This window comes from Streptomyces sp. NBC_00075 (assembly GCF_045041225.1).
Classification (GTDB): Bacteria; Actinomycetota; Actinomycetes; order Streptomycetales; family Streptomycetaceae; genus Streptomyces; species Streptomyces adonidis.
Window position 1 is genome coordinate 6,200,034 of the sequence record NZ_CP108243.1, and the last position, 56,080, is coordinate 6,256,113.

A 56,080-nucleotide genomic window follows, 5' to 3' on the forward strand; every position below is an offset into this window, starting at 1 on the left:
GCGCGCTGCCGCAGATCCTGGCCGGCATCCGGGTCGCGCTGTCGATCGCCGTCGTGCTGATGGTCGTCAGCGAGATCTACGGATCGCCCATCGGGCTGGGCAACTTCATCCTTCAGAGCGGGTCGAGCTTCCACGTCGCCGAGACCTGGGCGGGCACGATCCTGATCGGCGTCCTCGGCTACGTACTGAGCGTGCTGCTCCTGCTCGTCGAGCACGCCCTGCTGGGCTGGTACCACCAACGGGCGCCGCGCGCACGACGGGCCGTACGCCCGCCAACTCCCCCCCGCACAGCTGCCTTCCACGGAACGCGCCACGAGTAACGGAGTCGTCGTATGACACGCGGATCCAGCCTGTACGTCGAGGACGTCGGGATGAGTTTCGGCCGGGGTGCGCAGGAGCATCGGGTGCTGGGTGGGTTGTCGTTGCGGGTGGATCCGGGGGAGGTGGTGTGCATCGTCGGTCCGTCGGGTGCGGGTAAGACGACGTTGCTGCGGTGTCTGGCCGGGTTGACGCCGCCGACTCAAGGGGCGGTGCGGTACGGGGAGTTGCCGCTGTCGGCTCCGCACGCGGACATCGCGGTGGTCTCGCAGGACTACCGGGGTTCGCTGCTGCCGTGGATGCGGGTGTGGGACAACGTGGCGTTCCCGCTCCAGGGGCGGGGCGTGAGAAAGGCCGTACGCAGGCAGCGCGCTCTTGAGTGCCTGGAGGCGGTCGGGCTGGCGGACGTCGGCGAGAAGTATCCCTGGCAGCTGTCGGGCGGGATGCAGCAGCGGGTGGCGATCGCGCGCGGTCTGGCGTACGACGCGCCGGTGCTGCTGATGGACGAGCCGTTCGGCTCGGTGGACGCCCAGTCCCGCTTCGACCTGGAGGATCTGACCCTGGAGCTGCGGAGGCGGTTGGGGATCACGGTGGTTGTGGTGACGCATGACATCGACGAGGCGGTCTACCTCGGCGACCGGGTCGTGGTCCTGGGCGGAAAGCCCACGGCGGTCCTGGAGACGTTGACGATCCCCCTGGGCGCGGATCGCGACCAGCTGACCACCCGCGCGGATCCCCGGTTCACCGAACTCCGCACCCGCGTGCTGTCCCGCATCAGAGGCGAACGCGCGCCGAAAGTAACGGACTTGACGGAGCCCGTGGCTCGCTAGGGCACCTGAATCCCCCCTTTCCTTTCCTTTCCTTTCTCCTCCTCTCTTCCTTCTTTTCTCGGGCCGACGCCAAGAGTCGCTACCCCCAGCCCGAAAACCCCCTGAAACCCATGGAGTTCACAGTGCTGCGCACCAACATCAGCTACCGGTCCCGCAATCGCGCCCTTCTCGTGGCGGTCGCCGCCGTACTCGCGCCGCCGGTCCTCGTACCGGCCACCGCCCGCGCCGCAGCGGCGGACACGATCACCGTCGCAGCCGGGGAGACCCTGACGCTCACGGAGACCACCACCGCGAGCGCCCTCGTCATCGAGGAGGGCGGTGCCATCGCCGTCCCGGACGGCTACAGCCTCAGCCTCACCGTCAACGGGGTCGAGATCGGAAGCGAGTTGGCCGAACTCACCGACGGCTACGGCGGAGTGGCGACCGCCATCGCGGCGGGCACCTACTCCGGAACGGTCGTCCTGGCCGTCGCCGAGGCCACCGACGTCGCCTACGACGACCTCACCTTCCCCTTCCGCCAGGCCCTGTACGTGGACGCCGACGGCGTCGACGAAGCCAAGTCCGTCCCCTCGGCGGTCCTCGGCGGCACCGTCACCGACACGGGCGCGAGCGACATCCGGCTGCTGTCGGACGGCGAGGCGTTCAACGGCGTGTACGTCGCCGGCGGCGGCACCTACACGCTCACGAACCCGCAGGTCGCGTACGTCGGGAACGGTCGCTGCGACTTCGTCGGGTACGGCGCCTCCATCGTCGGCACGGGCGAGGGCACGACGCTCGTCGTGGACGGCGCGACCATCAGCAACGAGGGCGTGGTCCGCACCGCGGTCATCGCCGACGCCACCGCCAACGTCGTCGTCAAGAACTCCACGCTGCACTGCGCCGACGGCACGGTGCCGGAGGAGTACCCGACCTCCGGCACCGGCGACACCCGGTACATGATCACCGTCCCGTGGATGCTGGGCCTGTCGGGCAACGTCCGTACGACCAACCTGCTCGGGACGAGCACCAAGCTGTCCTTCGTCAACTCCTCGATCTCGTCGGAGAAATGGGGTGCCCTGTCGGTCGACGGCGGCAGCTACTGCACGCTCACCGCCATCAACAGCAAGATCGCCAACACCGCTGGCCAGGGCTACGGTTCGTACGCCATCGGCAACGTCACCGAGCACTTCCTGGGCTGCACCTTCGACGTCGGGGACTACGCCCTCATCCACTGGGGCTCCTCGGCCCACTACGGCGACAGCACGGCCGACGCGGTCGCCGACCTGAACGACTCCCTCGAACTGGGCTTGACGAGTGCCGAGTTGAGCGCGCTGTCCGAGCAGCCGACGGTCATCAACGCCGGTCGCTTCATGGTCCTCTGGTACGCGGCCGGGTCGGTCACCATCGACGGCGGTACCCAGGTCAACACCGGCGAGACCGCGTTCATGTGCAAGGCGGTCGCGGGCACCGTCACGGCCGACGGCTCGGACGGCGCAACGATCAACCCCGGCAACGGAGTTGTCTTCCAGCTGATGGACTCCGACCGCCCGAGCAGCGTCACGGTCTCGGGGAAGGCGTGGAAGACGGAGACCATAGGCACGTACACCGAGCCCACCGGCTCCCCCACCAAGTCCTCCTCCTGGACGACGACTTCGTCCCAGTCCACCGACGCGAAGGGCACGTTCACGGACATCGCCCTGACCGGCGACTTCTACAACTCGGTCTGGGGCGGCGGCAACGGCAGCATCCAGGGCCAGAACCTGACCCTGTCCTTCACCCGCTCGACGGTCGAGGGCGTCATCTCCGCCTCCACCGCCAAGCACGCCGTCTCCACGATCACCTCGGCGGAGTACCGCCAGATCAGCGAGGTCACCAACACCCCGAGCGCGGTCGTCAACAATGGCGTCCTGGTAACCCTGGGCGTGGGCTCGACCTGGACGGTAACCGCCACGTCGTACCTGAGCGCCCTCACGCTCGCCTCCACGGCAACGATCGAGGCCCCGACGGGCAAGACGGTAACCCTGACGGTCAACGGCACGGCGACAGCGATCACGGCGGGCCGCTCCTACACCGGAGCAATCACACTGACGGTCGCGTAGCGACAACTAAAGAACCGGCCCCCGGGATTTGGATGCGAACCGATTCCCGGGGGCCGGAGCTTTGAACAGGGGATAGGGGGGGGCCGACCTAGGGGCGCGGGGAACTGCGCGACAAGCCCCCACCGGCCGGCACCCACCCAACTACCCCTACGCCCCCACCATGTTGTAGCCCCCGTCAGCAATCAAGAATCCACCCGTAATATGCCGCGCATCCTCCGTAGCCAAAAACAACGCAGTCCCCGCAAGTTCCTCAGGCCCAGGAATCCGCCCCATAGGCGTAGCCGCCCGCAGAACATCCCCCCGCCCACTCTTCCAGTCGTCCCGCCCAAGCGTCGCCGCAGTCTCAATGAACCCCGGCGCGAAGACATTCACCCGAACCCGCGGAGCGAACGCCTGCGCATACGACTTGGTCAGCCCGATGATCCCGTACTTGGCGGCCGCGTACTGCGGCGCCCGCGCACTCCCTCGTACGACCACGGTGGAACCGACGTTCACGATCGAGCCGCCGCCCTCCTGCTCCAGCATCCGCGCCCCGAACTCGTGCGTGCACAACAGCGTGCCCTTGATGTCGACGGCGAGGACATGGTCGATGGACTCCTCCGTGATGTCCCGCCAGGACATCTGCTCGCGGGCGACGTCGCCGACGTTGTTCACGGCCACGTCGAGGCGCCCGAAGCGCGACCAGACCTCGTCGGCGAGGCGCTTGATCTGGTCGTGCTCGGCGATGTCGGCCTGGACGACGAGGGCCTTGCGGCCAAGTTCCGTGACGCGCCGGGCAGTTGCCTCGGCGCCGGACCGGGAGCTGCGGTAGTGCACCGCGACGTCGGCACCTTCCTGCGCGGCCCGTACGGCGATCTCGGCGCCGAATCCGGTACCGGCACCGGTGACGAGGACGGTCTTGCCGGCGAAGCGTTCGGATACGGGAGTCACGGGGGTCATTGGGGCTCCGTTCATGAGATCTGTTGCCGTGGAGGCGAGTTGGAGGACACGGATGTCATACGAGGGTCCGCCCGCCGTCGACATACAGCACCTGTCCGGTGACGAACGCCGACTCGTCGGAGGCGAGGAAGAGGACGGGGCCGGTCAGATCCCCGGGCCGGCCGAGGCGTCCGGCGGGGACGAGCGACTCCAGGGACGCGCGTACGCCGGGCCGGGCGAGGTAGTCGCGGGTCAGCTCGGTCTCGGTGTAGCCGGGGGCAACGGCGTTGACGGTGACGCCGGTTGGCGCCCACTCGCGTGCCATCACCCGCATCAGCTGGTTCACCCCGCCCTTGGTCGCCGCGTACGGCGAGTGGTCCGCGTGCGCGAGCAGCCCCGAGACGGAGGACAGGTACACGATCCGCCCGTATCCGGCGGGCACCATCACCGCGCCGACGGCCCGGCCCAGCCAGAAGGCGCTGTCGAGGTTGATGGCGGTGATCCGCTCCCACACCTCGTCGGGCGTCTCCAGCACCGGACGCCGGTCGTTGGCGCCCACCGCGTGCACGAACACGTCGATTCCGCCGAGGAGTTCGACCGTACGGCCGACAGCGGCACGGCAGGCGTCCGCCGAGGTGAGGTCGACGGCCAGCCCGCTGACGGAACCGGAGGTCTCCTGCTGGACCTGGTCGAGTTTCGCCTTGTCGACGTCGAGGACGAGCACCGACGCGCCCGCCCCGGCCAGTGCCCCGGCCACCGCCGCTCCGATGCCACCGGCGCCGGCGACCAGCGCTCGCGTTCCCGTGAAGTCCCATGTAGCGCGCATGGTCCGGACGGTAAGCCACGACATGGTTTTGTGTCCACACTTGACGCGTCTATTGACGCTCAACCACACCATTGGCAGGCTGTCTGTCGACAGTTAAGGCCCATGTGGGTGGTTGAGCGAGGTCGGAGATCCGATGAAGCTGGTGACGTTCGACGAGGGACTGGTGGGGCGGCTCGACGGGGAGACCGTCGTGGAGCTGGAGGTGCCCTCGACGCGTGCGTTCTTCGCGCACGAGGGCCAGGTCCGGGAAACCGGGCAGACGTTCGCGCTCGCGGACGTACAGCTGCGCGCCCCGATCGTGCCGAAGAAGTTCTTCCACACGGCCGGCAACTTCCGTGAGCACCATGAGGACCTGGTCCGGGTCGACTGGTCCCACCCGGTCAACAAGGGCATCGTCTTCTTCCAGAACGTCGACGCGGTCATCGGTCCGGACGAGCCGATCGTGTACCCGGCGAACCTCACCCGGGAACTCGACTACGAACTCGAACTCGCCATCGTCATAGGCAAACCCGGCAAGTTCTTCTCCGCCGAGGAGGCCGTCGAACACATCGCGGGCTACCTGGTGTTCAACGACATCACCGCGCGCGACATCCAGCGCCGGGAGATGGAGTCCGGGGTCTTCTCCTTCTCCAAGGCGATCGACACGTTCTGCCCGATCGGCCCGTACATCGTCACGGCGGACGAGATCGACGACCCGCACGACCTCGACATGGAACTCCGGGTCAACGGCGACGTACGCCAGAAGTCCAACACCTCCCGGATGTCCGTCTCGATCCCGCAGCTGGTCGCCTACCACTCCCCGCAGATCTACAGCGCGGGCGACATCATCACCACGGGCACGATCGCGGGCGTCGCCGCGAGCACCCCGGACCCCTTCGCGAACTACCTCAAGCCCGGTGACGTCGTCGAGGCCGAGATCGAGGGCCTGGGCGTGCTGCGCAACCCGGTGATGTCCTGGAAGGACGCGTACGGCACCGAGGAGCCGCCGGCCGGACAGTGGGAAGCCTGAGCCGATGCGCATCGCACAACTCGCCGGTCGTACCGTCCTGTTGACGGGCGAGGGCGCCATCCCGGTCCCGGCCGAACTCGCGACCGACCTCTTCGCCCATTGGGGCGACGTTCGTGAGTGGTCGAGGTCCGCCACAGGGGCCCGCCCCTACGACCCGGCCGACCTCCAGGCACCCGGCCTCCCCGCCCCCCGCCAGATCTTCGCCGTCGCCCTCAACTACCGCCCCCACACAGCGGAAGCGGGCTACGAGGAACCCTCGGCCCCCCTCGTCTTCACCAAGTTCCCGACCTGTCTCACCGGCCCGAACACCACCGTCGACCTGCCGCCGGGCAACGTCGACTGGGAGCTGGAACTGGTCGCGGTCATCGGCAGCGAGGCGCACAAGGTGCCCGTGGAGAAGGGCTGGGACCCGGTCGTCGCGCTCACCGTCGGCCAGGACCTGTCCGAGCGGATCGCCCAACTTGCGGGCCGTCCAGCCCAGTTCTCGCTCGCCAAGTCGCATCCCGGATTCGGTCCGGTCGGTCCCGCCCTCGTCAGCCTCGACGAGATCGACGCCGCCGGGCACCGGGACGACCTGGAGCTGACCTGCGAGCTGAACGGTGAGGTGGTGCAGCATGACCGCACCGGCAACATGATCTTCCCGATTCCCCAACTCGTCTCGTACCTCAGCGAGTTCTGCACCCTCCTCCCCGGCGACCTCATCTTCACGGGCACCCCGGCGGGCGTCGGCAACCGCCGCACACCGCAGCGGTTTCTCGCGCCGGACGACGAACTGGTCAGCCGCATAGGGTCGGTGGGGGAGATGCGGCACCGCTTCCGGAGGACGGCCCCATGACCCGTACGCTCTTCACCGACGTCCAGATCTTCGACGGCACCGGACGCGACCCGTTCCCGGGCCAGGTGCTCGTCGAGGGCGACCGCATCACCGCCGTCGCCGCCGAAGTGCCCCGCGACCAGCGGGCGGACGCCAGGGTGATCGACGGCGGCGGAGGCACCCTCCTCCCCGGTCTCGTCGACGCCCACGCCCACCTCGGCTTCGGCTCCACCGTCGAGCACCTGTCCCGGCGCCGCGACGAACCGCCGGAGGAGAAGGCCCTGTTGGTGGCCCACGCCGGCCGGGTCCTGCTCGACCACGGGATCACCAGCGCGTACTCCGGCGGCAACCGGCTGCCCGGTACGGAGATCGCGGCCCGCAAGGCGTTCGCCGAGGGGTGGATGCCCGGCCCGCGCCTGAAGGCCGCCTCCTGGGAGGGCAGCGCCGGCATGGTCGAACCGGGCGTGTACGACTTCCCGGGCATCGACGGCCGCGCCTCCGACCCCGACTCGGTCTCCCGCTTCGTGACCGACATGGCCGAACTCGGCGTCGACATCATCAAGTTGTCCCTCTCCGGGGAGAGCGCCGTCGTCCAGGGCACCTCGCGGATCGTGCAGTTCACGGACGAGGAGGTCGCCGCCGCCTCCCGTACGGCGGAGAAGCACGGCGTCTGGCTCACCGCCCACGCGCACGCCGCCGAGTCGATCAAGATGGCCGTACGGCACGGCATCCGCGCCGTCTACCACTGCACCTTCGCCGACGAGGAGGCCCTCGACCTCCTCGAAGCCGCCCGCGACCGGATCTTCGTCGCCCCGACCCCCGGCATCATCCACGCCAACCTTCACGAGGCCGGCGGCGAACCCGAGCCCGGCATGGAGGTGGAGGCGACCGCCGAGGCCGTACGCCGGGTCGTGCCCGAGTTGGTCCGGCGAGGCATCCGCGTCGTCCCCGGCGGCGACTACGGCTTCGCCTGGAACCCGGTGGGCCGCAACCTCCGCGACCTCGAACTCTTCGTCGACTGGTTCGGTTTCACCCCGGCCGAGGCACTGCGCGCGGCGACCGGACACGGCGGTGAGGTGATGGGCCTCGGCGACCGACTCGGACTGGTCCGGGCGGGGTTCCTCGCCGACCTCGTGCTTGTCGACGGCGACCCGCTGGCCGACATCCGCATCCTCCAGGACCGCGACCGGCTCGCGGTCATCATGAAGGACGGCCGACTGCACAAGCAGAGGACGGCCGGGTGACCGGCCAGATGACCGACCCGGCAATCCAGGTCCGTACCCGCACCGGCCGACTGAAGGGGCGCTGGGAAGGCGGGGTGGCCGTCTTCCGCGGCACCCCCTTCGCGGCGCCGCCCGTCGGCGACCTGCGCTGGCGGCCACCCCAGCCGCCCGCCGCGTGGGACGGCGACCGTCCCGCGTACGACTTCGGCCCCGCGCCCCTGCAACCGCAGCCGCCCCGCGACTCGATCATGTTCCACACCAACTTCGCCGACCGGCGGGCCCTGGTGATGAGCGAGGACTGCCTCTACCTCAACGTCTGGACCCCGGAACCGGCCAGTGGCGGCCTGCCGGTCATGGTGTGGATCCACGGCGGGGGCAACCGCTACGGCCACGGCGGCCAGGAGATCCACGACGGCCGCTCCCTGGCCCGCCGGGGCGTGGTCGTCGTCACCCTCAACCACCGACTGGGCGCCCTCGGTTTCCTCGCCCACCCCGGCCTGGCCGCCGAGGACGACCTCGGCGCGTCCGGCAACTACGGCCTCCTGGACATCGTCGCGGCCCTGACCTGGGTACGGGAGAACATCGCGGCCTTCGGCGGCGACCCCGACCGCGTCACCCTCGCCGGCAACTCCGCCGGAGCCGCCCACATCTGCCACCTCATGGCCTCCACCACGGCCCGCCCCCTCTTCCGGGCCGCGATCGGCCAGAGCGCCTCGGGCATCGGCAGGGCGGAGGGCCCGCTCCCGGACCAGGACGCCGCGCAACGGCAAGGGCTGCGCTGGGCAGGGGAGTTCGGAGAGTCCGGAGGGTTCGGGGACCGGGACATCGCCGCGCTCCGTCGCACCGACGGCGTCGAGCTGGTCCTGAAGGGCCACTTCGGCCCGGTCGTCGACGGACGAGCACTGACCGCCCCGAGCGACGACATCTTCGCCGCCGGACATCAGCACGCCGTACCGCTGCTCGTGGGCACCAACTCCGACGAAGGGTCGGTGTACGCGACCCTGGACGCCGTACGCAGCCTGCCCGTCGAGCCGGGCACGGACGAGCTGTACCCACTCCGAGACGGCGACCAAGTCCGCTGTACGGCACGCCAGTTCACCGGCGAGAGCCGCTTCACCTACCCCGTCTGGCACTGGGCGCGTGCCCACAGCACCGTCGCCCCGACCTGGATGTACCGCTTCACCCGTACGCCCCCGCTGCCACCCGACCTCGACCTGGCACCGCCCCGCGACGGCCTCCCGGGATACGGCGTCCACCACACCGCCGAACTGCCCTACGTGCTTGACAACTTGGACGCCAGACCCTGGCCCTGGACCGAGACCGACCGCACGCTGGCGCGAACCATGGCGGACACCTGGGTGCGCTTCATCGAGACGGGCGACCCCAACGGCGCCGAAGGCCTGCCCAGTTGGCCCCGGTTCACCGGTACGGAGGCGATGGTCTTCGGCGGTGAGGTGACTCCCGTAGAGCGGGGGAGTGTCGACCGGCTGGACGCGATGCGGCTGCTGGCGACGCTGCCCCGCCCCCTCTGACACCCCGCCTCCTCTGACACCCCCTTGCCTCTTGGAGATTCATCCCGTGGCACGACTCCCCGGCACCGAAGGGGTCGGCGAGATCGCCGACCGTATCCGCGCCCGCCGTGGCGGCGCCCTGCGCCCCCTGGACCAAATGCTGTTGCACAGCCCCCAGTTGGCCGACGGCTGGAACAGTCTCCTGGGCGCGATACGGCAGCGGATGGCGCTGCCCGCCGACATCCGGGAGCTGGTCGTCCTGCGGATCGCCGTCCTCAACCGGGCCCCGTACGAATGGACCGCGCACGAGGGCCCGGCGCGTGAAGCGGGCCTGGGGGACGCCGAGTTGGCGGCTCTGCGCGAGGAGAAGCCCGAGCTGGGCGACGTACGCCGGTCGCGGGTCATCGCGTACACCGACGCGATGACCCGCGATGTGCATGTCCCGGACGAGTTGTTCGACGCCCTGCGGGACCACTTCACCGACGCGGAACTCGTCGAACTGACCGCCACGGTGGCCGCGTACAACATGGTGTCCCGCTTCCTGGTGGCCCTGGACGTGCAGGTGCCTACCGAGAACGCCCGGACCGGCGGAGGAAGTTGACCATCAGGCGGTTCCACTGCACGGACTGCTCCCAGTGCGGGTTGTGGCCCGACTCGCGGATCACATGGAACTCGACGTCCTGGATGTGCTGGGCGTTGAGCCGCATCAGCGATGGCGGGCTGTAGAGGTCGCCGTCGCCGACGAGCAGCTGGACCGGCATGGTGAGGGTCTCCAGCAGGGCCCAGGTGGTCGTGTGCGCCAGCGACTGGGGGAAGGCGTCGGCGGTCCTGGCGCGGGCGTTGATCTCCAGCCAGGCGGCCACCCCGTCCCGGTCGCCGCCCCGGTACGAAGGGCCCAACTCCTTGAAGTCGGCGGGCATGTCGCCGAACGGGTCGGGCTGGAGCAACTGCTCCAGCTCCGCGTACTCCGCGTCCGTGACGCCCATCTTGCTGCTGGACACGGTGAGTCCGTACAGCCGGTCCCCGTACGACAGCGCGTAGTCGACGGCGACATAGCCGCCCGCCGCCGAACCGGAGAGATGGAAGCGGTCCAGGCCGAGATGGTCGGCGAGGGTGTTCAGATCCCCGGAGGCGGTGTCGGACTCGGCGCGGGTGCCGGCCACGGAGCCGTACGCGCCGCGCCGCGAGTAGCCGATGACCCGGAAGCCCGCGGCGGCGAACACCGGTTGCTGGTAGGGCCAGCTCTCGCCGCTGCCGGACCCGGGATGGAGGAGGACCACGGGCTGACCGTCCCCGCCGGTGTCCCAGGCCCACAGGCTGCCGCCCCCGGCGACGGGCACCTGGTACTCGGTGACGGCGACCTGCTCGGGGACGGGTACGGGGGTCCAGGGCGCGGCCGGGCCGGATGCGGGTGTCGCCGCGCGTGCGGTGCCCGTACTCATGGCGGTGAGGCCTGCGAGCGCGGCACCGCCGACGACGGCACGTCGGCTGGGATCTCTCTGCATCGTTCCTCCTGAGGTGATGGGGGGGGTGACGAGGGGCGACCGAGCGTCTGTCGACAGAAGCCCGGTAAGTGGGATATATGTCGGCTGGAGAGTGGGATAGTGTCGACACCGTGCGTTCGCTGTGTGTCGCTCTGAGTCAGGGAGAATTGTCGGATGGCTGTCGAAGAGGATGAGGACACGCACGTCGTGGTGCTCGCGCGCCTGCTGCGCCTGCGGGACAGACGTGAGCCGTTGGTCGCGCAGATCGCCGAGTGGGTGGGGTCGGGCATCATCGAGGGCCGGCTCGAACCGGGTCAGGACCTCAACAGCGTTGATCTGTCACGCCGGTTCGACACCAGCCGTACGCCGGTGCGCGAGGCGCTGATGGTGCTCGAACAGGAGGGTCTGGTCGAGATGAAGGCGCGCCGTCGGCCCCGGGTCGCCGCGCCCTCCCTCCAGGACATCCGCGACATCTACCAGGTGCGCCGCCAACTCCTTTCGATGCTGGCCGGGTTGCTCGTCGAGCGTGCCACCGACGAGGAGCTGGCCGAACTGCGGCTCCGGGTCGGGCGGATGCGGAAACTGGCCGACGACGGTGACGTGGACGCGTACTTCTGGAGCCATGTGCAGCTCCAGGAGCGGATGACCGAGATCGTCGGCAACAGCACCCTGAAGCAGATCCTCGACTCCCTGGCCCTGCGCACCTTGATGCTGCGCCACCTCAGCCTGACCCGTGCCGGGCGGCTCGCCTACAGCGTCGACGACCAGGAACGCCTGCTCCAGGCCTGCGAGGAGCGCGACGGGGAGCTGGCGTCGGCGCTGATCGCCGGCGCGACCGTCCGTGCGCTGCGGGCGGTGGAGGAGCAGTTGGAGCAGGATGCCGCAGGGCGAGGGCGGAAGCCGACGCGTCGGCGCCGGGCGGCGGCTTCCTGAGCGGCGGGCATGCGTACGAGGGTGTGGTGAACGGCGGTTTCCTGAACGGCGATTGAGATCCCGCGCCCGTCTCACTTCGCCAATACCCCGCCGTCCACCGGGAAGTTGCCCCCGGTCACCCAGGCCGACTCGTCGGACGTCAGATAGACCGCGCACCAGGCGATGTCCTCGGGGGTGCCGACCCGGCCCAGGGGGATACGGGCGAGGAGGGCCTCGCGGGCGGCTCCCTCGTGGGCGCCCGCCGACTCGGTGGCCGGGGTGCGGACCATGCCGGGGGAGATGGTGTTGGCCCGGATGCCCGCCGGGCCGCCCTCCACGGCGAGCTGACGGGTCATCCCGAGCACGGCCGACTTGCCCGCGCAGTGGGCGACCATCCCGAAGGTGCCGCTGCCCCGAAAGGCGTTCACCGAGGCGAAGTTGACGATCGACCCACCGCCGGACGCCACCAGATGCGGCCACACGGCCCGCACCGGCAGAAAGACGACGTCGACCTCGCCGCGCATCGTCGGCGTCCACTGCGCGTCGAAGTCCATCTCGGCGGCGGACGCCATACGCGGGGCGATCGCACCGGCGGTCACCAGCGCATCGACCCGCCCGTGCCGCTCGTACGCCTCGTCCGCGAACCGCCGGGCGTCGTCGGGGACGGTCATGTCGAGCGGCGCGAGCACCTCGACGCCCAACCCCCGCTCGGCGGCCAGCTTCTGGGTCCGCTCGGCCGCCGCCGGGTCGATGTCGCAGCCGACGACGGTCGCGCCCTGCGCGGCGAAGAGCAGCGCGCACCCCTGGCCGATCCCGGCGCCCGCACCGGTGACGAGAGCGACCTTGCCGGAGAGTCTGCCGGTCACTTGGACCTCCTTGCTGGGGGTTGACCAACCTGCCGACCTTCTTCCTAGTGTCGACACTAGGCCCGGGTCAAGAGGTGAACCTTTGAATTCGCGCTCAACTGTCGACAGTGTGTGGGGTCGAGGGCAGACTGCGGCCCCATGGAATCAGGCAGCAGCAGTACCTACGACCCGTCCATGAGGGACCGCGTACGGGCCTTGGTGACAGCGGTGACCGCCGGGACCTTACTGGCGCTTCCGAGTACCGCCCGCGCGGCGGACGGGGCCGAGTTGACGGTCGCCGCCGGGGAGACGTACGTCCTCACCGCGACCACGACCCTCACCGCCCTCACCATCGCCGAGGGCGGCACCCTCGCCGCGCCCACCGGCTGCACCCTCACGATGACGATCGACGGCGTGGAATGCGGATCGGTGCTGACGGCGACGCTGGCGACGACCACGACGATCGCGCCGGGCTCGTACACCGGGACCATCGTCCTCACCGTCGCGGAGGAGAACCCCGCGACCTTCGCCGGGGTCACCTTCCCCTTGCGCCAGGCGCTGTACGTCGACGGCACGGGCGCCGTGGCCGCGAAGTCCGCGCTGTCGGCCCTGGTGGGCGGCACGGTGACCGACGCGGCGGCGCGAGGGGTGGGCATCACCTCCACCGGGGAGGCGTTCAACGGGGTGTACGTGGCCGGCGGGGGCGCGTACGAGATCAAGGACACGGTGATCGGGTTCACCGCCAACGGGCGCTGCGACTTCGTCGGCGACGGGGCGGCGATCGTCGGCACCGGCTCGGGCACGACGCTGGTCGTGGACGGGGTCACGGTGTCCAACGTGGGTGTGCAGCGCACCGGGTTGGTCGCGGACAAGGGCGCGAACGTCGTCGTCAAGAACTCGTCGATCCAGTGCCTGAACGGGGTCGTGCCCGCCGACTACGTCTTCGCGGGCGGCGCGAACATGCTGGTCGTGCCATGGCGGCTCGGCATCTCGGGCAACGTCCGTGCGACCAACCTCATCGGCACCGGTACGAAGGCCACGTACATCAACTCGTCCATCTCCTCGGAGACTTGGGGCGCCTTCTCGGTCGACTCGGTCAGCAACGCCCAGGCCACCGCGATCAACTGCGCCATCGCCAACCTCGGCGCCGAGGGCTACGCCACCTTCGCCGACGGCAACGTCACGGAACGCATCCTCGGCTGCACGCTGGATGCTGGTACGTACGCCACGATCATCGGCGCCTCCAACGGGACGGTGTACTACGGCGACAGCACGAGCGAGGGCGTCGCCCAGCTCAACACCGACCTCGAACTCGGGCTGATGGAGGAGGAGTTGGCGGCCATCCCGGTACGGAGCACGGTCATCGACTCCCGGGGCTTCGGGGTGATGTGGCACGGCGCGGGCACCCTGCACATCGACGGCGGCACGGTCCTCACCTCGGCCTCGACCACCTTCCTGGACAAGGCGGTTCGGGCCACGATCACCGTGGACGGCTCCCAGGGCGCCGCACTGAACCCGGGCAACGGGGTCGTCCTCCAGGTGATGGAGACCGACAACCCGGGCTCGAACGCCGGGGTGTACACGGAGCCGACCACCGACCCGGTGAAGGACGGCACCTTCGACACGACCGCCGTCCACGACACCGACACGACGGCTACCTTCACGGACATCGAGCTGACGGGCGACTTCTACAACGCCATGCGTACGGGCCGGAACATGGTGCTGACCTTCCAAGGGGCCCATGTCCAGGGCGTGTTGTCGGCCTCCGTCTCCCGGCACGCCGTCACCACGATCACCTCGGCCGAGTACGCCGAACTGGGCCACGTCACCAACACCCCCGGCCCGGTCGTCAACAACGGCGTGCTCGTGACCCTGGACGCGGGCTCGGAGTGGACGGTGACGGGTACGTCGTACCTGAGCGGGCTGACCCTCTCGGCGGACTCGACGGTGACAGCGGGCCCGGACGGCGGCACGGTCGCGATGACGGTCGACGGCGTGCTGACGGCCGTAGAACCGGGTGGTGACTACAGCGGGGCGATCACGCTGACGTTGGTGCCCTGACCCCTGAGACCCCTGAGACCCCTGAGACCCCTGAGACCCCTGAGACCCCTGATCCCTGATCCCTGATCCCTGAGATAGTGAACGAGCGGCGCCCAGCCCCCAAGCCGGGCACCGCTCGCCCACCCATGAATACGTACGAACACGTGCGAATAGCGGGTGAATGCCTGCGAACTGAGGTCAGTCGCAGGAGCCGGTGAAGACGTCCACCTCGTCGCTGCTGCTGCTCGCCACGACGAGGTCCTGCGTTCCGTCGGACGTCAGATCGGCGGCCGCCGCCTCGTACGCGCCGGTGGCGGCGAGTTCGGTCAGTTCGTCGAGGGCGCCGCCCGAGGTGCCCTGGAAGACGGTGACCGAGTTCCCGTTGAGGGAGGAGACGAGGAGGTCCGTCACGTCGTCGCCGTCCAGGTCGGCGGAGTTGACCGCGACGGGGAGGGCGGGCGTCGTGTAGTCGACGGAGTCCTGGAAGGTGCCGTCGCCGTTCCCGGCGTACACCTCCAGGGTGTTGGAGCCGTTGCTGATGGTGGCCAGGTCAGTCGTCCCGTCCCCGTCGAAGTCGCCCTGGGTGATGGAGTAGAGCCGGTTGACGCTGGCGTACTCCGTGACGGCGCCGAAGGTCCCGTCGCCGTTGCCGAGGGCCACGCTGACCCCACCGGCGGTGGCGACGCTGGCGGTGGCGATGTCCAGGTCGCCGTCGCTGTCGAAGTCGGTGAGGACGAGCCCGTGCGGCCGGGTGACGGTCACCGCCTCGACGTCGACGGTGAACGCCCCGGCCCCGTCGCCGAACAGCAGACTGACCCCGCCGCCCGACTCCTCGGCCACCGCCAGATCCAGCTTGCCGTCGTCGTCGAGATCACCGGCGACGAGGGAACGGGCGCCCGCGCCGACGGTGTACTGCGTGGACGCCCCGAAGGCGCCCCCGCCCGTCCCCGACAGCACGCTGACGGTGCCGCCGTTGAAGTCGGCGGTGGCGATGTCCGGGTTGCCGTCGTCGTCGAAGTCGGCGATCACGGACTGGTACGGGTGGGCGCCGACGGCGTACTCGGTGGCCGCGCCGAAGGTCCCGTCGCCGTTGCCCAGCAGCACGGACAGCGAGTTGCCGTCGTTGTTGGCGGCGACGACGTCCGCGTTGCCGTCACCGTCGAGGTCCCCGGTCACCACATGCCGGGGGTTGTTGCCGACGGTGGCGGAGGTGTCGAACTGGGTGAAGGAGAGGGACCCCGAGCATGCGGTGGTGGCCGCGGTGAACGTCCCGGTCGCGGAGGCCATGGCGACGGCGGTGGACCCGATGGCTAAGGCCCCGAGGGTGCCGGCGGCCAGTACGCGACGGGCCCTGTGCTTCTTGTGCCTGCGGTTGTCTGTCATGGGAACGGGAACCTAGGAGCCGCTCCTGTGATTGACGTGTCACGGGACAGTGGTTTCGCACAGTGCCGCCGTCGGGACGTTGATGGTGATGATGACGGGGACGGTCAGGGTTGCTGGAGATCGAGGACGGCCTTGCCGCGGAGACGGCCGTCGAGCAGGGCCCCTACCGCCTCCGAATGACGGGTCCAGGGGCCGCGCCAGCTGATACCCGGATCGAGACGGCCCGCGGCGATCTCGCCGGCCAGCCAGGTCAGATCCGCGGAGTAGTCGGTGGCCGGGTCGCTGAAGAGGAAGAACGTGCGGATCGACCGGTCGTGCCGTCCCTCCGTCCCCACCAGGGCGTCGGCCGGCAGCACCGAGTCGGTCCCGGCGGAGCGGCCCACGCTGAAGAGGGTGCCGTCGGCCGCCAACAAGGCGAAGGCGTCCACGAGTTGCTGTCCGCCGACATTGTCGAGCACGGCCGACACGGGCTGCTTCACGGCGGCCGGCTCGGGGTGGACCTCGTGGGCGCCCAGGGCCCGTAGCCCGTCCGCCTGGGCGGGATCGCGGCTGACGGCGACGACGTGTGCGCCCGCGCGGGCGGCCAGTTGGACGGCGTACCGGCCGACTCCGCCGGAAGCACCGGTGACCAGCACACGCTGACCGAGCAGCGAGCCCATCCGGCGCAGCACGTGCAGGGCGCTCAGCCCGGCCACGGGAATGGTGCTCAGCGCGCCGGGGTCGGTGTCCCTCGGGGCGGTGCCGAGCAGGGTGGCGGGGGTGGCCCGCAGCTCGGCCCAGCCGGCCTCGCCGAGGGTGACGACCCGCTCGCCCTCGGCCGGGCCCGAGCCGTCGGCGGCTGCCTGGACGACCACTCCGGCCGCGTCCCAGCCGAGCACGGTGCCGTCCGGCGTCGCCGGATCGGCCGCCCCGTGGAAGACCTCGCCGTAGTTCAGGGAGACCGCCTCGACGCGCACGAGCGCCTCATGGGCGGCGGGCCGCGGGTCGGGGACGTCCGTCAGCGACAGATGCCCGGGGGAGGTGTGGTCGACGGCGAGTGCGCGCACGGGAAAACCCTTCGAGGAAGCGTGAGGTGTCTGAAGTGCCACAGTGTGGCGTTTGCTCTATTGGAGCATACGCGCGATCTCGGCGCACTTGGTAAGGTGGCTGGTGATGACCACCTCGACCGCTCCTGGCGCCCCCGAAGAGCCCGTCACCCTGCGGGAACGCAAGAAGCTGCGCACGCGCCAGGCGCTGGCCGACACGGCCGTGACGCTCTTCGCCGAACGTGGATTCGACAGCACTCCGCTGGACGCGCTGCTCGATCAGGTGGAGGTGTCCCGGCGGACCTTCTTCCGCAACTTCCGCTCCAAGGAGGACGTGGCGTTCACGGCTGCCAAGCAGCTCTGGGCCGTCTACCTGGAGGTTCTGGACGACGGCGGTACGGAGAAGTCGGGGCCGCTGGTCGACATCCTGCGCCGCGCCATGCTGACCACCCTGGAGCGCATGGACGAGGACTGGTACCGCCGCTTCCCGCTCACACTCCGGCTGGTCGCCGACTCACCGGCACTCGACGGCTACGCGCTGCGGCACTGCGCCGAGGTCCAGTCCGAGATCGCCCGCCGTTTCGACGGCCAGAACCCCCTCGAACTACGGCTCCTCATCGAGTTCTTCGTGGCCACCTGGCGCTGCACCCTGGACGAATGGCTCCCCGACTGCACCCCGGGCGAACTCCCCGAACTCCTGCGGCTGGCCTGCTCGTCCATGAACTCGGCCCTCGCCCTGGAGGCATGAGCCGGTTGTCAGTGCCGTCCTCTAGGTTGACGCCGTCCTCACAAGGAGGGCACGGAGGAGAGGGGCGCGCGATGGGTGCGAGCGGCTGGGACTACGTCACTTCGTTCGACGGCAGTGTCGAACGGGCGCTGGAGAACCTGCACGCGCAGGTGTTCCAGGCGGAGTACGGCGACGACGACACGTACGAGACGCTCGAAGACCTCTACGCGGACGAGGAGTTCATGGAGGAGGGCGCCCACTCGATCCTCGACATCGGGCGCGTCGTGCGCACGACCAACCCCCCGTCCCGGCACAGGGGCGAGGACATCGGCACGCTGCGCCCCCTCGCCCCCGACCGCACGGCCCACCACTTCGGCACGGACCGCCCGCCCCCGAGCAGTTCCAGGCGCGGCTCGCGGAGGCGTACGAGGCGATGGGCGGCCGTGCGCGCTCCGGGGAGACCCTGATCGACGAGTGCCGTATGCGGTGGACGGGCCTGTACGTCGTCCTGTACACCGGCGACGAGCCGACCCACCTGGGCATCTTCGGCCACTCGGGCGACTGAACGCCGGCCCGGGACCTCAGCCGATGGCGGCCGGCTTCTCCCACACCGAGACGTGCTTCGTGCTCTCGTGCGTGAACGGCTCCCGAGCCCACCCCTCCCACCGCTCACGCAGCCGCATCCCGGCAAGCTGGGCCATCAGATCCAGCTCGGACGGCCAGACGTACCGGAACGGAATGGACCGGTAGGACCCCCGACCGTCCACCACCTCCACGTAGTTCGAGCTGGTGTTCTGGGTGGCGACGTCGTACACGTCGAAGGCCCAGCGCGTCGGGCTCGTGTGGAACGGTACGACGTTCTGCCCGGGCGGCAGTTTCCGCAGCTTGGGCACGTTGACCTCGATGACGAAGGTCCCGCCGGGCGCCAACTGCGCCGCGACATTGCGGAAGCACGCGACCTGCGCCTCCTGCGAGGTCAGATTCATGATCGTGTTGTAGACGAGGTACGCGACGGAGAACTCCCCGTCGGCTGTCCCGGCCCGCGTCGCCGAGAAGTCCCCGTACGTCACCCCGATCGCGTCCCCGCCCGGCTTGGCCCGCATCCGCGCCACCATCGCCCGGGACATGTCGATCCCGTGCACCTCGACCCCGCGCCGCGCCAAGGGCACAGCGATACGTCCCGTCCCGATCCCGAGTTCGAGGGCCCGCCCTTCACCGGCCAGCCCGGCCAGGAAATCGGCCGTCGACTCGACGGTGGCGGGGGTGAACATGTTGTCGGCGGGGTCGTCGTACTTCGCGGCTACTGATGCGCCGAAGTAGCCGTCCTCGTGGTCGTCTTCGGCTCGGCCTGAGGTGGTTCCGGCGTCTGAGGAAGTCACCGGCGGACCGTACTGCGGGGGTCAGCGGCGCCGCACCTCAATTTCCCGGTGACCCGGGCGGCCGCGTACGCGAGCCCCGGGTGTTCCCGATCGAGAATCGGCCGTACGGCCTCCGTATAGAAGATCCGAGACAACTCGAGTCCGGGCAGGAACTCAGGATCAGGTGCGGTCATGCGATCACTGTGCCCCACGTGGCAGTACCCGATCGCTGTGCCTGCGCGGCAGGACCCCACTCTCATGCAAGCACGCTTGCTTGTTTCCGGTGGCGCTGCCATGCTGCGGGCACGGACCGCACCACGCCGCAACGCCCGGCACGCCGTCGTGCCCGAAAGGAAGCGCCCGTGTCCGACCCGTCGGCCGTGATCGACGATCTGTGCGAGGAGGGCGCCCAACTCGACCGGCTGGTCGCCAAGTTGGGCAGCGAGCAGTGGGCCCTCGACAGTCCTGCCCCCGGCTGGACCGTCGCCCACCAGATCGCGCACCTCGCCTGGACCGACCACTCCTCCGTGCTGGCCCTGACCGACCGGGCCGCCTTCAATCAGGAGGTGGAGAAGGCGCTTGTCTCGCCCGGGGACTTCGTGGACAACGGCGCCGAGGAGGGGGCCCGGAAGCCGCCCGCGCAGCTGCTCGCGGACTGGCGGGCCGGGCGCGAGGCCCTCGTGGACGCCCTGCGCGCGGCACCCGACGGGGCGCGATTCCCCTGGTACGGGCCGCCGATGTCCACCGCCTCCATGGCGACCGCCCGCCTGATGGAGACCTGGGCCCACGGCCTGGACGTGGCCGACGCACTGGGCGTGGCCCGGATCGCCCCCACCGCCCGCCTCCGGCACATCGTCCGACTCGGTGTCCGCACCCGCGACTTCGCGTTCGGCGTGCATGGTCTGAACCCGCCGTTCGACGAGTTCCGCGTGAAACTCGTCGGACCCGCAGGGGAGTTGTGGGCGTACGGTCCGGAGGACGCGAAGCAGGCGGCCGGCCAAGTCACCGGTCCCGCCCTCGACTTCTGCCTCCTCGTCACCCAGCGCGCCCACCGCGCCGACCTCGACCTCCACACCGAAGGGGCCGACGCCGACCAGTGGCTCGACATCGCCCAGGCCTTCGCGGGCCCGCCGGGCAACGGACGCGCACCGAAGGGGAGTACGTCGTGACAGCCCAGCCCCGGGTGACGGCCCCCCTCCGGATAGGCAACGCCTCCGGCTTCTACGGCGACCGTTTCGACGCCATGCGCGAGATGCTCACCGGCGGCGAACTCGACGTCCTCACCGGCGACTACCTCGCCGAGCTGACCATGCTCATCCTCGGCCGCGACCGACTCAAGGACCCGTCGGCCGGATACGCCCGCACGTTCCTGCGGCAGCTGGAGGAGTGTCTCGGGCTCGCGCACGAGCGCGGGGTGAAGATCGTCAGCAACGCCGGTGGACTGAATCCGGCCGGACTCGCCGGTCGCGTAAGGGAGTTGGCCGACCGGCTCGGCATCCCCGTCCGCGTCGCCCACGTCGAGGGCGACGATCTCACCGCCGCCCACCCCGGCAGCCTCGCCGCGCACGCCTACCTCGGCGGCTTCGGTATCGCCGAGTGCCTGCGGCAGGGCGCCGACATCGTCGTCACCGGGCGCGTGACGGACGCGGCGCTGGTCACCGGGCCCGCCGCCGCCCACTTCGGCTGGCGGCCGGGGGAGTACGACCGCCTCGCGGGCGCCGTCGTCGCCGGGCATGTGCTGGAGTGCGGGACCCAGGCCACCGGCGGCAACTACGCCTTCTTCACCGAGGCTCCCGGAGACCTCCGACACCCCGGCTTCCCCCTCGCCGAGATCCACGAGGACGGCACCGCCGTCATCACCAAGCACCCCGGCACCGGTGGCCTCGTCGACGTCGGCACGGTGACCGCCCAACTCCTGTACGAGACACAGGGAGCCCGGTACGCCGGCCCCGACGTCACCGCCCGCCTCGACACCGTCCGGCTCGTCCAGGAGGGCCCCGACCGGGTGCGTATCCACGGCGTACGCGGCGAAGCTCCCCCGCCCACCCTCAAGTTGGGCCTCAACCGGCTCGGCGGTTTCCGCAACGAGGTCACGTTCGTCCTGACCGGCCTCGACATCGAGGACAAGGCCGCGCTGGTGCGCGACCAGCTGGAATCCGCCCTGGACTCGGCCAAGTCCCGCCCCGCCGAGGTCAGTTGGACCCTCGCCCGCACCGACCACCCCGACGCCCCCACCGAGGAGACCGCCAGCGCCCTGCTCCGGCTCGTCGTACGCGACCCCGAACAGACCGCCGTCGGACGGACGTTGAGCGGCGCGGCCGTAGAACTCGCCCTCGCCAGCTACCCCGGCTTCCATGTCCTGGCCCCACCCGGCAAGGGCTCCCCGTACGGCGTCTTCGAGGCCGATCGTGTCCCCCAGGACGAGGTCGACCACGTGGCCGTCCTGGCCGACGGCCGCCGGATCCCCGTACCCCCGCCGCAGGACACCCTCGTACTGCGCGAACGCGAACTGCCGGAACCGCCCCTGCCCACCCCCCTGCCCCCCGGCCCGACCCGCCGCGCCCCCCTCGGCCTCCTGGCCGGCGCCCGCAGCGGCGACAAGGGCGGCAACGCCAACGTCGGCGTCTGGGCACGCACGGACGAAGCCTGGCGCTGGCTGGCCCACACCCTCACCACCACCCTCTTCCGCGAACTGCTTCCGGAGACAGCCGACTTGGCCGTCGTACGACACACCCTCCCGCACCTCCGCGCCCTCAACTTCACCGTCGAGGGCATCCTCGGCGAGGGCGTCGCCGCGCAGCACCGCTTCGATCCGCAGGCCAAGGCGCTCGGCGAATGGCTGCGCTCCCGGCACGTAGACATACCGGAGGCCCTCCTGTGACGGTCCTGAACTCGGCGCTCGACCCGGCCACTTCCGACTACACCTCGCACCGCGAGTTCATGCTCGCCAAGCTCGCCGACCTGGACGCCGAGCACGCGAAGGCGGTGGCAGGGGGCGGGCCCAAGTACGTCGAACGGCACCGCAAGCGCGGCAAGTTGCTCGCCCGCGAACGCATCGAGCTGCTCCTCGACCCCGACACCCCCTTCCTGGAGCTGTCGCCGCTCGCGGCCTGGGGGAGCGAGTACGCCGTCGGCGCCTCGCTCGTCACCGGTATCGGGGTCGTCGAGGGCGTGGAATGCCTGATCACGGCCAACGACCCGACCGTGCGCGGCGGCGCCAGCAACCCCTGGAGCCTGAAGAAGGCCCTGCGCGCCAACGACATCGCGCTCGCCAACCGGCTGCCCTGCATCAGCCTCGTCGAGTCCGGCGGCGCGGACCTCCCGTCCCAGAAGGAGATCTTCATCCCCGGCGGGGCCGTCTTCCGCGACCTCACCAGGCTCTCCGCCGCCGGAATCCCCACCGTCGCGGTCGTGTTCGGCAACTCCACCGCCGGAGGCGCATACATCCCCGGCATGTCCGATCACGTGATCATGGTCAAGGAACGCGCCAAGGTGTTCCTCGGCGGGCCGCCCCTCGTCAAGATGGCCACCGGCGAGGAGAGCGACGACGAGTCGCTCGGCGGCGCCGAGATGCACGCGCGCGTGTCGGGCCTCGCGGACTACTTCGCCCTCGACGAGCACGACGCCCTGCGCCAGGCCCGCCGCGTCGTGGCCCGCCTCAACCACCGCAAGGCGTACGCCGATCCGAGCCCCGCCGACGTCCAGCCCCCCAAGTACGACCCGGACGAGCTGCTCGGCATCGTCCCCGGCGACCTCCGGACCCCCTTCGACCCCCGCGAGGTCATCGCCCGTATCGTCGACGCCTCCGACTTCGACGAGTTCAAGCCCCTGTACGGGACCAGCCTCGTCACCGGCTGGGCGGCGCTGCACGGCTACCCGGTCGGCATCCTGGCCAACTCGCAAGGCGTCCTCTTCAGCGAGGAGTCCCAAAAGGCGGCCCAGTTCATCCAGTTGGCCAACCAGCGCGACATCCCGCTCCTCTTCCTCCACAACACCACCGGCTACATGGTCGGCAAGGAGTACGAGCAGGGCGGCATCATCAAGCACGGCGCGATGATGATCAACGCGGTCAGCAACAGCCGAGTCCCCCACCTGTCGGTCCTCATGGGTGCCTCGTACGGCGCCGGCCACTACGGCATGTGCGGGCGCGCCTACGACCCCCGCTTCCTCTTCGCCTGGCCCAGCGCCAAGTCGGCGGTGATGGGCCCGCAGCAACTGGCGGGCGTGCTCTCGATCGTGGCCCGGCAGTCCGCGACGGCGAAGGGCCAGCCGTACGACGAGGACGCGGACGCCGCACTCCGCGCGATGGTGGAGCAGCAGATCGAGTCCGAGTCCCTGCCCATGTTCCTCTCCGGGCGGCTGTACGACGACGGCGTCATAGACCCGCGCGACACCCGCACCGTCCTCGGCCTGTGCCTCTCCGCGATCCACACCGCCCCCTACGAGGGCGCCCGCGGCGGCTTCGGCGTCTTCCGAATGTGAGGAACGAAAAGTGATCACCTCTGTACTGGTCGCCAACCGGGGCGAGATCGCCTGCCGTGTCTTCCGCACCTGCCGTGAACTGGGCATCCGCACGGTCGCCGTGCACTCGGACGCCGACGAGAACGCCCTTCACGCGCGCGTGGCCGACGCGGCGGTTCGGCTGCCGGGGGCGGCCCCCGCGGACACGTATCTGCGCGGCGACCTGATCGTGAAGGCGGCGCTGGCGGCGGGCGCGGACGCCGTGCACCCCGGATACGGCTTCCTGTCCGAGAACGCCGGCTTCGCACAGGCCGTACTCGACGCGGGGCTCGTCTGGATCGGCCCACCGCCGGCCGCGATCGAGGCGATGGCGTCCAAGACGCGCGCGAAACAGCTGATGGGGCTGAAGCCGCTGACGGACGTCACGGAGTCCGACCTGCCGGTGCTGGTGAAGGCGGCGGCGGGAGGCGGTGGCCGGGGCATGCGCGTGGTACGCGAACTGGCCGACCTCCCAGGGGAGTTGGCGGCGGCCCGAGCCGAGGCCCAGAGCGCCTTCGGTGACGGCGAGGTCTTCGTGGAGCCGTACGTGGAGGGCGGCCGACACATAGAGGTCCAGATCCTGGCGGACACCCACGGCACGGTGTGGGCGCTCGGCACCCGCGACTGCTCCCTCCAACGCCGCCACCAGAAGGTCATCGAGGAGTCCCCGGCCCCGGGCATCCCGGAGGAACTCACGCAAGAACTCCACAAGTTGGCCGTACGAGCGGCCAGAGCCGTCGACTACACGGGCGCGGGCACGGTCGAGTTCCTGGTGGAGGAAGGGACCGGCAAGGCCCACTTCCTGGAGATGAACACCCGCCTCCAGGTCGAACACCCGGTCACGGAGGCGGTGTTCGGCATCGACCTGGTGGCTCTCCAGATAAGCGTCGCGGAAGGCGTCCCCCTCGCCGCCGACCCTCCCCACGCGCGCGGCCACGCGATAGAGGCCCGCCTGTACGCCGAGAACCCGGCCCAGAACTGGACCCCGCAGACCGGCACCCTGCACCGTCTGGCCGTACCGGAGACGGAGAACATCCGCCTGGACACCGGCTACGCCGACGGCGACACGATCCCCGTCCACTACGACCCGATGCTCGCCAAGGCCGTCGTACACGCCCCCACGCGCACGGAGGCCATCCGCAAACTGGCGGGTGCCCTGGAACGGACGATGATCCACGGCCCGATCACCAACCGGGACCTCCTCGTCCGCTCCCTCCGCCACCCGGAGTTCACGACGGCCACCATGAACACGGCCTTCTACGACCGCCACTTGACCCACCTGACCGAACCGACCCCCGACCCCCACGCCCCCTTGGCGGCAGCCCTCTCCGACGCCCACGGCCGCTCCCGCTTCGGCGGCTGGCGCAACGTCCCCGCCCAACCGCAGCGGAAGCGGTACGCGACGGAAACGGGCGAGGAGTTCGAGGTGACCTACCACCACACCCGAGAGGGCCTGAGGACAGACGGCGTACAGGTCATACACGCGGACGCGAGCCTCGTGGTCCTCGAAGTAGCAGGCGTGAGAAGGAAGTTCGAGGTCACAAGGTACGCGGACCAGATCAACGTCAACACCACAACCCTCACCCCCCTACCCCGCTTCCCGGACCCGACCCTCCAACACGCCCCCGGCTCCCTACTGGCCCCGATGCCAGGAACGGTGGTGAGAGTGGCGGAAGGCCTGACCGCAGGAACGCCGGTAAAGGCCGGAGAACCCCTCCTCTGGCTGGAGGCAATGAAGATGGAACACAAGATCACAGCCCCAACAACGGGCACGCTCACAGCACTTCACGCAGTCGAAGGGCAACAGGTAGAGGTAGGCACGCTGCTGGCGGTGGTCTCCTAGCGGGCGTCGGCGAAGCCGCGCCCGCCAGGGGCGCGGGGAACTGCGCGACCAGCCACAACGCACCCGCACCCCCCACACAACAGAACTCCCCTCCCCCTTAGGACCCTTCATGACCGCGATCGAATCCGAAGAACACAAGGCCCTCCGCACCGCAGTAGCAGCCCTGGGCACCCGCTACGGCCGCGAATACGTCACCAAAGCCGTAGCCGACGGCCGCCACACGGACGAACTCTGGTCCGAGGCCGCAAAACTCGGCTACCTGGGCGCCAACCTGCCGGAGGCATACGGCGGCGGGGGCGGCGGCATAACCGAACTCTCCATAGTCCTGGAGGAGTTGGGCGCCGCAGGCTGCCCCCTCCTCATGCTCATCGTCTCCCCGGCCATCTGCGGCACAGTAATCGCCCGCTTCGGCACAGACCCCCAGAAACAGACCTGGCTCCCCGGAATCGCCGACGGCACCCGCACGATGGCCTTCGGCATCACCGAACCCGACGCCGGCTCCAACAGCCACCGCATCACCACCACCGCCCGCCGCGACCCGGACACCGGCGACTGGCTCCTGACCGGCCGCAAGGTCTTCATCTCCGGCGTCGACATCGCGGACGCCGTCCTCATAGTCGGCCGCACCGAAGACTCCCGTACGGGCCGACTCAAGCCCTGCCTCTTCATCGTCCCGCGCGACGCCGAAGGCTTCACCCGGCGCCAGATCGACATGGACCTCGAATCCCCGGAGAAACAGTTCGAGTTGACCCTCGACGACGTCCGGCTGCCCGCCGACGCGCTCGTCGGGGACGAGGACGCCGGCCTCCTCCAGCTCTTCGCCGGGCTCAACCCGGAACGCATCATGACCGCCGCGTTCGCCATCGGCATCGGCCGGTACGCGCTCGCCGCGGCCGTCCGCTACGCGACCGAACGCACCGTCTGGAAGGAACCGATCGGCGCCCACCAGGCCGTCGCACACCCCCTCGCCCAGGCGCACATCGAACTCGAACTGGCCCGCCTGATGATGCAGAAGGCGGCAGCCCTCTACGACGCCGGTGACGACGTCGGCGCGGGCGAGGCGGCCAACATGGCCAAGTACGCGGCGGGAGAGGCCTGCGTCAAAGCGGTGGACCAGGCCGTGCACACCCTCGGCGGCAACGGCCTCACCCGGGAATTCGGGCTCGCCTCGTTGATAACTGTCGCCCGCGTGGCTCGTATTGCTCCAGTGAGCCGGGAGATGATTCTCAACTACGTCTCACATCAGACCCTGGGCCTGCCCAAGTCGTACTGAGAGCCGTGCAGCCGTACAGGCGAGGAGGAACCAACCATGTTCCGCAGCGAGTACGCAGACGTCGAACCCGTTGAACTCCCCATCCACGAAGCGGTGTTGGGCCGGGCCGCCGAGTTCGGCGACGCGCCCGCCCTCGTCGACGGCGTCGACGGCACCACCCTCACCTACGACCAACTCGACCGTTTCCACCGGCGGATAGCCGCCGGACTCGCCGAGGCGGGCGTCCGCAAGGGCGATGTCCTCGCCCTGCACAGCCCGAACACGATCGCCTTCCCGACCGCCTTCTACGCCGCCACGCGCGCCGGTGCCGCCGTCACGACCGTGCATCCGCTGGCCACCGCCGACGAGTTCGCCAGGCAGCTGCGCGACTCGGCCGCCAACTGGATCGTCACCGTCTCCCCGCTCCTGGAGACGGCCCGGGCGGCGGCCGAACGGGCGGGCGGGATACGGGAGATCTTCGTCTGCGACACCGCACCGCCCGGACACCGCTCCCTCATCGACATGCTCGGCTCGACCGCGCCCGAACCGGAGACCGACGTCGACCCGGTCGAGGACGTGGCGGTCCTCCCGTACTCCTCCGGGACGACCGGCATCCCCAAGGGCGTCATGCTCACGCACCGCTCGATCGCCACGAACCTCGCCCAGCTCATGCCGACCATTCGCATGGGACCCGGCGACCGCATCCTGGCCGTGCTGCCGTTCTTCCACATCTACGGCTTGACCGCCCTCATGAACATGCCCCTGAAGCGGGGCGCCACCGTGGTCGTCCTGCCCCGCTTCGACCTCGACACGTTCCTCGCCGCCATCGAGAAGCACCGCATCACCGGCCTCTTCGTGGCCCCGCCGATCGTCCTGGCCCTCGCCAAGCACCCGGCCGTAGAGCAGTACGACCTCTCCTCCCTGGAGTACGTCCTCAGCTCCGCCGCACCCCTGGACGCGGCCCTCGCCGCCGCCTGCTCCACCCGGCTCGGCCTGCCGCCCGTCGGCCAGGCGTACGGCATGACGGAACTCTCCCCGGGCACCCACATCGTCCCCCTCGACGACATGAGCACCGCCCCGCCCGGCACGGTCGGCAGGCTCCTCCCGAGCACCGAGATGCGCATCCTGTCCCTCGACGACCCCGACCGGGACGCCGACGCCGACGAGGCCGGCGAGATCGTCATCCGCGGCCCCCAGGTGATGAAGGGCTACCTCGCCAACCCCGACGCGACGGCCGCGATGATCGACGAGGACGGCTGGCTGCACACCGGCGACGTCGGCCGCGTCGACGCCGACGGCTGGCTGTTCGTCGTCGACCGCGTCAAGGAACTCATCAAGTACAAGGGCTTCCAGGTCGCCCCCGCCGAACTCGAAGCCCTCCTCCTCACCCACCCGGGCATCGCCGACGCGGCCGTCATCGGCGCCTACAACGCCGACAACAACGAGGTCCCGCACGCGTACGTGGTCCGCCAGCCGTCCGCCACCGACCTCTCCGAGGGAGAGGTGATGATGTACGTCGCCGAGCGCGTCGCCCCGTACAAACGCGTCCGCCAGGTCACCTTCATCGAGGGCGTACCGAGGGCGGCCTCGGGCAAGATCCTTCGCAGGCAGCTCCGGGAGAAGACATGACCCTGGTCGTCGACACGCGCGCGCGGGGCATCGCCACGCTCACCCTGGACGCGCCCGCGACCCGCAACGCCCTGTCCGCGCACCTCGTCCGGGACCTGGCGGACGCCCTCACGGACTGCGGCAAGGACCCGGCCGTACGCGCGGTCGTCCTCACCCACACCGGGAGCACGTTCTGCGCGGGCGCGGACCTGAAGCAGCCGCCCGACCCGGCGGCCTTCGTCGGCCTGCTCCGGCAGCTCCTGGAGCTGCCGAAACCGGTGATCGCCCGGGTGACCGGCCACGTACGGGCGGGCGGCCTCGGCCTCCTGGGCGCGTGCGACCTGGCGATCGCCGGCCCGGAGGCCTCCTTCGCCTTCACGGAGGTACGGATCGGAGTGGCCCCCGCGGTCATCTCCATGCCCCTCCTGCCCCGCCTCGACCCGCGCGCCGCCGCCCGCCACTACCTCACCGGCGACCGTTTCGACGCCGTGGAGGCGGCCCGCACCGGCCTGCTCACGGAGGCCGCCGAGGACGTCGACACGGCCCTGGAACCGATCCTCGACGGGCTACGGGGGTCGGCGCCGGGCGCCCTGGCGGAGACCAAACGGCTCCTCACGGCTAAGGTGCTGGAGATCTTCGACCGGGACACCACCGAGCTGACCGCCCTGTCGGCACGGCTGTTCGCCTCCGCCGAGGCCCGCGAGGGGATGACCGCCTTCCTCGAACGACGGGACCCGGTATGGAAGTTGTAGCGACCGAGCGCGCCCCCCGGACACAACGTGCCCCCAAACAGGACCGCAGCCGCGCCACCCGCCAGCGCCTCCTCGAAGCCGCCGTCTCCTGCCTCGCCGAACACGGCTGGGCGGGCTCCACGGTGTCGGTCGTGGCGGAACGCGCCGGTGTCTCCCGGGGCGCCGCCCAGCACCACTTCCGTACCCGCGAGGACCTGTTCACGGCCGCCGTCGAGTACGTCGCCGAGGAACGCTCCACCGCCCTGCGCGCCCTCTTCCCCGAGGGCGCCGCAGACCGCCGCGCGGTGGTCGCGGCCCTGGTCGACCTCTACACCGGCCCCCTCTTCCGCGCCGCCCTCCACCTCTGGGTGGCCGCCTCGAACGAGGAGCAACTACGCCCGCGCGTCACGGAGTTGGAGGCCAGGGTGGGCCGCGAGACACACCGCATCGCGGTCGACCTGCTGCGGGCGGACGAGTCCCGTCCGGGCGTACGGGAGACGGTCCAGGGCCTGCTGGACATGTCCCGGGGCCTGGGCCTGGCGAACCTGCTCACGGACGACGGGGGGCGGCGGGACCGGGTGGTGGCACAGTGGGCGAAGCTGCTGGACGAGTCCCTGGACTGACAGGCGTAGGTGTCTCTGTGGGTCAGGGACTGAGGCGCTCGACGCGCCAGCTCCCGTCGGCCTCGGCGACGTACCGCAGCCGGTCGTGCAGCCGGTTCTCGCGCCCCTGCCAGAACTCCACGGTCTCCGGGGCCACCCGGAACCCGCCCCAGTTCGGCGGTACGGGCACCTGCTCGCCCTCCGGATACCGGGCGGCCAACTCCGCGTACGAGGAGTCGAGTTCGTCCCGGGAGAGGATCACCGAGGACTGCTCGCTGGCCCAGGCGCCGAGCTGGGAGCCGTGCGGCCGGGTGCGGAAGTAGGCGGCGGTCTCGTCCCGCCCGGTGCGGCGGGCGACGCCGGTGACGACGACCTGGCGGGCCAGCGGCAGCCAGGAGAAGAGCAGCGAGACGTACGGATTCGCGGCCAGGTCGCGCCCTTTGCGGGAGTCGTAGTTGGTGAAGAAGACGAAGCCCTGGTCGTCGTACTGCTTCAGCAGCACGGTACGGGAGGAGGGCCGCCCGTCGGCGTCGGCTGTGGAGACGACCATGGCGTTGGGTTCGAGGAGCCCGGCATCCGCGGCGGCCTGCCGGAACCAGCGCGCGAACTGCTCCATGGGCCCGTCGGCCAGCTCGGTCTCGGAGAGGCCGTCGGCGCGGTACTGCTTGCGCATGGCGGCGGGATCGAGAGGGGCGGCGTCACGGGGATCATGGCGATCGGTCACATGGTCATCCTGCCGTATCGCTGACATCACTGAGCGGCATTGAGCGACCACACATGGCACTGAGTGCCGCGAGGGCTCCCCAAAGGTGGCACTCGGGGATATCGTGCAAACAATCGCGCACCTTGGCCACGCGGCCGTACACCGTTCGGAACAGCTGCCGCAAAATCTGACGCAGATGTCGCACGCGCACCTGAACACCTGTCGCACACATCAAGAGGAGCCGCCTGATGTCCGACTTCGTACCCGGACTTGAGGGAGTAGTCGCGTTCGAGACGGAGATCGCCGAACCGGACAAGGAGGGCGGCGCACTCCGGTACCGGGGCGTCGACATCGAGGACCTGGTCGGCCATGTCTCCTTCGGCAACGTCTGGGGCCTGCTCGTCGACGGCGCCTTCAACCCCGGCCTGCCGCCGGCGGAACCGTTCCCGATCCCGGTCCACTCGGGCGACATCCGGGTGGACGTGCAGTCGGCGCTGGCGATGCTGGCCCCGGTCTGGGGCCTGCGCCCTCTCCTGGACATCGACGAACAGACGGCCCGCGACGACCTGGCCAGGGCGGCCGTGATGGCCCTGTCGTACGTCGCCCAGTCGGCGCGCGGCCAGGGCCACGCGATGGTCCCGCAGCGCGAGATCGACAAGGCACAGTCGGTCGTCGAACGCTTCATGATCCGCTGGCGCGGCGAACCGGACCCGAAGCACGTTGCCGCGGTGGACGCGTACTGGACGAGCGCGGCCGAGCATGGCATGAACGCATCGACATTCACCGCGAGGGTGATCGCGTCGACGGGCGCGGACGTGGCGGCGGCGCTGTCGGGTGCGGTGGGAGCGATGAGCGGCCCGCTGCACGGAGGCGCCCCGTCCCGCGTCCTGGGCATGATCGAAGAGATCGAACGCACGGGCGACGCGGACGCGTACGTAAAACAGGCCCTGGACAAGGGCGAACGCCTGATGGGCTTCGGCCACCGCGTCTACCGCGCCGAGGACCCACGCGCACGCGTGCTCCGCCGTACGGCCCGCGAGCTGGGCGCCCCGCGCTTCGAGATCGCGGAGGCCCTGGAGAAGGCGGCCCTGGCGGAGTTGCACGCCCGCCGCCCGGACCGGGTCCTGGCGACGAACGTCGAGTTCTGGGCGGCGATCGTCCTGGACTTCGCCGAGGTCCCGGCCCACATGTTCACGTCCATGTTCACCTGCGCCCGCACGGCAGGCTGGTCGGCCCACATCCTGGAACAGAAACGCACAGGCAGGCTCGTACGCCCGTCGGCCCGCTACATCGGCCCGGGGACACGGGATCCGCGGGAGATCGAGGGGTACGGGGACATCGCCCGCTGAGGCCGCGTATCGGCTTCCCCGCCTGCCCGCCTGCCCGCCTGCCCGCCTGCCCGGCTATCCGGAAGAGGGCAAGCCCCTCTTCCGGGTGATGGCGGGGCCATGGGTTTCGAAGTACTTTCAAAGTCATGGCGACCGACAACGCGGCAGTGTCAGTGAACTTCTCCGAGCTGGTGAACAAGAACAAGCAGACGCTCGCCCGGCTCAAGGAATCGCCACGGCTGCTGCTGCACCGCAGGGACGGGGAGGACCTGGTCCTCACCACGGCGGTACGTGCCGAGCAGGACCAGACCGTGGTGTCGGCCGCCACCCGGATACTGGCCGCGATGGCGCGCCGGGAGCCCGGCAGCACAGAACTGCTCCTCGACATACTGCCGGACGCGTTCCCCTGGGTGCGCTTCCTGCCCGAGACCGACGTCCACGCCTTCGCCGTCGAGTTGGTCGACACCATGCGGGCGGCCGACTCCGTCGGCAACAGCGCGTCCGTCGCGCAGCTGCTCATCGCCTGGCAGCACACGGCGGAGGTCTACTCGGACCCTGGCCTCCTGGCCGCACTGACCGGGGACCACGGCGACGACTACGGTCCCGTCCTGGACCCGCGGGACACCGTGTGAGCGCGGGCCGTGGAGACCGCGCCGCGCCCCCGGCACCGGAGGGCCACTGGGAGGTCCGCTTCGCGGACGCCGCCTCGGCCAAGGGCTGGGAGAACCTCGCCCAGCAGGCGCAGGAAAACACCTACCGCGCCTGGCTCATCATGCGCACGGACCCCAGACCGGCCACTGGGACACCCCGCCACCACCGCCTCAAGGGCAGCCTGGCCCATGGCACCCACCGCGGACAGACCTGCGAGCAGTGGCAGATCGAGGTGACCGGCGGCGGCCGCGTCTGGTACCTCCTGGACACCGCCCGCGAGACCTGCTGGATCACCTTCGCGGGGACGGGTCACCCACGCGCTACGGACCACACCTGACGCAGGCGATCGGCGAACTCGCTCCCTGCGCAGGAGGGACGGTCACCCGCTCCGATAATGTGTCCGCCCGAGCGAGGGGAGACACAGCACATGCTGGTCGGGGCGGGGAACAGACGGCGCGGACTGATCCAGGCGACGCTGCTGGTAGGCGTACTGGCGGGCTGTACGGAAACGCCGGACGACGACGCGAAGCCGAAAGTGAAGGCTTCGACGACAACGGCGAACGAAACCACCCCCAAGAGCGGCGGCAGCATAGGAGCCGCCGGCTCGGCCTGCGAACTCCCCGTCACGTTCGACATCGCCGAGAAGTGGACCGCGGAGGCCGTCGGCGCACCCCTGAGCCAGGGCCTGGTCAGCCTCGCCTGCGAGGTGGACGCCAAGCCGGCCGGCCACATCGGCTACCTCCGCGTCTGGACCGGCACCCCGGGCAACAACAACGCCCGCACCGCCCTGGAGGCCTTCGTGATCGCCGACAAGGGCGCGAGCAAGGCGAAGTACAGCGAGTTCAAGGCGAACGGCCTGACCGGCGCCGAGGTGGAGTACGTCTACTCGGACGAGTTCGTGGAAACCCCGAAGAAGGAACGAGCCTTCGCGGTCACAACCGAGGACGGCCCGGTCGTCGTACACCTCGGAGGCCTGGACACCGAGGAACACGAGGCGATGTTGCCGGCGTACGAACTGGCCAGGGGAACCCTTGAAGGCTCAAGTCTGACCTAAGCAGATCCGGTGAAGTTGGTTGCGTTGGGTTGGTGTCCCTTAGGAGGCACGTCATGCCGAGGAGCCTGCGTGTCACGAGTCGGGTGACGTTGTACAAGAGCCTCACGCCTGGCCGCCTGCCCACCGAAGGACGTGCTGCTGCCTGGCCCGGCGGGCTTCGAGGGCACTTGCTGCAAGCGAATGCCCTGGGCCGGTCAGTGTGTAGTAACGCCGGGGCGGGCGCCCGGGATGAGGTTCTGCCTCAGTCCGACTGGTGACCCACCCGCGCTCTTCGAGCCGGTCGAGAATCGGGTACACAGTGCCGGAACCGAGGTCTGCGTCGCGGCAAATGCTCAGCCCCACGCGGGATTGTCATCCGTCGACGCCAACGACACCTCCAGCACAGCGATGGTCGGCTTGGTCAGCCTAGGCGTGGTCATGACTCCAGCAGGCCATATGTCGAGTACGAGAGAAGCGTGCACTTCCCGTCACAGTTGCACCACGAAGTGTGCGCACACCAGTCTCAACCCGCATGACACCCCGACAATTACGGCCGTACGTACCATCCTTGGGGGGGGATCATGCACGCCAGAAGAACCGCGCTCGCCACCATCGTCATCCTCGCTGCCGCCACGCTCACCGCCTGTAGTGAGCCCGCGCAAGGTACAGCCGAACGCGCCACCACGGAGAACAACTCGCCGGTCTCCAGCTCACCCGAGAGTGACGCGCCAGCCGCGGACGCCGACGAGCAGCCGGACACCGAACTCGCCGTCGGCGACACCTTCGCCTACACCGACGGCCTGAAGGTGAGGGTCGACAGTATCGGCACCATCACCCGCTACGGCGAGTACGACACCAAGCCCGATGCCGACCAGACTCCGTTCCGCGTCACCTTCACCATCACCAACGGCACCAAGAAGCCGTACGACATGGACAGCTTCGGCTACGACGCCCAAGGCGCCACCACCGGCGGCCAGACCGAATCCCTGTTCGTCGAGGTCGACTCCAAGCAGATGGCCGGCCGCCTCGCTGTCGGCCGTTCCGCGACGTTCACCTCCGAGTACTCCATCGCCAAGAGCGACGGCAAGGACATCGTGTTCACGATGTCCCGCACGGACGAAGCATGGCTGGAGAGCGGCAGCTTCCTCGGCGACGACCCGAACTGGACCGGCACCATCAAGTAGCTGGGCAGCGACGCCAACGGCGCGCCGACCACCAACCCCAGGGATACACCTGCCATCTCTGCGGCAGGCAAGGGTGTCGAGCGCGCCCACGGCCGCCAGGACATGGGCCGGGCCGCGACGCAACCGTTCTCCCGCACACCACGAGGACAGCTGCCCGTCATCCGCATCCCTGGGCATGCATGCCCAGGCCATGCCCGGCACACAGGGGCCACGCCTGCCACAGCCGCTCCATGACGGTGTCCTGCGCGGCATCGGCGACGATCGCCAGCGCAGCGGCAGGGTCGTCCGCCGACTCCGGGTACAGGCAGTTGCCGTGCCACTCCCCGTTGGCCAGAGCAACGTAGACCTGCTTCGGCTCGTCCGCGTCGTAGGGCGGCAGGGCCAGCAGTTGCAGGGGCTCCTGCTCGGGAAGTGTCACCGCCAGGTCCCGGTTGAGAAGGGCGAGAGCCCGGTCCCACTCGGGGTACGCGCCCGGCGGGACGCGACGGGGTTCGGGGCCGTATCGAGCAGCGTGCATGGGGCATCTTCCTCTGCCACACCAGGGGGAGCACCTGGACCAGAGGCCGGAAAGCAGGCGACCCGCGAACTCGGTCCCTCCGAAGGAAGGGCCGGCCGGACGTACCGGCGAGCTCGCGGGTCGGGTGACTGCGTTGGATTCGGCCGGCTGCGTGTCACTAACTCACGCTGGTCCGGCACCGCACAGGGTGTGGTGGCAGGCCGCTAGCCCGCAGCCACCTCGCGCGTCCGGGTCTGACTCATTTACCCGATCACCTCCTTTCAGCGATGGCCACAGCCTAGGAAGCGACCGGCCGTGCATCAACCGATTTTCCGAGACCTTGGTGGGGAGATACCGAGGGCTGTGCCGATGCAGCCTCGGTGTGGTCGTGGCAGGAGCAGCCGCAGCGAGGTTGGAGCAGCAGGCCTGTGCTGTGCGGCAGGGGCAAGGCCTCGGTCTGGCGGCAGTCCGCGTGCAGGTCCTCGTAGTGGTCGCACAAGGCGTTCAGCGAGCGTGAGAGGCGCCGGGCGTATGCGAGCTGTGCACTCAGACCGGGGCCGGGCGTGATCCCCAGCTTCCTGCGACTCTCCGAGATCGCCATCCGGGCGCACACGCGGGGCATGTCGTCGTCATCGCCCCGCCCTGCGGCAACACGCTCCAGTTCGGGGATGACGAGCGCCAGGTGGCCTGTCAGCAGGAGTGTCAGCGTGTCCAGTTCCGGCGCGGAGGGTGCCTGGGCATCCGGTGCGAGCACAGTGCGTGCGCTGGTGCGCATCGTCTCGATGTCGACGGGGAGAGTGTTCTTCTCGGTCACAACTGTTCTCCCCGCGAGCGGGCGTTGGCCAGCGCGACCGCCGAACTCAGCGCCTCTGCGCCGGTGACAGGCTGGAGGTTCTCCGGCCGTGCGTCCTACTCCAGACCGCCGCCGACCGGCCGTACCTGGACGTACGGTCCCTCGAAGCCCATGACCTTGCCGATCCTCTTGATGGTGGTGTCCTCGACGGTGTCGCCATGGCTCGGTCGGTACACCGTCATCGTCACCGTGCCTCTCCCGCCGACGGGGTCAGCAGCCGAGCACACTGCGCCGATGGCAACACGTACGCGCGTACCAGGGCTCTGGTGACGAAGTCGTCCTCAACGGCGGGCAGTTCAGGCGGCCACAATCGCGGAGCCCGTCGGCGGCGTGCTCCGGCGAGCACGGCACCCCACATCTCGGGCGAGGGGTGGTGCGTTGGCAGGTCGTGCCTGGTATCCGGGGCCGTGCTTCGGGTGACGCGGCTGGATTCAGGGATCCCGAACAGAAGAGCTCTCATCAGTTCGAGGAGTCGTGGCACACGGTTCACTGTCTGCTCCGTTCGATGTGACCGCTTTTCGTCCCACAACCGTTCCAACAATGACGCTCAGCGTCACGGGCGGCCGTGACCAACATTCCTGGACCGGCAGCAGAGCTTTGGCCTGCATCAACGCTCGTTCCTGGACCGCTCTTTGGACTCCTGGCGCCTCAAATTCTCGACGGCCGTGATCCCCTTGGGTGACTGAACGGCTACCGTGAGTGCACGACATCGTGCAGGGAGCCCGTCCATGACCGCTCGCCCCAAGCCCGGTTCCAAGGCCGACCGGGACGTCCTCCGCCACGAGATGACCCGCGCCGGATGCACGGTCGCAGACATCGCCATGGAGATGCGCGCCCGCTTTCGTATGCGCCCTCGTGAAGCTTGGAGGCATGCCCGCGGCTGGACCCTCCAGGAGGCGGCGGACCGCATCACACAGGTCAGCAGCAGCCTCGGAGAGGCCGTGGCTGCCGACGCGTCGCTCGTCGCGAAATGGGAGAAGTGGCCCGGCCCCTCCGCCCGTCGCCCCACCCCGGCTGTCCTCCTGGCCATGACCGACGCACTTGCCTGTCGCGTGGAGGACCTGCTCGACCTGGAAGACCGGCGGGCCATGCCCGACGGAGACCTGCGTTTGCTGAGCGGCGCCATCTCATCCCCCGAGCCGATACCTCCCGCGCCGATCGCCACCACTGCGCCCGTGGAGCCGAGCGGTAACGAAGTGGTACGCCTCGCCGCAGACGAGTCCGCGACCTGGGCCCAATGGGCGGAAGCCTCCAACGTTGGGGACATCGCGTTGGAACAACTCATGGCAGACGTCCAGGCTCTCGCGTCCGACTACCTGGTCTCCAACCCTCTGTCCCTCTTCGTCCGCACGCGCGCCCTGCGCGACCGGGTGTTCCGTCTCCTCGAAGGTCACCAATACCCGCGCCAGGTTGCCGACCTGTACGTCGCAGCTGGCTATCTGTGCGGATTATTGGCGTGGACGTCCTCAGACCTCGGTCGGCTCCAGGACGCGGACACGCAGGGCCGTACGGCGTGGTTGTGTGCCGAACTCGCCGGGAACAACGACCTGCGCGCCTGGGTTCTGTCCACCCGTTCGAAGGTGGCGTTCTGGGACGGTCGCCTGCGCGATGCCGTCAACTACGCCCGCCGGGGCGCAACATGCCGCCCGTCCGGCACCGTCTCGGTACTGCTGGCCTGCCAGGAAGCCGACGCATGGTCCCGGCTCGGAGCGGAGCGCGAGGCGCTGGGAGCACTCTCTCGTGCTGCGGAGGCCCGTGACACGCTGCGTGGTGAGGACGAGGTCGGCGGCATCTTCGCGTGCCAGCCCGCACGCCAGGAGAATTACGCTGCGGCCGTCCAATTGAGAATCGGCCGCCCGGTCGACGCCCTGCGCGCGGCGGACGGCGCCCTTGCCCTATTGAAGGCGCAGCCTGTACGGGCGTACGGCACCGAGGCTCAGATCCACATCAGCAAGGCGTCGGCCCATCTGTCGACGGGTGAGGCAGAAGGAGCGTTCGAGGCACTCGCGCCAGTGCTCGCGCTGCCACCGGACCACCGCTTGGAGCCGGTCGCCCGGCGTGTCGGCGAACTGTCTGCCGATGTCGGCCGCGCACCTGCCACGGGAAGTGTCGGTCTCCGCACGGCCATTGAGGAGTTCTGCCTGGACTCCGCTCCGCGACACATCGCGCTCTCGCCAGGGGAAGGCACCGCCTGATTTGATCTCAGACCATGACGACTCAACCCGAGACCATGCGGAACCATTGGTGGTGGCGGCCCGGTTGGAGTGTGGGACGTCGCTTCTACACCTGGCACTTGACGTTCGAGGGCCAGGACGACGTGCACCGGCTTGCCGCCGAGTACCGGTCCGCGCTCGCCCCACTGGGATCGACCCTCGCGCCTATCCCTGACAAGTGGCTGCACCTGACCATGCAGGGCATCGCCTTCGTGGGCGAGGGCAAGGAAGAGGACACGCAGGCCATGGCCGATGCGGCTCGCGATCGTCTGGCCGCCGTCCGCGCCTTCGACCTCCGGATCGGGCCGGCTGTACTCGACCCCGAGGCGGTTCTTCTGCACGTCAAGCCTGATGGCCCGGTCCGTGCCGTGCGCAACGCGATCCGGGAGGCGATCGGTGTCGTCCTGGGAGATGTCCCGGAGAAGGCCGAAGGCTTCACACCACATGTGTCCGTTGCCTATAGCAACAGCGACGGCTCCGCCGAACCGATCGCTCAAGTCCTCGCCGGGCTTGACATCCCGCCCGCCACAGCACGTATCTCCGCGGCGGAACTGATCGTGATCAATCGGGACAACAAGATGTACGAGTGGGAGTCGTTCGCGAAGGTTCCGCTCGGCTGACTACGCGCCGGGAATGCGGCCAAGCCCCGTCGTCCGCCTGAAGCTCGCGCGAAGTGGGCGGCGGGGTGCGGTTGTTCAGCGTGCTACCCGGCGACGGACGGGGAGTTGAGGAGCCACCATGGCGCGACTGGTCCTGTGGGACATCGACCACACCCTGATCGACACCCGCGGAGTAGGCCGCGAACTGTCGGCCGCGGCGTTCCAGAAGACCACCGGACAGCCCTTGCGCGAGCAGGCGAGGATCGACGGAATCACCGAACCCGTGATCTTCCGAGAGACCGCGAAACTGCACGGACTCACCACGGACCGCGCGGACTTCGAGCGCTTCGCCCAAGCCCTGGCCGAGGAGCACCTGCGCCGCGCCACGGATCTACGGGAACGAGGTCATGCCCTCCCTGGCGCAGCCGCCGCCCTCGATGCGCTGAACTCCGTCGGCGTACGCCAGACAGTGGTGTCCGGAAACGTCCGCCCGGTCGCTGAGATCAAGCTCCGGGTGTTCGGGCTTGGCTGGCATGTCCTATGGGACCTGGGCGCTTACGGCGAGGACGACGACACCCGCAGCGAACTGGTCCGCCTTTCCCTCCAGCGAGCCGACGCGAGCCCCTCGGAGGCGGTCCTCATCGGTGACACGCCTGCCGACGTCGAAGGCGCTCACGCCAACGGCGTACGGGTGATCGCCGTTGCCTCGGGGCGCAGCGAAGAAGCCGCACTGCGCGAAACCGGGGCCGAAGCAGTGCTTGCGGATCTTCGGGATACGGAGCTGCTGGTGAAGCTCGTGCGAGGCGACGCCGAGGGTGAGTAGTGGCCCACCCGTCAGACGTCGAACCGCTGCCGAGCCCCCTCGATATGCCCCAGATACTGATGCGTCCACTCGCACATCCCATCGACCGTCGCCCGCAGCCCCTGGCCCGCCTCCGTCAGCGTGTACTCGACCCGTGGCGGCACAGTCGGGTACACCTTCCGCTCGGCCAAACCGTTGCGTTCCAGCATCCGCAGGTTCTGCGTGAGCATCTTGTGGCTGACGCCCTCCACCTCGTTCCGCAACTCGCTGAAGCGCAGGGTGCGTTCGCCGAGGGTCTCGATGATCAGCAGCGCCCATTTGTTGGCTACGTCGGAGAAGATCTCGCGTGCCAGCGAGTCCGCGCGTCGCAGGTCCGCGTCCTCGGGTGAGCCGCTGAACTGCTTGGTCACCATCTGGTTCCCCAGTCACTGAAAAGTGCGTTCTTCCATGTCAGCGTTCACTCTCCTACGGTTCCTGAGTAACCACAAGAGAGCTAAGGAAGAAGGAAGGCGGACAGGCACATGGCCATCACCCTGCTGAACCCCGAGGGACTGCCCAAGATCGACGTCTACCGGCAGGTGTCGGTCGCGACCGGATCGAAGCTGGTCTTCGTCTCGGGACAGGTCTCCTGGGACGCCGACGGCGTCACGGTCGGCGAAGGCGACCTCGCCGCGCAGGTCGAGCGGTGCTACCTCAACGTCGGCACCGCCCTGGCCGAGGCCGGCGCCACCTTCGACGACGTGGCGAAACTGAACTTCTACGTCGTCGACTGGACCCCCGACAAGATGCCCAGCCTTCTGGAGGGCGTCTCCCGGGCGGCCAAGACGCTCGGGGTTGCCCCGGTGCCCCCGGTCACGATGATCGGCGTGGCGGCACTCGACATCCCCGACCACCTGGTCGAGATCGAGGCCACGGCGGTCATCGACTGAACAGTGTCGCCCAACGGGCGCGGGAGTCGCCGGGTACGGGGTTCCGCGGGGCCGCCGACTGCTGTCATGGCCTGGCGTGCTGCTTCTCCAGTTCCAGTACGTCCACGCACCGGCCGAGCAGGGTGACCAGTGTCGCCCGCTCCTCCTCGGTGAACTCGGCGGCCAGTGCCCGTTCCGTCCGTACGACTCTGGCGTCCGCGTCGGCCAGAACGGCACGGCCCTCGTCCGTGAGGCGGGTCTCCAGGACGTTGCGGTGCCATTCGTGGGGGCTGCGTGCGATCAGGGCGCGGTCCTGGAGGTTCTTCAGGACCGCGTTCATGGTCGGGGGTGTGACCCTGCACAGCCGAGCCAGTGCCGCCGCCGAGATACCGGGACTCCCGGCGAGACAGAGCAGCGCCGAGTACTGCGCGATGGTCAGGCCCGCCGGTTTCAGCACGGCGGTCTTCGTCGCACTGAGAGCTTGTTCAGCCCCCTTGAGGTGGGAACCGAGGCGCTCGGACGCGGGCATGGACATCATTCGGGCATAGTAGCTGACATCCATCAGTTAGCTATCGAATGTTCATTCATGCATTGACGATCATTAGGGCCCTAACTTAGGTTCGTACGCATAACGGAGTGAAGTCGAACCGAGAGGCACCCCCGTGTCCCGTGTGTCCCGCTCGATCCACCGCCGCAGCTTCCTGGCCACCGCCGTGGCCGCCGCAGTCACGGTCCCGGCCACGGCGCGGGCGGCGACCACCCCTGCCGCTGTGACACGCATCAGTCCCGCCTTCTCCCTCCCCGGCGACCGCGCCTACCCCGAGGGCATCGGACTCGACCCGCGCACCGGTGACGCGTACGTCGGCTCGTTCGCGACCGGTGCCGTCTACCGGGCCGGGGCGGGCAGTGACGCGGCCGAGGTCTTCCTCCCGGCGGGTACGGACGGCCGTACCACCGCCAATGGTCTGAAGGTCGACCGGGCCGGCCGGCTCTGGGTCACCGACTCGTCCGCCGGTGTCGCCGTCTACGACCTGCGCACCCGCGCCCTGCTCGCCCACTTCGACGTACCCGGCGACGCGCCCCGCTTCGTCAACGACCTGGCGATCGCCCCGGACGGCACCGCCTACCTCACCGACAGCACGCGGGCCGTGCTCTACCGGGTCACCCCGAGCGACCTCGCCCGGACGGCCGGCGCCGGCGCGCCCCTGGCCGTGTACTGCGACCTGGGCGCGGCCCTCGCGACCGACCCGCCCCAGACGCGCATCTTCAACGGCATAGTCGCGACGCCGCGTTTCCTTCTGGTGGTCGACACCGCCAGGGGCGACCTCGTCCGGGTGGACCTCGCGTCCGGTGCCGTACGCCAAGTCGCGCTGCACGGCGGGAACCTGGCGCATGGGGACGGCCTGGACCTGGTCGGCCAAACCCTGTGGGTCGCGCACAACACGACCAACACCGTCAGCCGCTGGCGGCTCGCGCCGGACGGCGGTTCGGCCCGTCTGGAGCGCAGCGTCACGGACCCCGCACTGCAGATCCCGACCACGCTCGCGCGCAGCCGTGGCGGCCTGCTCGTCGTCCGCTCCCAGTTCGACAAGGGCGGGCCGTTCGGGCCGGGGGTGCCGGAGACGCCGTTCAGTGTGGCGCGGGTGGTCGGAATCTGAGCCGACGTCCCGGTGCGCCGGCGCTCCCTCTCGACCGGCCCGGGCCGGCGCTCATCGGTTCAGCTCACGCACCATGAACACATCCACAGCGTCCTCGCCCTCCACCACGAACCCGTGCCGCTCATACAGCCGTCGAGCCGCGCTCCCCCGGAGGACGTTCAGGCGGACGACCCCGACCCCCGTGCCGTCGCAGCGCTCCAGCAGCTCGCGCAGCACGCCCGAACCGATGCCCGTGCCCTGGAAGCGTGGGTCCAAGTAGAAGTGCTCCAGCCAGTGGGCGTCCTCCGCCGGGCGCAGGGCCACGCAGCCCGCGAACTCGTCGGTCACCTCGATCACCCAGGTGTGGGCCGCGTCGAACCCGTCCCGGAAGCGCTGCCGGACGCGGTGGTCGTCGTACCGGCCGAGTCGCTCCAGGTCCGGCCGCATCACCACCGCCCGCAGTTCCGCTATCGGCTCGATGTCCGATGCCGACGCCGGTCGTATGTCCCAGTCCGCCATGATCGGCACGCTACCGCGCGGGACGCGGAGCGTTGACGGGTGCCCGCGGTGTGCGATTTTCTGGCGCCGTGTCTGATCTTCGTATCGTCTCGGTCGGTGGCTCCGACGGGGTCGCGCTTCGTGACTGGCAGTACGTCCATAACCTGATCGTTCCGCCCGCCGCCCTGTCCCTCGACGAGGTACGGGTGCGCAGTGCTCGCAATCGGCTGGAAGTCGCGTATCTCCACGACACCCTGGTGGGGTGCTCCACCGTTCGGCCTCCCGTCGCGGACGGTGATCCAGCCGTCGCCACCGTCATCGCGCGCGTGCTGCCCGGTTTTCGGCGGCGCGGGTTCGGGACGGAGATGTACGTGCGGGGGCTCGCGCTCGCGCGGGAACTCGGGGCCGGGGCGGTCGAGACCGTCGTACTCGCCGCCAACCACGACGGGCTGTCCTTCGCGCTCAAGCGTGGGTTCGTCGAGGTCGAGCGGTATGTGCTGGACGGGGAGAGCGACCTCTGGGTCGATCTGCGGCTGGGCGGAGCAGGAAACTGAAAGCCTGGACATTCCGGATGGTCGGTTTGGTCCGGGGGCGGGAGGGGCAAGAGGGGCTTGTTCCCGGACTACGGCGAATTTCCGCCGTACAACGATTTCCATCAATCTTGGGGGAACGCGATGTGTGCTGCGTCACGTTCGAGTTGAATGATGGTGAGTGAGCGAACCGTCGCGCAGTACGTGCGGACGCAGCCTGCAGGGGGTCCAGGTGAGTGCTTCCCGGCGTAGTGGGACCACCGACGAGCTGGGGCCGGACGAGCCCGAGAGGGACGGCGGCCCGGAGGGTTCGGACGGCGGTGGGTCCGACCTGCTCGCGGCCCTTCTCGACGGCATGGACGCCGCCCTGTGCGCCTTCGATGCCGACGGCGTCGTCACGCACTGGAACCGGGAGGCCGAGCGGATTCTCGGCTGGACCGCGGAGGAGGCCGTCGGGCGGCACGGGTTCGCCGGATGGGCCGTGCGCAGCGCCGACGCCGAGGACATCGAGGGGCGGCTGCTGTCCGCTATGCACGCCCCGGGGCGTCAGGTGCATGAGTTCGCGCTGCTGACCAAAGACGGGGGACGCGTGCTCGTGCGTACGCAGTCCGCCGCCGTGCGCGGGCCCGACGGCAAGCCCGCCGGGCTGTACTGCGCCTTCAGCGAGGTGCACGCGCAGATAGACCTTGAGCGGTCCATCGCGTTGAGTGAGGCTCTCTTCGAGGACGCCAGTTGGGGGGTTGTCCTCGTCGATGTCGATCTGCGGCCCGCCGTCGTCAACTCGCATGCCGCCCGCGCGCTCGGCATCGGGCGTACGGCCGTCCTCGGGCGGCCCCTCGGCGAGCTGCTCGCGCAGGGCGTCGAGGAGCTGGAGAGCGCGCTGACGCACGTCCTCGCCGAGGGCGCGCCGCCCGCGCCCGCCGAGATGTGGGTGACCGTCCGGACGCCCGAGGGCGAGAAGCGGCGCTGCTGGCGGAGCGGGTTCCTGCGGCTGGCCTCGCCGCTCACCGAAGAACCGGTTCCGCTCGGGGTGGGGTGGCTGTTCCAGGACATCACCGAGGCCAAGCTGAGCGAGCAGGAGGCGGCTCAGCTGCGGTTCCGTACGAACCAGTTGCACCGCGCCGCGCGGGCCGCGGCCGAGTGCGAGGACCCCGCCGAGGCCGCGACCGTCCACCTGGACTTCGCCCTCGCCGGCTTCGCCGACCACGCGCTCATCGACCGGATCGCCGTCATCGGCGGTACGACGGGCGATGGCTCCGCCGACTCCGCGGGCGATGGCGAGGGTCCCGTACGGCTGGTCCGTGCCGCCGCCACGCCCTCCGGGGCGCCCGGGCCCAGCGTCCTCGCCGGGCACGCCGGACTGCCGGTGCGCTACGGCGACTCGCACCCCGCCGTGCAGTGCGTGGAGCGGGCCGGATCGGTGCGGGCGAGCGCCGGGTCGTACGGCGTCGAGCAGGCCCGCGCGTGGGCCGTACAGCGACGGTGGCCGCCGGACACGGTCCACGCGCTGTGCGCGGTGCTGCGCAGCCGGGGGCGCACCCTGGGCGTAGTGACGTTCCTGCGCGGCGGCGGACGGACCCAGTTCGAACGTACGGACGCCGTGTACGCGGAGGACGTGGCCGTACGGATAGCGGCGGCCCTGGACCTGGCCGGCCTCGGCAAGTAGCCGGCAGTCGGTGACCGGCCGTTGACCCGTTGACCCGCTGACCCGCCGATCCCGCGGAGCGATCAGCGCTCGTAGAAGATCCGGTCGCCGTACTGCTTCAGGATGCGGGCGTTCCAGTCGTGGCCGCCGTCCACGTTGCCGGAGCGCAGCAGGGGCGGCTCGATGCCCCGGTCCGCCAGGATGCCCGCCGCCGTCGCCATGACCGACTGGAGCACGGCCGACGTGACGACCGTGGACGCGGGCGCGAAGGGCGCCGGGACGGTGTCGAGGGTGAGTACGGCGTCGCCGGGGGCGATCTTCGAGTCCAGTACGACGTCGCAGTGGTCCTTGAGGAACGTGCCCGAGGCGTTGCGGGGCGTCGTCTCCGTTGCGTACGCCACCGAGGTCACGCCGATGACCCGTACACCGAGGGCGCGCGCGTGCAGCGCCATCTCCACCGGGAGGGTGTTGCGGCCGGAGAGGGAGATGATCACGAGTACGTCGCCCTCGCGCAGCGGAGAGGTGTCCAGGACGGTCGTGGCCAGGCCCTCGACGCGCTCCAGGGCGGAGCCCAGGGTGGCCGGCATGACGTCGACGCCGACGACGCCGGGTACCGCCAGCAGGTTCATCAGGGCGAGGCCGCCCGCGCGGTAGACGATGTCCTGCGCGGCGAGCGAGGAGTGCCCGGCGCCGAAGGCGAACAGGCGGCCCCCGGCGGCCACGGTGTCGGCGATGAGCGTGCCGGCGGCCGTCACGGCCTCCGCCTCCTCGTCGCGCACCCGCCGCAGCAGGTCGATCGCGGCGTCGAGGAACTGTCCGGCCAGTTGGTCGGCAGGCTTGCTGTCGCTCATCGGTGAACCCTTCGGGAGATCGGCCTGACGGTCGGCTGTCGGTCGTCTGTCGGTCCGTGCCGCCGATCACGGTGAGGTCTGGACCAGTGCCCTGTCAACACGGCCGTCCGCCGTTGTCGCCGCCGCCCCCGTACCCTCGGTGAAACGCACTGTCTACCCGGCCACGGGTATCCGTAACCGTGTGGTTTCACCGCGACGGCACGGTTGTCAGTGGTATGCGTCAGAATTGAAGCCAGGGCCAGCGCACGCGCCGGAGCCGTCGAGCCTCCGGCACATCTCATCAAGGGGCACGTATGTCCGGACTGATCGATACGACGGAGATGTATCTCCGCACCATCCTCGAGCTGGAGGAGGAAGGTGTGGTCCCCATGCGCGCCCGGATCGCCGAGCGGCTGGACCAGAGCGGCCCGACGGTCAGCCAGACCGTGGCCCGGATGGAGCGCGACGGTCTGGTCGCGGTCGCCAGCGACCGGCATCTGGAGCTGACCGACGAGGGCCGCCGCCTCGCCACCCGCGTCATGCGCAAGCACCGCCTCGCGGAGTGCCTGCTCGTCGATGTGATCGGCCTGGAGTGGGAGCAGGTCCACGCGGAGGCGTGTCGCTGGGAGCACGTGATGAGCGAGGCCGTCGAGCGCCGCGTCCTCGAACTGCTGCGCCACCCCACGGAGTCGCCGTACGGCAACCCGATCCCGGGACTGGAGGAGCTGGGCGAGAAGGACGGCGCGGACCCCTTCCTGGACGAGGGCATGGTCTCGCTGGCCGACCTCGACCCGGGTGTCGACGGCAAGACGGTCGTCGTACGCCGGATCGGCGAGCCCATCCAGACGGACGCGCAGCTGATGTACACGCTGCGCCGGGCGGGTGTGCAGCCCGGTTCGGTGGTGAGCGTGACCGAGGCGGCCGGCGGGGTGCTGGTCGGCAGCGGCGGCGAGGCGGCCGAGCTGGAGGCGGAGGTGGCCTCGCACGTGTTCGTGGCGAAGCGCTGATCCGGGGCGCCGTCGCTCCTGCGAGCAACTCCTGCGAGCAACTCCTGTGATCGACTCCCGCGATCGACTCCTGTGATCGCAACTGCTGTGACCGAGGGGGAACTTGCCGCGTCCCGGGGTCCGTGCCGCTCCGGGGCGCCAATCCAAGATTCAGTGTGCGGAATCGCAGCGCTCGGACGCTTCGCGTGCCACGCTGTCGCGAGAGGCATATGACTTGAGGGCTCTTCGCCGGGCGCGGCAGCGGTGCCGCCCGGCGGGGGAGGGGGAGCGTGAGGATGTGCCGCGGACGTGAAGAGGGCCCCGGCGCCAAGTGGCGCCGGGGCCTGTCCTCCCCTGTGCTGACCCGGAGCCCCGAGCTCCCAGGGTCATCCCCTACGGACCGCTTTCCCCGAGCGGTCCGCCTCCCGCAGAAGATCTCCCCCCGGCCACGCGGATCATTCCTGGAGCGTGGTCACTCGAACGAGGGGTGTTGCGGCCGGAGACCGCATTTTCGAATAGCCATTCGATAATCTGTGGCGGTAGAGGAACCAGGCAGAGGAAACTTCGATAGCTAGGGGGGTGCCAGGAACTGTGGCGCGGCGTATCGACGTGACCGGAGCGGGCGGTGTGCGCCTTGTCGCATGGGAGTTCGCCGACCCTCCCAAGACCGGAGAGCCCGACCGGGCACCCGGAGTGCTGTTACTGCACGGGCTCATGGGCCGTGCCTCGCACTGGGCGTCCGCCGCCCGCTGGCTGGGCGAGCGGCACCGGGCCGTCGCGCTGGACCAGCGCGGCCATGGCCAGAGTGACCGTCCGCCCGGTGACATCTACACCCGGGAGGCGTACGTCGAGGACGCGGAGGCTGCGATCGAGCAGCTCGGCCTCGGCCCGGTCGTCCTCATCGGGCACGCCATGGGCGCCCTGACGGCCTGGCAGCTCGCGGCGAAACGTCCCGACCTGGTGCGGGCCCTGGTCATCTGCGACATGCGGGCCTCGGCGCTCGGCGGGGCCTCCCAGCGGGAGTGGGAGGACTGGTTCAAGGCCTGGCCGGTGCCCTTCGCCACGCTCGCCGACGTACGCAAGTGGTTCGGCGAGGACGATCCCTGGGTGGAGCGGCCGACTCCGTCGCGTGGGGAGTTCTACGCCGAGGTGATGCAGGAGTCCGCCGACGGCTGGCGTCCCGTTTTCGAGCCGGAGCAGATGCTCAAGTCCCGGGAGACGTGGGTGTTCGACGCGCACTGGGAGGAGTTGACGCAGGTTCAGTGCCCGGCGCTTGTGGTGCGGGGGCTGGATGGGGAGTTGGGGCGGGCGGAGGCGCAGGAGATGGTGCGGGTGCTGCCTCGGGGGGAGTATGCGGAGGTGGCTGATGCGGGGCATATCGTGCACTACGACCAGCCGGATGCGTGGCGCGCGGCGATCGAGCCGTTCTTGGACGGCGTGCTGACGCGCTAGCGCTTCGCTCGGCAGGCGGTTCTTTGGCCGCGGGCCGGTGGGGGCTGGTCGCGCAGTTCCCCGCGCCCCTTGTGGGGGCGCTCCGCGCCACCCACAAACAGGCTCAGCTACCCCCCCCGCCCGTCGGGGCGGGCTCAGCCGCCTCCGCCCGTCACCGTCAGGAAGGCCACGGCCCCGGTTGCCACCAGGGTCACCGCCAGCACGCACCAGCGGCGGGCCTCCTGGAAGGCCACGCGGATTTGCCAGACGTGGGCCATGGCCAGGAGCCAGCGTACGAAGGGGTCTGTGCGGGTGATGTTGGTCTTGGCTCGGTCCAGGTGGCGGTGGAGGTGGGCCCGGCGGGTGGGGTCGGACTCCGTCGTGAGGGCGCGGTGGATGTTCACGGCGACCGCGCGGTGGCGCAGGAGGTCGTCGATGCCGGTGGCGGCGGAGCCGAAGAAGTCGGCCGGGGAGGCGTCGATCAGCTCGCGCAGGCCGCGTGCCGCGGGGGTGTTGAGCGTGGCGGCGGTGGTGATCGGCGGTACGAGCACCCGGCTGACCTGCCAGACGGCGAGGCACACCCCGGTGAGCGCGACGAGCAGCGCGCCGCCCGCGACCAGCGCCTCGCCCAGCCCGTGCACCTTCCCGACGGCCACCAGCGGCCCACCGCCGACGAGCGCGGCTCCGACGACACCGAACGAGGCGATCATCCACCGTGCGGCGGCCCGTAGTTCGGGCACGGCGTCGAGGGGGGAGGGGAGGGCGTCGAAGGGGGTGACCACACCGGGGTCGGACGGGGGCGGTTCGGTGGTCATCTGGGCCGGTCCTCGTCGACGGGGGAGTCCTTGGTCAGGGCCTGGGGCGGCCCGTCGTCGTCCGGCACGTCCGGGTACACGACCCACGCCGTGCCGTCGTAGAACTCCAGCACGCCGTTGTCGCCGAGCCGTACGTCGTTGATCTTCGGGGCGTCCGCCATACGCGCAGTATCCCAGGCCACAGCCGCCCGACGGCCGGTCAACGGGACGTCTCCTCCGCTTCGTTGAGGTAGTGCAGCACCGCCGCGACCGCCGCCCGCTGGGTCGGCTGCTGTAGCCCGGTGGCCAGCCGGGGGTCGCGTTCGCCGGCGAGGATCCGTTCGAGGACCGTGGACATCGGCGCCAGCAGCGGGTCCGCGGCGAACCCGGCCAGGTTCTCGCGGGTCACCTCGTCGGTGCCTGCCACGCCGAGGGCTGTGGAGACGAAGCTGCCGAGGGCGATGCCGAGGTACATCGCGGTCCACAGCTCGACGGGTACGGTCACCCGGCCGGCCAGCGCGTCGAGGGCGCGCCGCGCCACCGGGGCGTCGAGGGGCCCCAGGCCGAAGAGCACACCGGGCCCGCGCTCACCGCCCTGGATCCGGCCCAGTACGTCCGTCAGCGGCACGAACATCGCGTTCATCGCGGCGAGTTCGGCGAGGTGCTGGCGCAGCTTCACCTTCGCCGCCGTGTTGCGCCGCTCGGCGGCCACCAGCGCCGCGAGCACCGGCTCCCAGAGCATGCCCCAGGCCGCCGCCCGCACGGCGTCGAGCCGGTCGGCCCCCGTCACCCCCTCCTTCGCCTCCCGCACCAGCGCGTCGAGCGCCTCCCGGGCCCGGACGAGCCCGGGGTCCAGACCGGCCAGCAGCCGGTCCAGGGCCACCCCGGGCACCTCGGCCACCCGAGCACACAACTCCTCGACCCCGGCGGGCAGTTCAGCGACGGCATCCGCCCCGAACTCCTGGAGGTCGGCCGCGAGGGACTGCGCCGCGTTCATCGTCCGGCCGCCCCCGCTGAGCGTGGCGAGCAGCGCCGCCGCGAGATGGTGGGCGACCGCGCCCGCCGCGTCCCGTGCGTGGCTGTGCAGATAGGTGCCCAGGTTGCCGTGCCCGACGGCGACGACCGGCGGAACGCCCGCCCGGTAGGCGTACCGCAGACTGTCCCGCTCCCGCGCGATCGCCACCTCGCCGTGTCCGCGCACGTCCGCCACATTGGCGAGCGCCCCGAACACCTCACCCAGGGAGGGAAGGTCCCCGGCGTCCTCAAAGACCTGCCGGCACTCCTCCAGCAGCCGCAGCGCGTCCTCCGTACGGCCCAGGCGCAGCAACGGCATGTACGCGGGAAGCCGGGCCCCCGCGAGGTCGGTGACCGGTGCGCCGCGCGCCCGTTTGGAGGCGCTCAGGTCGTCGGCGTACTCCAGTGCCCGCCGCCACTCCCCGGCCTCGATCGCGGCGCGCTGCCCGGTGTCGCACAGCTCCTCCCAGACCTCCCACCAGTCGACTCCCTCGCCGGGCCCGCGTTTCCGGGGCACGTCACGCATCCGCCGGTGCAGTGCGTCGGCCTCGGCCAGGGCCTCGCCTGCCCGGTCGGTCTCCGACAGGACGTGCAGGCGCTGGACCTCGTACAGGAGCGTCGTCCAGGTACCCAGGCCGGCCAACCGCGCGTGTTCTGCGCCCTGTTCGGCGAGGGCGAGTGCCTCGGTCAGGCGTCCGGCGCGTACGCAGAGGGCGACCAGGCCGCTGCTCGCGGAGGCGGCGGCGGAGTGGTCGCCGCGGGCCGACGCCGAGGCCAGGGCGGCCCGTTCGTGGCGTTCCGCGGCGGCCGGGTCGATCTCGCCGAGTATCCGCGCGAGCGCGTCCGTCGGCGGTACGACCCCGGTGCCCGGCGCGGACGCGGCGACGGTCGCGATCCTGCGCAGCAGGGGCAGCACACGGGCCCGGGTCGGGGCCGAGGTGTCCCGGCGCAGCACGGCCTCCAGCAGTACCGCGGCGGACGACTCCTGCCGCAGCCGGAGCAGATAGGGCGCGGCGGACAGCGCGGAGAGCGTCAGCAGCGGCCCGGCCAGCTGGGCATGCTCGGCGTTGGTGCCCTCGCGGGTCCACGCCATCTCGAACACCCGCAGCCAGTACCCCGACAGCCGAGTGTCGACCAGCTCCCGGACCCGCGCACCGGCCCGCGCCCGCCCCTCGGCGGCTACGGCGGCCTGGATGTCGTACGACTGTCCCGGGCGCTGGGTGAGCAGCCCGTGGGCCACCAGGGTCCGCAGGGCGGCGTCAACCGGCGTGTCCGGATGGCCCAGTTGGGCGCGCAGGTCGGGCCAGTTGTGGTCGACGGCCACCCGGTTGCGGTCGTTCTCGTCGAGGCAGCACAGGACGTGGAACAAGTCGCGGTCCGCGGGGGTGAGTTCGGTGGCGACACCGTATGACCAGGCCCGCAGTACGCGCAGATGCTCGTCGTCGCCGGATGCCTCCGCCGCCCGGTTTCCGGCGGCCAGCAGCCGCTCCAGACGCTTCGGATCGGCGGCCTGGGCGTCGGCCAGCTCCAGCAACCTCGGGTGGCCCTGGGCGAGTTCGAGGAGACCGGTGGCGAGTCGGCGGGCTGCGGCGGGCGTCGTACCGGGGAGCCGTCCGTCGATCAGCCGGGCCAGATGGGGGAGTTCGCGGGCGAGCAGCAGGGCCTCGTCGGGGGTCAGCAGGTCGACCGGTTCGGTGCGTAGGCTCGCCCCCAGCCCGGTCGGCCGCACCCGCCCGCACAGAATCAGCCGCCCGGCCCCGGACCGGTCTGACAGTGCACCGACGAGATCTCCCCAACGCCGGTCCCGCCAGGCCCTGTCGGGGGTCAGCAGGGCGTCGATGCCGTCGATGACCAGCAGTACGCGCTCCCGCTCCAGCCACGAGGAGACGGCGGCCACGAACTCCGCCGCGCGACCGTCGGCTCCGTCCAGCAGGTGCAGACAGCGCAGTCCGGGCACCGCCTGTTCCAGGGCCAGCGCGAAGGAGGCGAGCACCGCCTCCTCGTACTGGTGGTGGTAGTCCTGCTCCTGGGGTGCCGTGAACCAGACGGTCCGCTCGAAGGCATGCGCGTGTGTCGCGACCAACTCCCTTGCGCACGCGGTTTTTCCGGCCCCGGGCATACCGTGCAGCAGCACTCCGCCGAGCCCGCTGCGGGGGGCCAGTACGGCACCGGCGCGGGCGAGGAGGGCGACACGGCCGACGAAGTGCTCGGGTTCGGGCGGGAGTTGGGCTACGGAGACATCCCGGCGGGGGGAGTCCTGGCCCGGCGGATCCTGACCGAAGGCGCCTGGTCCGGAGCCATCCTGGCCGGAGCCATCCGCGCCACCGGCTGACGCACCCGGAGTCAGCCCCACCGGCGCACCCGGAGTCAGCCCCGTCGACGCGCCCGGAGCCGGCCTTGTCGCCGCCGGCCCCGCCGACCCCGTAGGCGCCCCCAGCCTCAGTCCCACCGCCCGCGCCCCGAACAGCGCCGGAGTCGCCGCCCGCAGGGCGGAGCCGGGCACCCCGTCCGCCTCCCCCGACAGCTCACCCAGCACCCCCGCCAGCGCCCGGGGCAACTCCCGCCCCTCGACGACCAGTTGACGGTAGAGCCGTTCGGCGAGGGCGGTCGCGAACCCGTCCTCCACCGGGTACCGCATGGCCAGCACCGCGCACCCGAGCCGCTCGACGAGGTCCCCGGCGACGGTCCCGACCACGGGTTCCCCGGAGCCGCCGGAAGCCTCGACCGGCTCCGGGGCCGCCGCCGACCAGCACGCCGACAGGGTGACGAGGGAGACGTCATGGGCGGCGGCGAGGAGGTCGACGAGTTCGGGCGCGCGGACCCGGTCGGGGTGCCCGGCGTCGGTCTCCAGGAGGAGTTCGCCGGGGCTGCCGTGGCCGGAGACGTGCACGAGGTCCCAGCCGGCCGGCCGCGCCAGTACGGCACGCAGCCGCTCGCGCGTCACCCCGTACTGAAGCGTGTGCACCTCCACCGCGCGCCCGGCGTCCGCCGCCGCCGTGAACAGCCGGGTCAACGCCAGCCGTTCGCGCCGCAGGTTCAGCGCCCGGCTGCCCTCGGGCAGACTGAACAGCGCCAGCACCCGCACCGGACCGCCACCGCGCTCCCCGGCCGCGCGCCCCGCACCCCACTGCGTCACGAGGGTCACGTCCTGGACGGCCAGTGGCCGCCCGTCCGCGTGCGCCAGCTCCAGGGGTACGGACATCAGGCGCCGCGCGCCCGGTACGGCGGTCGGCACGACGACCCGTACCACCGCCGGGGCCGCCGCGAGCAGCGCGGGCGCGACCGGCCCGAGGACCTCCGCGCCGATCCACGCACCCACCTCGCGGACGATCTCCCGTTCCCGCGCGGCCCGTACGTCCGGGGGCGCGTGCCTGCGCAGATGTCCGGGCAGGTCGAGGAAGGCCTCGTACAGGGGGCCGGTCGGGTCCAGGCGGACCTCGTGCCGGGCGAGGACCTCGCCGCCCGGCGCCACCAGCACCCACCGCCAGTGGTCCGGCCCGGCGAAGTCCTCGACGAAGAGCCTCAGTTCGGCGACGGCCCCGTCCGGCATCGCGGTCAGACCTCGAACTGTCTGCGCAGGCCCTTGATGACGGCGAGCGTCTGTTCCACGCCCGGGCGTGCGGGGTGGCGCTCCGGAAGCTCCCGCAGTCCGCGCGCGTACATGTCCTCCGCCGCGGCCATGTGTTCCGGGTGACCGGTCTGGACGAGCCCGAGGAGCGCGCCGCCGAGATTGACGAGGCGGAACGGATGCATCGGGTGGTCGTCCGGGGTGTCGCGCAGTGCGGCGCGGGCGTGTGCGGCGGCCTCGTTCAGGATGGCACCGTCGTTGAGGACGCGCCCTTTGCGGAGGAGGGCGTTGGCGAGGTTGGACTCCTGCGCGACCCGCTCCTCGTTCTGCGCGGCGGCGCGCACCGGCATGATGTCCAGGCAGCCGCGGTACAGGGCGATCGCCTCGTCGATGGACTCCTCGTCCTTCGTCCTGTCGTAGGCCTCCTGGAGCGCGGTGGCCAGGGAGGACATGTGCCGGGAGAGTTCAGGGTCGCCGGGCGGGGACTTGTCGACGGCCTGGCGGCCGTAGTCGATGGCCTTGATCAGATCGGGGGCGTCACGGTCGCGTTCCCAGCTCAGCCGGTGCAGCATGCACAGCGAGGAGAGGGCGGCGGCGTGCCGGAAGTCGGTGACCGGGTAGACCTCCACGGCCAGTTCGGCGGCCTGCATCGAGCCGCGCAGTAGCTTCGGGTCGCCGGTACGGCCGTACGCCAGCCGCAGGTCGTCGGAGACACCTAGGGGTTCGAGGTGCTCGGACTCCGCCGCGTCCCCGGCCTTGTCGTTGCCCCTGGACTTGGATCTGCCGAACCATTTGGCCATGCGCAGGCTCCCCCCTGCATGTGCGCTCCGCTGGTTGGGCGGGGCTGTGTCGGTCGTTGTTCGTCTGTGGCGCCAGTCGTGGCTGGTCGCGCAGTTCCTCGCGCCCCTATGGGGCGCTTTTCCGTCACCCCCTTCCCTCCCCGCGAACGGCGTCCCAAACCCCCTATGCCGTAGGCAAGTTCAGCCTCTGCTGACCGCCGCCAGGATCTCCGGGAGGCGTCCCGCCGTGCGTGGGGCGGCGAGCCGCAGGCCGAGGAGGGTGAGCAGGGCGCCGTACCCGACGCCGACCGGGAGGAGCAGCCAGGTCCAGCGGTCGCCGCCCGAGTCGACGTTCAGCCAGATGGTGAGGGCGATGACGGGGGCGCACAGCAGGGCGGCGCCGACCATGCCGCCGAAGATGGAGACCGTGGCGAGCCCGGACTGCCCGGGGGCGACGTTCTTGTAGCCCTCCTGCGGGATGGAGTACGGGAACCGGGCCGACGACCAGGCCCCGGCCGCCAGCATCGCCCCGAGCAGGGCGAGGGACAGCCCGAGCGCCTCCGGCAGCGTCGCCCAGTCGTCGAGCAGCGCGGTGGTGAGGACGACCACGAGAGTGGCGTACGGCAGGCTGATCAGCAGCAACGCCAGTGCCCGGCCGCGCAGTTCGACGTACGCGTCCCGAGTCGACGAGATGGTCATCGCGATCATCCAGAAGGCGGAGGTGTCCTGGCCGAACTGGTTGTACATCTGGATGCCGAGCATCCCGGCAGCGAAGCACGCGAAGTAGATCGACCCGGTGCCCTGCAAGGCGTTGAACACCGGCACGATCAGCCCGATCGCCAGCGAGGTCACCCACGCCGCCTTGGTCTTGGGGTCGCGCCACGCGTACCGCAGACTCCGCTCCATGACGGTCCCGGTACGCCCGCCCGGCAGCAGCCGCCCCAGCCCGCCGGAGCCCCGCTCCCGCGCACCGGACGGCTCGGCGGCCTGGAGGGTGGACCCGTCGGGGGAGGTCATCAGCCGGGTGAGGGTCCGCGACCAGGCCCCCAGCAGCAGCACCAACGCACCGCCACTGAGCGCCAGTTGTACGACGGCGACCCCGTACGACCCGTCACTCGCCGAGTCCACGGCGCCGATCGCCGAAGCGGGCGGCACCCACGCCAACACCTCGGCGGCCGGGTCGAGTTGCCCGAACCCGGCCGAATTGAGCTGCTGCGCACCGAAGTTGACGACCTGCGCCCCGATCGCGATGACCAGCCCGCTCAGTACGGCGAGATCGCGGCCCTTGCGACTGCTGAGCAGCCGGATGTTGGCGGCGGCGACGGCCCGTGCGAGCGCCACGCAGACGAGCAGCGCGAGCGGCACGGCGACGAGCGACACGACGTACGCCACTCCGCCGCGCGCCACGGCGATCACAGAGCCGACGAGCAGCGACAGCGTGAACAGCGGCCCTATCCCGACGAGCGAGGCCGCGAGCAGCGCCCGGACCAGCGGCCGGGGACGCAGCGGGAGCATCACCAGCCGGGTCGGGTCGAGGGTCTCGTCGCCGCTGGGGAAGAACAGCGGCATGACGGCCCAGCCCAGCGCCATCACCGCGAGCAGGAGGACGGTCACGGACGCGGCGTGCGCGTTGCCGCGCAGGGCGACAAGACCGAGGAACTGGAGCGCGGCGAGCAGCAGCACGACGACGACGGACGAGATGTAGGCGGCCCGCCGCCCGGCGGACTGCCGCAGCCCGTTGCGCAACAGCGACAGCTTGAG

The 56,080-nt window shown here is 70.4% G+C and carries 56 protein-coding genes (2 of these 56 only partly in view); 35 read left to right on the plus strand and 21 right to left on the minus strand.

Annotated features, from left to right (window positions below; all coding sequences use genetic code 11):
* The 3 genes from OG787_RS27075 to OG787_RS27085 all read left to right on the plus strand — a co-directional run.
* A protein-coding gene (locus tag OG787_RS27075; RefSeq protein WP_405536674.1) for an ABC transporter permease crosses the window boundary here: on the plus strand, positions 1-320 show its 3' portion. Its footprint begins 523 nt before the window's first position; only the last 320 of its 843 coding nucleotides appear in the window; its start codon lies off the left edge, out of view; the stop codon is at positions 318-320.
* Positions 321-332: 12 nt separating this feature from the next.
* Positions 333-1,148: an ABC transporter ATP-binding protein gene (locus OG787_RS27080; RefSeq protein WP_405536675.1), complete on the plus strand. Its 816-nt coding sequence runs from the start codon at positions 333-335 to the stop codon at positions 1,146-1,148.
* Between the two features lie 110 nt (positions 1,149-1,258).
* Entirely contained in the window at positions 1,259-3,226 is a 1,968-nt protein-coding gene (locus tag OG787_RS27085) for a hypothetical protein (protein WP_405536676.1), read from the plus strand.
* A 147-nt stretch (positions 3,227-3,373) separates the two neighbouring features.
* Here OG787_RS27085 and OG787_RS27090 read toward each other — a convergent pair whose 3' ends face one another.
* Together OG787_RS27090 and OG787_RS27095 are read right to left on the minus strand one after the other, a co-directional pair.
* A complete protein-coding gene (locus OG787_RS27090; protein ID WP_405536678.1) occupies positions 3,374-4,165 on the minus strand; it encodes an SDR family NAD(P)-dependent oxidoreductase in 792 nt (263 codons plus the stop codon).
* A 55-nt stretch (positions 4,166-4,220) separates the two neighbouring features.
* Positions 4,221-4,970 (minus strand): SDR family NAD(P)-dependent oxidoreductase, encoded by a 750-nt coding sequence (locus OG787_RS27095; RefSeq protein WP_369033069.1) that lies wholly within the window; start codon positions 4,968-4,970, stop codon positions 4,221-4,223.
* Positions 4,971-5,103: 133 nt separating this feature from the next.
* Between OG787_RS27095 and OG787_RS27100 the strand changes: the two genes are divergently transcribed.
* The 5 genes from OG787_RS27100 to OG787_RS27120 are packed head-to-tail and all read left to right on the plus strand — an operon-like array spanning position 5,104 to position 10,128.
* Entirely contained in the window at positions 5,104-5,979 is an 876-nt protein-coding gene (locus tag OG787_RS27100) for a fumarylacetoacetate hydrolase family protein (RefSeq protein WP_405536679.1), read from the plus strand.
* A 4-nt stretch (positions 5,980-5,983) separates the two neighbouring features.
* On the plus strand, positions 5,984-6,814 hold the full coding sequence (locus OG787_RS27105; protein WP_405536680.1) for a fumarylacetoacetate hydrolase family protein: 831 nt from the start codon (positions 5,984-5,986) through the stop codon (positions 6,812-6,814).
* Positions 6,811-8,037: an amidohydrolase family protein gene (locus OG787_RS27110; RefSeq protein ID WP_369033066.1), complete on the plus strand. Its 1,227-nt coding sequence runs from the start codon at positions 6,811-6,813 to the stop codon at positions 8,035-8,037. Before OG787_RS27105 ends, OG787_RS27110 begins: the two co-directional genes overlap by 4 nt.
* A gap of 8 nt (positions 8,038-8,045) precedes the next feature.
* Positions 8,046-9,548, plus strand: a complete 1,503-nt coding sequence (locus OG787_RS27115; protein WP_405536681.1) for a carboxylesterase/lipase family protein — start codon at positions 8,046-8,048, stop codon at positions 9,546-9,548.
* A 46-nt stretch (positions 9,549-9,594) separates the two neighbouring features.
* Positions 9,595-10,128 (plus strand): carboxymuconolactone decarboxylase family protein, encoded by a 534-nt coding sequence (locus tag OG787_RS27120; protein ID WP_405536682.1) that lies wholly within the window; start codon positions 9,595-9,597, stop codon positions 10,126-10,128.
* On the opposite strand, the gene OG787_RS27125 is transcribed toward OG787_RS27120, so the two are convergent.
* A complete protein-coding gene (locus tag OG787_RS27125) occupies positions 10,094-11,032 on the minus strand; it encodes an alpha/beta fold hydrolase (protein WP_405536683.1) in 939 nt (312 codons plus the stop codon). The genes OG787_RS27120 and OG787_RS27125 overlap by 35 nt on opposite strands.
* A gap of 153 nt (positions 11,033-11,185) precedes the next feature.
* Here OG787_RS27125 and OG787_RS27130 point away from each other — a divergent pair, with 153 nt between their 5' ends.
* Complete coding sequence (locus OG787_RS27130) at positions 11,186-11,944, plus strand: GntR family transcriptional regulator (RefSeq protein WP_369033062.1); 759 nt, start codon at positions 11,186-11,188, stop codon at positions 11,942-11,944.
* Between the two features lie 71 nt (positions 11,945-12,015).
* On the opposite strand, the gene OG787_RS27135 is transcribed toward OG787_RS27130, so the two are convergent.
* A complete protein-coding gene (locus OG787_RS27135) occupies positions 12,016-12,789 on the minus strand; it encodes an SDR family NAD(P)-dependent oxidoreductase (RefSeq protein WP_369033061.1) in 774 nt (257 codons plus the stop codon).
* Positions 12,790-12,927: 138 nt separating this feature from the next.
* Here OG787_RS27135 and OG787_RS27140 point away from each other — a divergent pair, with 138 nt between their 5' ends.
* Positions 12,928-14,829, plus strand: a complete 1,902-nt coding sequence (locus OG787_RS27140; protein ID WP_405536684.1) for a hypothetical protein — start codon at positions 12,928-12,930, stop codon at positions 14,827-14,829.
* A gap of 177 nt (positions 14,830-15,006) precedes the next feature.
* On the opposite strand, the gene OG787_RS27145 is transcribed toward OG787_RS27140, so the two are convergent.
* On the minus strand, positions 15,007-16,191 hold the full coding sequence (locus OG787_RS27145; RefSeq protein ID WP_369033059.1) for an FG-GAP repeat domain-containing protein: 1,185 nt from the start codon (positions 16,189-16,191) through the stop codon (positions 15,007-15,009).
* Between the two features lie 104 nt (positions 16,192-16,295).
* Positions 16,296-17,237, minus strand: coding sequence for a zinc-binding dehydrogenase (locus OG787_RS27150; RefSeq protein WP_405536686.1), 942 nt, complete (start codon positions 17,235-17,237; stop codon positions 16,296-16,298).
* 106 nt (positions 17,238-17,343) lie between these two features.
* Here OG787_RS27150 and OG787_RS27155 point away from each other — a divergent pair, with 106 nt between their 5' ends.
* The 3 genes from OG787_RS27155 to OG787_RS27165 all read left to right on the plus strand — a co-directional run bounded on the left by OG787_RS27155 (position 17,344) and on the right by OG787_RS27165 (position 18,508).
* Complete coding sequence (locus OG787_RS27155) at positions 17,344-17,964, plus strand: TetR/AcrR family transcriptional regulator (protein WP_405536687.1); 621 nt, start codon at positions 17,344-17,346, stop codon at positions 17,962-17,964.
* Between the two features lie 71 nt (positions 17,965-18,035).
* Positions 18,036-18,410, plus strand: coding sequence for a hypothetical protein (locus OG787_RS27160; protein ID WP_405536688.1), 375 nt, complete (start codon positions 18,036-18,038; stop codon positions 18,408-18,410).
* Complete coding sequence (locus OG787_RS27165; protein WP_405536689.1) at positions 18,377-18,508, plus strand: hypothetical protein; 132 nt, start codon at positions 18,377-18,379, stop codon at positions 18,506-18,508. The genes OG787_RS27160 and OG787_RS27165 overlap by 34 nt, the downstream gene beginning before the upstream one ends.
* Positions 18,509-18,524: 16 nt before the next feature.
* Here OG787_RS27165 and OG787_RS27170 read toward each other — a convergent pair whose 3' ends face one another.
* Positions 18,525-19,322: a class I SAM-dependent methyltransferase gene (locus tag OG787_RS27170; RefSeq protein ID WP_405536690.1), complete on the minus strand. Its 798-nt coding sequence runs from the start codon at positions 19,320-19,322 to the stop codon at positions 18,525-18,527.
* Positions 19,323-19,663: 341 nt separating this feature from the next.
* Here OG787_RS27170 and OG787_RS27175 point away from each other — a divergent pair, with 341 nt between their 5' ends.
* The 8 genes from OG787_RS27175 (at position 19,664) to OG787_RS27210 (ending at position 29,858) form a co-directional block, all read left to right on the plus strand.
* On the plus strand, positions 19,664-20,470 hold the full coding sequence (locus tag OG787_RS27175) for a TIGR03084 family metal-binding protein (RefSeq protein WP_405536691.1): 807 nt from the start codon (positions 19,664-19,666) through the stop codon (positions 20,468-20,470).
* 14 nt (positions 20,471-20,484) lie between these two features.
* Positions 20,485-22,182: an acyclic terpene utilization AtuA family protein gene (locus OG787_RS27180; protein WP_405540594.1), complete on the plus strand. Its 1,698-nt coding sequence runs from the start codon at positions 20,485-20,487 to the stop codon at positions 22,180-22,182.
* Complete coding sequence (locus OG787_RS27185) at positions 22,179-23,783, plus strand: acyl-CoA carboxylase subunit beta (protein WP_405536692.1); 1,605 nt, start codon at positions 22,179-22,181, stop codon at positions 23,781-23,783. The genes OG787_RS27180 and OG787_RS27185 overlap by 4 nt, the downstream gene beginning before the upstream one ends.
* A 10-nt stretch (positions 23,784-23,793) precedes the next feature.
* Entirely contained in the window at positions 23,794-25,644 is a 1,851-nt protein-coding gene (locus OG787_RS27190; RefSeq protein ID WP_405536693.1) for a biotin carboxylase N-terminal domain-containing protein, read from the plus strand.
* Positions 25,645-25,753: 109 nt separating this feature from the next.
* Positions 25,754-26,917 (plus strand): acyl-CoA dehydrogenase family protein, encoded by a 1,164-nt coding sequence (locus OG787_RS27195; RefSeq protein ID WP_369033051.1) that lies wholly within the window; start codon positions 25,754-25,756, stop codon positions 26,915-26,917.
* A gap of 36 nt (positions 26,918-26,953) precedes the next feature.
* Positions 26,954-28,525, plus strand: coding sequence for a 4-coumarate--CoA ligase family protein (locus OG787_RS27200; protein WP_369033050.1), 1,572 nt, complete (start codon positions 26,954-26,956; stop codon positions 28,523-28,525).
* Complete coding sequence (locus tag OG787_RS27205) at positions 28,522-29,256, plus strand: enoyl-CoA hydratase family protein (protein WP_405536694.1); 735 nt, start codon at positions 28,522-28,524, stop codon at positions 29,254-29,256. The genes OG787_RS27200 and OG787_RS27205 overlap by 4 nt, the downstream gene beginning before the upstream one ends.
* Positions 29,244-29,858, plus strand: coding sequence for a TetR/AcrR family transcriptional regulator (locus OG787_RS27210; protein ID WP_369033048.1), 615 nt, complete (start codon positions 29,244-29,246; stop codon positions 29,856-29,858). The genes OG787_RS27205 and OG787_RS27210 overlap by 13 nt, the downstream gene beginning before the upstream one ends.
* 22 nt (positions 29,859-29,880) lie before the next feature.
* Here the strand turns inward: OG787_RS27210 and pdxH are convergent, their stop codons facing one another.
* On the minus strand, positions 29,881-30,588 hold the full coding sequence (gene pdxH, locus OG787_RS27215; protein WP_369033047.1) for a pyridoxamine 5'-phosphate oxidase: 708 nt from the start codon (positions 30,586-30,588) through the stop codon (positions 29,881-29,883).
* Positions 30,589-30,788: 200 nt separating this feature from the next.
* Between pdxH and OG787_RS27220 the strand changes: the two genes are divergently transcribed.
* The 4 genes from OG787_RS27220 to OG787_RS27235 all read left to right on the plus strand — a co-directional run bounded on the left by OG787_RS27220 (position 30,789) and on the right by OG787_RS27235 (position 33,573).
* The gene (locus tag OG787_RS27220; RefSeq protein ID WP_369033046.1) at positions 30,789-31,889 is read left to right on the plus strand and encodes a citrate synthase 2; all 1,101 of its coding nucleotides are present in this window, start codon (positions 30,789-30,791) and stop codon (positions 31,887-31,889) included.
* Between the two features lie 125 nt (positions 31,890-32,014).
* Positions 32,015-32,500, plus strand: coding sequence for a hypothetical protein (locus tag OG787_RS27225; RefSeq protein WP_405536696.1), 486 nt, complete (start codon positions 32,015-32,017; stop codon positions 32,498-32,500).
* Entirely contained in the window at positions 32,497-32,856 is a 360-nt protein-coding gene (locus OG787_RS27230) for a hypothetical protein (RefSeq protein WP_405536697.1), read from the plus strand. The genes OG787_RS27225 and OG787_RS27230 overlap by 4 nt, the downstream gene beginning before the upstream one ends.
* A gap of 90 nt (positions 32,857-32,946) precedes the next feature.
* Positions 32,947-33,573, plus strand: a complete 627-nt coding sequence (locus OG787_RS27235) for a lipoprotein (RefSeq protein ID WP_405536698.1) — start codon at positions 32,947-32,949, stop codon at positions 33,571-33,573.
* A gap of 102 nt (positions 33,574-33,675) precedes the next feature.
* On the opposite strand, the gene OG787_RS27240 is transcribed toward OG787_RS27235, so the two are convergent.
* Positions 33,676-33,915 (minus strand): PadR family transcriptional regulator, encoded by a 240-nt coding sequence (locus OG787_RS27240; protein WP_405536699.1) that lies wholly within the window; start codon positions 33,913-33,915, stop codon positions 33,676-33,678.
* A 218-nt stretch (positions 33,916-34,133) separates the two neighbouring features.
* On the opposite strand from OG787_RS27240, the gene OG787_RS27245 reads away from it, so the two are divergent.
* Complete coding sequence (locus OG787_RS27245) at positions 34,134-34,736, plus strand: hypothetical protein (protein WP_405536700.1); 603 nt, start codon at positions 34,134-34,136, stop codon at positions 34,734-34,736.
* A 157-nt stretch (positions 34,737-34,893) separates the two neighbouring features.
* Here the strand turns inward: OG787_RS27245 and OG787_RS27250 are convergent, their stop codons facing one another.
* The 3 genes from OG787_RS27250 to OG787_RS27260 all read right to left on the minus strand — a co-directional run bounded on the left by OG787_RS27250 (position 34,894) and on the right by OG787_RS27260 (position 36,273).
* Positions 34,894-35,253, minus strand: coding sequence for a hypothetical protein (locus tag OG787_RS27250; RefSeq protein ID WP_405536701.1), 360 nt, complete (start codon positions 35,251-35,253; stop codon positions 34,894-34,896).
* A gap of 277 nt (positions 35,254-35,530) precedes the next feature.
* Positions 35,531-36,046, minus strand: a complete 516-nt coding sequence (locus tag OG787_RS27255; protein ID WP_405536702.1) for a DUF6415 family natural product biosynthesis protein — start codon at positions 36,044-36,046, stop codon at positions 35,531-35,533.
* 95 nt (positions 36,047-36,141) lie between these two features.
* The gene (locus tag OG787_RS27260) at positions 36,142-36,273 is read right to left on the minus strand and encodes a hypothetical protein (protein WP_405536703.1); all 132 of its coding nucleotides are present in this window, start codon (positions 36,271-36,273) and stop codon (positions 36,142-36,144) included.
* Positions 36,274-36,813: 540 nt separating this feature from the next.
* Here OG787_RS27260 and OG787_RS27265 point away from each other — a divergent pair.
* The 3 genes from OG787_RS27265 (at position 36,814) to OG787_RS27275 (ending at position 39,720) form a co-directional block, all read left to right on the plus strand.
* Positions 36,814-38,280, plus strand: a complete 1,467-nt coding sequence (locus OG787_RS27265; protein ID WP_405536705.1) for a helix-turn-helix domain-containing protein — start codon at positions 36,814-36,816, stop codon at positions 38,278-38,280.
* 35 nt (positions 38,281-38,315) lie between these two features.
* A complete protein-coding gene (locus tag OG787_RS27270; RefSeq protein ID WP_405540595.1) occupies positions 38,316-38,918 on the plus strand; it encodes a 2'-5' RNA ligase family protein in 603 nt (200 codons plus the stop codon).
* Between the two features lie 118 nt (positions 38,919-39,036).
* Positions 39,037-39,720 carry an HAD family hydrolase gene (locus OG787_RS27275; protein WP_405536706.1) on the plus strand — a complete coding sequence of 228 codons (684 nt, stop codon included), beginning with the start codon at positions 39,037-39,039 and terminating at the stop codon, positions 39,718-39,720.
* Between the two features lie 11 nt (positions 39,721-39,731).
* Here OG787_RS27275 and OG787_RS27280 read toward each other — a convergent pair whose 3' ends face one another.
* On the minus strand, positions 39,732-40,112 hold the full coding sequence (locus OG787_RS27280; protein ID WP_369033043.1) for a winged helix-turn-helix transcriptional regulator: 381 nt from the start codon (positions 40,110-40,112) through the stop codon (positions 39,732-39,734).
* Between the two features lie 108 nt (positions 40,113-40,220).
* Here OG787_RS27280 and OG787_RS27285 point away from each other — a divergent pair, with 108 nt between their 5' ends.
* Positions 40,221-40,628, plus strand: a complete 408-nt coding sequence (locus OG787_RS27285) for a RidA family protein (RefSeq protein WP_405536708.1) — start codon at positions 40,221-40,223, stop codon at positions 40,626-40,628.
* Between the two features lie 64 nt (positions 40,629-40,692).
* On the opposite strand, the gene OG787_RS27290 is transcribed toward OG787_RS27285, so the two are convergent.
* Positions 40,693-41,145, minus strand: coding sequence for a MarR family winged helix-turn-helix transcriptional regulator (locus OG787_RS27290; RefSeq protein ID WP_405536710.1), 453 nt, complete (start codon positions 41,143-41,145; stop codon positions 40,693-40,695).
* Between the two features lie 124 nt (positions 41,146-41,269).
* Between OG787_RS27290 and OG787_RS27295 the strand changes: the two genes are divergently transcribed.
* Positions 41,270-42,265, plus strand: coding sequence for an SMP-30/gluconolactonase/LRE family protein (locus OG787_RS27295; protein ID WP_405536712.1), 996 nt, complete (start codon positions 41,270-41,272; stop codon positions 42,263-42,265).
* A gap of 51 nt (positions 42,266-42,316) precedes the next feature.
* Here the strand turns inward: OG787_RS27295 and OG787_RS27300 are convergent, their stop codons facing one another.
* On the minus strand, positions 42,317-42,763 hold the full coding sequence (locus OG787_RS27300) for a GNAT family N-acetyltransferase (protein WP_405536713.1): 447 nt from the start codon (positions 42,761-42,763) through the stop codon (positions 42,317-42,319).
* A gap of 68 nt (positions 42,764-42,831) precedes the next feature.
* Between OG787_RS27300 and OG787_RS27305 the strand changes: the two genes are divergently transcribed.
* Positions 42,832-43,296, plus strand: a complete 465-nt coding sequence (locus OG787_RS27305; protein WP_405536714.1) for a GNAT family N-acetyltransferase — start codon at positions 42,832-42,834, stop codon at positions 43,294-43,296.
* A 208-nt stretch (positions 43,297-43,504) separates the two neighbouring features.
* Positions 43,505-44,938 carry a PAS domain-containing protein gene (locus tag OG787_RS27310; RefSeq protein WP_369033039.1) on the plus strand — a complete coding sequence of 478 codons (1,434 nt, stop codon included), beginning with the start codon at positions 43,505-43,507 and terminating at the stop codon, positions 44,936-44,938.
* Positions 44,939-45,000: 62 nt separating this feature from the next.
* On the opposite strand, the gene OG787_RS27315 is transcribed toward OG787_RS27310, so the two are convergent.
* Positions 45,001-45,768, minus strand: coding sequence for an SIS domain-containing protein (locus tag OG787_RS27315; protein ID WP_405536715.1), 768 nt, complete (start codon positions 45,766-45,768; stop codon positions 45,001-45,003).
* Positions 45,769-46,061: 293 nt separating this feature from the next.
* Here OG787_RS27315 and OG787_RS27320 point away from each other — a divergent pair, with 293 nt between their 5' ends.
* Both OG787_RS27320 and OG787_RS27325 read left to right on the plus strand, forming a co-directional pair.
* Positions 46,062-46,754 carry a metal-dependent transcriptional regulator gene (locus OG787_RS27320; protein ID WP_235477446.1) on the plus strand — a complete coding sequence of 231 codons (693 nt, stop codon included), beginning with the start codon at positions 46,062-46,064 and terminating at the stop codon, positions 46,752-46,754.
* Positions 46,755-47,324: 570 nt separating this feature from the next.
* Complete coding sequence (locus tag OG787_RS27325; protein WP_369033079.1) at positions 47,325-48,185, plus strand: alpha/beta fold hydrolase; 861 nt, start codon at positions 47,325-47,327, stop codon at positions 48,183-48,185.
* A 134-nt stretch (positions 48,186-48,319) separates the two neighbouring features.
* Here the strand turns inward: OG787_RS27325 and OG787_RS27330 are convergent, their stop codons facing one another.
* The 5 genes from OG787_RS27330 to OG787_RS27350 all read right to left on the minus strand — a co-directional run.
* Positions 48,320-48,979 (minus strand): hypothetical protein, encoded by a 660-nt coding sequence (locus OG787_RS27330; protein ID WP_369033037.1) that lies wholly within the window; start codon positions 48,977-48,979, stop codon positions 48,320-48,322.
* On the minus strand, positions 48,976-49,140 hold the full coding sequence (locus OG787_RS27335; protein ID WP_369033036.1) for a hypothetical protein: 165 nt from the start codon (positions 49,138-49,140) through the stop codon (positions 48,976-48,978). The genes OG787_RS27330 and OG787_RS27335 overlap by 4 nt, the downstream gene beginning before the upstream one ends.
* A 38-nt stretch (positions 49,141-49,178) precedes the next feature.
* On the minus strand, positions 49,179-53,522 hold the full coding sequence (locus OG787_RS27340) for an AAA family ATPase (RefSeq protein ID WP_405536716.1): 4,344 nt from the start codon (positions 53,520-53,522) through the stop codon (positions 49,179-49,181).
* 5 nt (positions 53,523-53,527) lie between these two features.
* On the minus strand, positions 53,528-54,340 hold the full coding sequence (locus OG787_RS27345; protein WP_405536717.1) for a hypothetical protein: 813 nt from the start codon (positions 54,338-54,340) through the stop codon (positions 53,528-53,530).
* Between the two features lie 180 nt (positions 54,341-54,520).
* Positions 54,521-56,080: the 3' portion of a transporter gene (locus tag OG787_RS27350; protein WP_405536718.1), read on the minus strand. It continues 39 nt past the right edge of the window; only the last 1,560 of its 1,599 coding nucleotides appear in the window; its start codon lies beyond the right edge, outside the window; its stop codon occupies positions 54,521-54,523.

Coding starts and splice junctions, on each gene's coding strand:
- OG787_RS27080 (WP_405536675.1), top strand. CDS start 333: ATGACACGCGGATCCAGCCTGTACGTCGAGGACGTCGGGATGAGTTTC.
- OG787_RS27085 (WP_405536676.1), top strand. CDS start 1,259: ATGGAGTTCACAGTGCTGCGCACCAACATCAGCTACCGGTCCCGCAAT.
- OG787_RS27090 (WP_405536678.1), bottom strand. CDS start 4,165: ATGACCCCCGTGACTCCCGTATCCGAACGCTTCGCCGGCAAGACCGTC.
- OG787_RS27095 (WP_369033069.1), bottom strand. CDS start 4,970: ATGCGCGCTACATGGGACTTCACGGGAACGCGAGCGCTGGTCGCCGGC.
- OG787_RS27100 (WP_405536679.1), top strand. CDS start 5,104: ATGAAGCTGGTGACGTTCGACGAGGGACTGGTGGGGCGGCTCGACGGG.
- OG787_RS27105 (WP_405536680.1), top strand. CDS start 5,984: ATGCGCATCGCACAACTCGCCGGTCGTACCGTCCTGTTGACGGGCGAG.
- OG787_RS27110 (WP_369033066.1), top strand. CDS start 6,811: ATGACCCGTACGCTCTTCACCGACGTCCAGATCTTCGACGGCACCGGA.
- OG787_RS27115 (WP_405536681.1), top strand. CDS start 8,046: ATGACCGACCCGGCAATCCAGGTCCGTACCCGCACCGGCCGACTGAAG.
- OG787_RS27125 (WP_405536683.1), bottom strand. CDS start 11,032: ATGCAGAGAGATCCCAGCCGACGTGCCGTCGTCGGCGGTGCCGCGCTC.
- OG787_RS27130 (WP_369033062.1), top strand. CDS start 11,186: ATGGCTGTCGAAGAGGATGAGGACACGCACGTCGTGGTGCTCGCGCGC.
- OG787_RS27140 (WP_405536684.1), top strand. CDS start 12,928: ATGGAATCAGGCAGCAGCAGTACCTACGACCCGTCCATGAGGGACCGC.
- OG787_RS27145 (WP_369033059.1), bottom strand. CDS start 16,191: ATGACAGACAACCGCAGGCACAAGAAGCACAGGGCCCGTCGCGTACTG.
- OG787_RS27155 (WP_405536687.1), top strand. CDS start 17,344: ATGACCACCTCGACCGCTCCTGGCGCCCCCGAAGAGCCCGTCACCCTG.
- OG787_RS27160 (WP_405536688.1), top strand. CDS start 18,036: ATGGGTGCGAGCGGCTGGGACTACGTCACTTCGTTCGACGGCAGTGTC.
- OG787_RS27165 (WP_405536689.1), top strand. CDS start 18,377: ATGGGCGGCCGTGCGCGCTCCGGGGAGACCCTGATCGACGAGTGCCGT.
- OG787_RS27195 (WP_369033051.1), top strand. CDS start 25,754: ATGACCGCGATCGAATCCGAAGAACACAAGGCCCTCCGCACCGCAGTA.
- OG787_RS27200 (WP_369033050.1), top strand. CDS start 26,954: ATGTTCCGCAGCGAGTACGCAGACGTCGAACCCGTTGAACTCCCCATC.
- OG787_RS27205 (WP_405536694.1), top strand. CDS start 28,522: ATGACCCTGGTCGTCGACACGCGCGCGCGGGGCATCGCCACGCTCACC.
- OG787_RS27210 (WP_369033048.1), top strand. CDS start 29,244: ATGGAAGTTGTAGCGACCGAGCGCGCCCCCCGGACACAACGTGCCCCC.
- pdxH (WP_369033047.1), bottom strand. CDS start 30,588: ATGTCAGCGATACGGCAGGATGACCATGTGACCGATCGCCATGATCCC.
- OG787_RS27220 (WP_369033046.1), top strand. CDS start 30,789: ATGTCCGACTTCGTACCCGGACTTGAGGGAGTAGTCGCGTTCGAGACG.
- OG787_RS27225 (WP_405536696.1), top strand. CDS start 32,015: ATGGCGACCGACAACGCGGCAGTGTCAGTGAACTTCTCCGAGCTGGTG.
- OG787_RS27235 (WP_405536698.1), top strand. CDS start 32,947: ATGCTGGTCGGGGCGGGGAACAGACGGCGCGGACTGATCCAGGCGACG.
- OG787_RS27245 (WP_405536700.1), top strand. CDS start 34,134: ATGCACGCCAGAAGAACCGCGCTCGCCACCATCGTCATCCTCGCTGCC.
- OG787_RS27250 (WP_405536701.1), bottom strand. CDS start 35,253: ATGCACGCTGCTCGATACGGCCCCGAACCCCGTCGCGTCCCGCCGGGC.
- OG787_RS27265 (WP_405536705.1), top strand. CDS start 36,814: ATGACCGCTCGCCCCAAGCCCGGTTCCAAGGCCGACCGGGACGTCCTC.
- OG787_RS27270 (WP_405540595.1), top strand. CDS start 38,316: ATGCGGAACCATTGGTGGTGGCGGCCCGGTTGGAGTGTGGGACGTCGC.
- OG787_RS27275 (WP_405536706.1), top strand. CDS start 39,037: ATGGCGCGACTGGTCCTGTGGGACATCGACCACACCCTGATCGACACC.
- OG787_RS27280 (WP_369033043.1), bottom strand. CDS start 40,112: ATGGTGACCAAGCAGTTCAGCGGCTCACCCGAGGACGCGGACCTGCGA.
- OG787_RS27285 (WP_405536708.1), top strand. CDS start 40,221: ATGGCCATCACCCTGCTGAACCCCGAGGGACTGCCCAAGATCGACGTC.
- OG787_RS27290 (WP_405536710.1), bottom strand. CDS start 41,145: ATGATGTCCATGCCCGCGTCCGAGCGCCTCGGTTCCCACCTCAAGGGG.
- OG787_RS27300 (WP_405536713.1), bottom strand. CDS start 42,763: ATGGCGGACTGGGACATACGACCGGCGTCGGCATCGGACATCGAGCCG.
- OG787_RS27315 (WP_405536715.1), bottom strand. CDS start 45,768: ATGAGCGACAGCAAGCCTGCCGACCAACTGGCCGGACAGTTCCTCGAC.
- OG787_RS27320 (WP_235477446.1), top strand. CDS start 46,062: ATGTCCGGACTGATCGATACGACGGAGATGTATCTCCGCACCATCCTC.
- OG787_RS27330 (WP_369033037.1), bottom strand. CDS start 48,979: ATGACCACCGAACCGCCCCCGTCCGACCCCGGTGTGGTCACCCCCTTC.
- OG787_RS27335 (WP_369033036.1), bottom strand. CDS start 49,140: ATGGCGGACGCCCCGAAGATCAACGACGTACGGCTCGGCGACAACGGC.
- OG787_RS27340 (WP_405536716.1), bottom strand. CDS start 53,522: ATGCCGGACGGGGCCGTCGCCGAACTGAGGCTCTTCGTCGAGGACTTC.
- OG787_RS27345 (WP_405536717.1), bottom strand. CDS start 54,340: ATGGCCAAATGGTTCGGCAGATCCAAGTCCAGGGGCAACGACAAGGCC.